At 71.4% G+C, this 57671-nt stretch carries 45 protein-coding genes (1 of these 45 only partly in view); 28 read left to right on the top strand and 17 right to left on the bottom strand.

Translation table 11 applies throughout. The features are described from left to right. From HMPREF9719_RS07070 to HMPREF9719_RS07035, 8 genes are all read left to right on the top strand, one after another. A protein-coding gene (locus HMPREF9719_RS07070; RefSeq protein ID WP_004601308.1) for a 5'-nucleotidase C-terminal domain-containing protein crosses the window boundary here: on the top strand, positions 1–1768 show its 3' portion. It extends 485 nt beyond the left edge of the window; only the last 1768 of its 2253 coding nucleotides appear in the window; the start codon falls outside the window, past its left edge; its stop codon occupies positions 1766–1768. Between the two features lie 380 nt (positions 1769–2148). Further along, positions 2149–3831, top strand: coding sequence for a nitrite/sulfite reductase (locus tag HMPREF9719_RS07065; protein ID WP_004601307.1), 1683 nt, complete (start codon positions 2149–2151; stop codon positions 3829–3831). Beyond that, entirely contained in the window at positions 3828–4085 is a 258-nt protein-coding gene (locus HMPREF9719_RS07060; RefSeq protein WP_004601306.1) for a hypothetical protein, read from the top strand. The genes HMPREF9719_RS07065 and HMPREF9719_RS07060 overlap by 4 nt, the downstream gene beginning before the upstream one ends. Positions 4086–4108: 23 nt before the next feature. After that, positions 4109–4891, top strand: coding sequence for a phosphoadenylyl-sulfate reductase (locus HMPREF9719_RS07055; RefSeq protein ID WP_004601305.1), 783 nt, complete (start codon positions 4109–4111; stop codon positions 4889–4891). Continuing rightward, complete coding sequence (cysD, locus tag HMPREF9719_RS07050; RefSeq protein WP_004601304.1) at positions 4888–5823, top strand: sulfate adenylyltransferase subunit CysD; 936 nt, start codon at positions 4888–4890, stop codon at positions 5821–5823. Before HMPREF9719_RS07055 ends, cysD begins: the two co-directional genes overlap by 4 nt. Positions 5824–5826: 3 nt before the next feature. Then, positions 5827–7131, top strand: coding sequence for a sulfate adenylyltransferase subunit 1 (locus HMPREF9719_RS07045; protein ID WP_004601303.1), 1305 nt, complete (start codon positions 5827–5829; stop codon positions 7129–7131). A 6-nt stretch (positions 7132–7137) separates the two neighbouring features. Next, positions 7138–7857: a sirohydrochlorin chelatase gene (locus tag HMPREF9719_RS07040; RefSeq protein ID WP_004601302.1), complete on the top strand. Its 720-nt coding sequence runs from the start codon at positions 7138–7140 to the stop codon at positions 7855–7857. A gap of 87 nt (positions 7858–7944) precedes the next feature. Further along, a complete protein-coding gene (locus HMPREF9719_RS07035) occupies positions 7945–8901 on the top strand; it encodes a sulfite exporter TauE/SafE family protein (RefSeq protein WP_004601301.1) in 957 nt (318 codons plus the stop codon). 158 nt (positions 8902–9059) lie between these two features. On the opposite strand, the gene HMPREF9719_RS07030 is transcribed toward HMPREF9719_RS07035, so the two are convergent. From HMPREF9719_RS07030 to HMPREF9719_RS07005, 6 genes are all read right to left on the bottom strand, one after another. Beyond that, positions 9060–10088: a zinc-binding dehydrogenase gene (locus HMPREF9719_RS07030; protein ID WP_004601300.1), complete on the bottom strand. Its 1029-nt coding sequence runs from the start codon at positions 10086–10088 to the stop codon at positions 9060–9062. A gap of 124 nt (positions 10089–10212) precedes the next feature. Beyond that, positions 10213–10734, bottom strand: a complete 522-nt coding sequence (locus HMPREF9719_RS07025; protein ID WP_004601299.1) for a type 1 glutamine amidotransferase domain-containing protein — start codon at positions 10732–10734, stop codon at positions 10213–10215. A 281-nt stretch (positions 10735–11015) separates the two neighbouring features. After that, the gene (locus tag HMPREF9719_RS07020; protein ID WP_004601298.1) at positions 11016–12440 is read right to left on the bottom strand and encodes an AI-2E family transporter; all 1425 of its coding nucleotides are present in this window, start codon (positions 12438–12440) and stop codon (positions 11016–11018) included. Between the two features lie 186 nt (positions 12441–12626). Further along, positions 12627–16067 carry a proline dehydrogenase family protein gene (locus tag HMPREF9719_RS07015; protein WP_004601297.1) on the bottom strand — a complete coding sequence of 1147 codons (3441 nt, stop codon included), beginning with the start codon at positions 16065–16067 and terminating at the stop codon, positions 12627–12629. Positions 16068–16409: 342 nt separating this feature from the next. Then, positions 16410–17441, bottom strand: a complete 1032-nt coding sequence (locus HMPREF9719_RS07010) for an ornithine cyclodeaminase (protein ID WP_004601296.1) — start codon at positions 17439–17441, stop codon at positions 16410–16412. Between the two features lie 91 nt (positions 17442–17532). Further along, positions 17533–19059 (bottom strand): amino acid permease, encoded by a 1527-nt coding sequence (locus HMPREF9719_RS07005; RefSeq protein ID WP_202802571.1) that lies wholly within the window; start codon positions 19057–19059, stop codon positions 17533–17535. A gap of 474 nt (positions 19060–19533) precedes the next feature. Here HMPREF9719_RS07005 and dnaK point away from each other — a divergent pair, with 474 nt between their 5' ends. The 4 genes from dnaK (at position 19534) to HMPREF9719_RS06985 (ending at position 23828) form a co-directional block, all read left to right on the top strand. Next, positions 19534–21387 carry a molecular chaperone DnaK gene (gene dnaK / locus HMPREF9719_RS07000; protein ID WP_004601294.1) on the top strand — a complete coding sequence of 618 codons (1854 nt, stop codon included), beginning with the start codon at positions 19534–19536 and terminating at the stop codon, positions 21385–21387. Positions 21388–21574: 187 nt separating this feature from the next. Continuing rightward, positions 21575–22210, top strand: coding sequence for a nucleotide exchange factor GrpE (gene grpE / locus HMPREF9719_RS06995; protein ID WP_004601293.1), 636 nt, complete (start codon positions 21575–21577; stop codon positions 22208–22210). Between the two features lie 64 nt (positions 22211–22274). Next, positions 22275–23420: a molecular chaperone DnaJ gene (gene dnaJ / locus HMPREF9719_RS06990; protein WP_004601292.1), complete on the top strand. Its 1146-nt coding sequence runs from the start codon at positions 22275–22277 to the stop codon at positions 23418–23420. A gap of 6 nt (positions 23421–23426) precedes the next feature. Continuing rightward, entirely contained in the window at positions 23427–23828 is a 402-nt protein-coding gene (locus HMPREF9719_RS06985) for a heat shock protein transcriptional repressor HspR (RefSeq protein ID WP_004601291.1), read from the top strand. Positions 23829–23973: 145 nt separating this feature from the next. On the opposite strand, the gene HMPREF9719_RS06980 is transcribed toward HMPREF9719_RS06985, so the two are convergent. Further along, positions 23974–25119 (bottom strand): alpha/beta hydrolase, encoded by a 1146-nt coding sequence (locus tag HMPREF9719_RS06980; protein WP_004601290.1) that lies wholly within the window; start codon positions 25117–25119, stop codon positions 23974–23976. Next, positions 25107–25352 (bottom strand): hypothetical protein, encoded by a 246-nt coding sequence (locus HMPREF9719_RS06975; RefSeq protein ID WP_038075830.1) that lies wholly within the window; start codon positions 25350–25352, stop codon positions 25107–25109. Before HMPREF9719_RS06975 ends, HMPREF9719_RS06980 begins: the two co-directional genes overlap by 13 nt. A gap of 92 nt (positions 25353–25444) precedes the next feature. Here HMPREF9719_RS06975 and HMPREF9719_RS06970 point away from each other — a divergent pair, with 92 nt between their 5' ends. Continuing rightward, a complete protein-coding gene (locus tag HMPREF9719_RS06970) occupies positions 25445–26233 on the top strand; it encodes a carbon-nitrogen hydrolase family protein (RefSeq protein ID WP_004601289.1) in 789 nt (262 codons plus the stop codon). A gap of 48 nt (positions 26234–26281) precedes the next feature. Here HMPREF9719_RS06970 and HMPREF9719_RS09655 read toward each other — a convergent pair whose 3' ends face one another. After that, positions 26282–27430, bottom strand: a complete 1149-nt coding sequence (locus tag HMPREF9719_RS09655) for a ferredoxin reductase domain-containing protein (RefSeq protein ID WP_004601288.1) — start codon at positions 27428–27430, stop codon at positions 26282–26284. A gap of 235 nt (positions 27431–27665) precedes the next feature. Between HMPREF9719_RS09655 and HMPREF9719_RS06960 the strand changes: the two genes are divergently transcribed. Further along, the gene (locus HMPREF9719_RS06960; RefSeq protein WP_004601287.1) at positions 27666–29021 is read left to right on the top strand and encodes a sodium/glutamate symporter; all 1356 of its coding nucleotides are present in this window, start codon (positions 27666–27668) and stop codon (positions 29019–29021) included. Positions 29022–29153: 132 nt separating this feature from the next. Continuing rightward, a complete protein-coding gene (gene clpB, locus HMPREF9719_RS06955) occupies positions 29154–31718 on the top strand; it encodes an ATP-dependent chaperone ClpB (RefSeq protein WP_004601286.1) in 2565 nt (854 codons plus the stop codon). 32 nt (positions 31719–31750) lie between these two features. Here the strand turns inward: clpB and HMPREF9719_RS06950 are convergent, their stop codons facing one another. Beyond that, entirely contained in the window at positions 31751–32701 is a 951-nt protein-coding gene (locus HMPREF9719_RS06950; protein ID WP_004601285.1) for a GmrSD restriction endonuclease domain-containing protein, read from the bottom strand. Positions 32702–32810: 109 nt separating this feature from the next. Between HMPREF9719_RS06950 and HMPREF9719_RS06945 the strand changes: the two genes are divergently transcribed. The 7 genes from HMPREF9719_RS06945 to HMPREF9719_RS06915 all read left to right on the top strand — a co-directional run bounded on the left by HMPREF9719_RS06945 (position 32811) and on the right by HMPREF9719_RS06915 (position 40417). Next, complete coding sequence (locus HMPREF9719_RS06945) at positions 32811–33692, top strand: sulfurtransferase (protein WP_004601284.1); 882 nt, start codon at positions 32811–32813, stop codon at positions 33690–33692. 77 nt (positions 33693–33769) lie between these two features. After that, positions 33770–35299, top strand: a complete 1530-nt coding sequence (locus HMPREF9719_RS09330; protein WP_051001431.1) for a type III secretion system chaperone family protein — start codon at positions 33770–33772, stop codon at positions 35297–35299. Positions 35300–35428: 129 nt separating this feature from the next. Then, positions 35429–35983, top strand: coding sequence for an orotate phosphoribosyltransferase (pyrE, locus tag HMPREF9719_RS06935; RefSeq protein ID WP_004601282.1), 555 nt, complete (start codon positions 35429–35431; stop codon positions 35981–35983). After that, positions 35976–36641 (top strand): TrmH family RNA methyltransferase, encoded by a 666-nt coding sequence (locus HMPREF9719_RS06930; RefSeq protein WP_004601281.1) that lies wholly within the window; start codon positions 35976–35978, stop codon positions 36639–36641. Before pyrE ends, HMPREF9719_RS06930 begins: the two co-directional genes overlap by 8 nt. A 105-nt stretch (positions 36642–36746) precedes the next feature. Further along, on the top strand, positions 36747–37952 hold the full coding sequence (locus HMPREF9719_RS06925; protein WP_004601280.1) for a glycoside hydrolase family 76 protein: 1206 nt from the start codon (positions 36747–36749) through the stop codon (positions 37950–37952). Positions 37953–38076: 124 nt separating this feature from the next. Next, complete coding sequence (gene fbaA / locus HMPREF9719_RS06920) at positions 38077–39114, top strand: class II fructose-bisphosphate aldolase (RefSeq protein ID WP_004601279.1); 1038 nt, start codon at positions 38077–38079, stop codon at positions 39112–39114. A 28-nt stretch (positions 39115–39142) separates the two neighbouring features. Next, on the top strand, positions 39143–40417 hold the full coding sequence (locus tag HMPREF9719_RS06915) for an FUSC family protein (protein ID WP_004601278.1): 1275 nt from the start codon (positions 39143–39145) through the stop codon (positions 40415–40417). 82 nt (positions 40418–40499) lie between these two features. Here the strand turns inward: HMPREF9719_RS06915 and HMPREF9719_RS06910 are convergent, their stop codons facing one another. Continuing rightward, positions 40500–41471: a hypothetical protein gene (locus HMPREF9719_RS06910; protein WP_004601277.1), complete on the bottom strand. Its 972-nt coding sequence runs from the start codon at positions 41469–41471 to the stop codon at positions 40500–40502. Positions 41472–41638: 167 nt separating this feature from the next. Between HMPREF9719_RS06910 and HMPREF9719_RS06905 the strand changes: the two genes are divergently transcribed. Together HMPREF9719_RS06905 and purT are read left to right on the top strand one after the other, a co-directional pair. Then, positions 41639–42931: an adenylosuccinate synthase gene (locus HMPREF9719_RS06905; protein WP_004601276.1), complete on the top strand. Its 1293-nt coding sequence runs from the start codon at positions 41639–41641 to the stop codon at positions 42929–42931. A 62-nt stretch (positions 42932–42993) separates the two neighbouring features. After that, positions 42994–44244, top strand: a complete 1251-nt coding sequence (gene purT / locus HMPREF9719_RS06900) for a formate-dependent phosphoribosylglycinamide formyltransferase (RefSeq protein ID WP_004601275.1) — start codon at positions 42994–42996, stop codon at positions 44242–44244. Between the two features lie 75 nt (positions 44245–44319). Here the strand turns inward: purT and HMPREF9719_RS06895 are convergent, their stop codons facing one another. Beyond that, entirely contained in the window at positions 44320–45696 is a 1377-nt protein-coding gene (locus tag HMPREF9719_RS06895) for an FAD-dependent oxidoreductase (RefSeq protein WP_004601274.1), read from the bottom strand. A 327-nt stretch (positions 45697–46023) separates the two neighbouring features. Between HMPREF9719_RS06895 and pta the strand changes: the two genes are divergently transcribed. The 3 genes from pta to HMPREF9719_RS06880 all read left to right on the top strand — a co-directional run bounded on the left by pta (position 46024) and on the right by HMPREF9719_RS06880 (position 49409). Beyond that, positions 46024–47409 (top strand): phosphate acetyltransferase, encoded by a 1386-nt coding sequence (gene pta, locus HMPREF9719_RS06890; RefSeq protein WP_004601273.1) that lies wholly within the window; start codon positions 46024–46026, stop codon positions 47407–47409. A 4-nt stretch (positions 47410–47413) separates the two neighbouring features. After that, positions 47414–48613 carry an acetate/propionate family kinase gene (locus HMPREF9719_RS06885; protein WP_004601272.1) on the top strand — a complete coding sequence of 400 codons (1200 nt, stop codon included), beginning with the start codon at positions 47414–47416 and terminating at the stop codon, positions 48611–48613. 571 nt (positions 48614–49184) lie between these two features. After that, positions 49185–49409 carry a DUF2283 domain-containing protein gene (locus tag HMPREF9719_RS06880; protein ID WP_004601271.1) on the top strand — a complete coding sequence of 75 codons (225 nt, stop codon included), beginning with the start codon at positions 49185–49187 and terminating at the stop codon, positions 49407–49409. 153 nt (positions 49410–49562) lie between these two features. On the opposite strand, the gene HMPREF9719_RS06875 is transcribed toward HMPREF9719_RS06880, so the two are convergent. Genes HMPREF9719_RS06875 through HMPREF9719_RS06865 form a run of 3 tightly spaced genes read right to left on the bottom strand, consistent with a single transcriptional unit; the run spans position 49563 to position 54500 of the window. Next, the gene (locus HMPREF9719_RS06875; RefSeq protein ID WP_004601270.1) at positions 49563–51977 is read right to left on the bottom strand and encodes a serine/threonine-protein kinase; all 2415 of its coding nucleotides are present in this window, start codon (positions 51975–51977) and stop codon (positions 49563–49565) included. After that, the gene (locus HMPREF9719_RS06870) at positions 51970–52992 is read right to left on the bottom strand and encodes a glutamate ABC transporter substrate-binding protein (protein WP_004601269.1); all 1023 of its coding nucleotides are present in this window, start codon (positions 52990–52992) and stop codon (positions 51970–51972) included. The genes HMPREF9719_RS06875 and HMPREF9719_RS06870 overlap by 8 nt, the downstream gene beginning before the upstream one ends. After that, positions 52989–54500, bottom strand: coding sequence for a membrane protein (locus tag HMPREF9719_RS06865; RefSeq protein WP_004601268.1), 1512 nt, complete (start codon positions 54498–54500; stop codon positions 52989–52991). The genes HMPREF9719_RS06870 and HMPREF9719_RS06865 overlap by 4 nt, the downstream gene beginning before the upstream one ends. A gap of 80 nt (positions 54501–54580) precedes the next feature. Between HMPREF9719_RS06865 and HMPREF9719_RS06860 the strand changes: the two genes are divergently transcribed. Further along, the gene (locus HMPREF9719_RS06860; protein WP_004601267.1) at positions 54581–55111 is read left to right on the top strand and encodes an NUDIX hydrolase; all 531 of its coding nucleotides are present in this window, start codon (positions 54581–54583) and stop codon (positions 55109–55111) included. Between the two features lie 33 nt (positions 55112–55144). On the opposite strand, the gene HMPREF9719_RS06855 is transcribed toward HMPREF9719_RS06860, so the two are convergent. Continuing rightward, positions 55145–56695, bottom strand: a complete 1551-nt coding sequence (locus tag HMPREF9719_RS06855; protein WP_004601266.1) for a phospholipase D-like domain-containing protein — start codon at positions 56693–56695, stop codon at positions 55145–55147. A gap of 43 nt (positions 56696–56738) precedes the next feature. Continuing rightward, positions 56739–57566 carry an exodeoxyribonuclease III gene (locus HMPREF9719_RS06850; RefSeq protein ID WP_004601265.1) on the bottom strand — a complete coding sequence of 276 codons (828 nt, stop codon included), beginning with the start codon at positions 57564–57566 and terminating at the stop codon, positions 56739–56741. Positions 57567–57671: the final 105 nt, after the last annotated feature.

Genomic DNA, 57671 nt, shown 5'->3' with positions numbered 1-57671 from the left:
GGCGAACGTCAACGGCCGCGACGAGGAGCTCCTTCCGGCGACGTGGTCGACGACGCTCGGTGGCCTGCGGGTCACGTTCATCGGCACGGTCACCGACGAGACCGCCCAGATCGTCGACCCCGCCGGCATCGCGGGCATCGAGTTCGCGGACGCGGCGAGCGTCACCCGCGAGATCGCCGACGAGATCAAGGCCGCCGACCAGGCGGACCTCGTGGTGAGCCTGATCCACGAGGGCGTTTCCGATCCCTCCGCCTTCGGCGAGAACGTCGATATCGTCTTCGCGGGTCACACCCACGTCGTCCCGCCGATCGACCCGAGCGTCTCCCCGCTGGTGCTGCAGGCGGGTAGCTACAGCGAGAACCTCGCGATCGTCGAGGGCGAGGTCGACGAGGCCGGCGAGGTGACCGTCACCCGCGCCGATGTGCTCGGTCCGGAGGAGATCGCCGCGTGCGGCGAGCCCGACCCGGAGATCGCGGAGCTCGTTGCCCAGGCCGAGGCTGCCGCCGAGGTCGAGGGGCAGCGGGTTGTCGCGACGATCGAGGAGTCGTTCTACCGCGGCACGCAGGAGGGCGCGCGGCCGGGCTCGAACCGCGGCACCGAGTCGACGCTGAACAACCTCATCGCCGACGTGGCGCGCGAGGGGATTACGAACAACACCGCGGTGACCGCGGATATCGGCCTCAACAATGCTGGCGGCGTGCGCGCCGACCTGCCGGCGGGGGAGATCACCTACGCCGACGCGTTCGCGGTGCAGCCGTTCAACAACGACGTCACCTACACCGAGCTCACCGGCGATCAGCTCTACCGCGCCTTCGAGCAGCAGTGGAAGGGCCCGGAGGCGGACCGCCCGGTGCTCAACCTCGGCGTGTCGAACAACGTCGACTGGACCTACGACCCGGCCAAGCCGCTGGGCGAGAAGGTCACGAATATCAATATCGACGGCAAGCCCGTCGACCGTGAGGCCACCTACACGGTCGCGGCGTCGACGTTCCTCCTTAACGGCGGCGACGGGTTCACCGCGCTGAGCGAGGGGCCGGACCTGCCCTCCACGGGGCTCATCGACGTGCAGCTGTTCATCGACTACCTCGAGGCGCACGCCGAGGACCTCACGCCGCGCTCCGGCCAGGCCGGGGTGGGCGTGACGATCACCGACGGGGAGCTGCGCGCCGGCTCCGAGGTGGAGCTCGCGCTGTCCTCGCTGATTTACAGCGTCGACCCGCGCGCCACCCAGGCGACCGTCGAGCTCGCGGGTGCCACCGCGAGCGCCGAGATCGACCAGTCGCTCGGCGAGCCGGGCCACGGCGAGGCCGGCACCGCGACGGTGCGGCTCACGCTGCCCGCCGACGCGGCGGGCGCCCACGTCCTGCGGGTCACGACCGACGCGGGCACCGACATCGGCCTGCCCGTCGAGATCGCCCCGGCCGAGGGCGCGGCCCCGCCGACCGACGGCCCGGGCACCGAGCCCGGCGCGACCGACGAGCCGACCGACGACGGCTCCGGGGACGGCCAGAACGACGGCGCCGCTGGCGACGAGCCGCGCGGCGACGCCACCCAGCCGGGCGAGGGCGACGCGGCGAGGAAGGACGGCGGTGCCACGGGCCAGCCGGCCCCCGCGCCGCGGGACGGCTCCGCGCAGGCGGGCGCCGGGAGCGGTTCGCTCGCCTCGACGGGCGTGTCCGGGGTGCTCGGCGTCCTCGCCTTCGGCCTCGCGCTGAGCGCGGCGGGCGCGGCCGGGCTGGTCGCCTCCCGGCGCCAGCAGGAGGCCTAAGGCCGAAACCCGAGAAAACGCGCTAGGGCGCGACGGCCGGCCCGGGCGGCGGGAACTCCCCGCGCCCGGGCCGGCTTTCCCGTGTCCGGGGCCGGCCTCGAGGATCCCGCGGCGCTGCCCCGGCCCAGGTAGACCGTGCGGTATGTGACGCGGGTATCAATCTTTCGTCGGCGCCCGGTCGGGGTGGCGGCGGGGCCCGATCGCGAAAACTATTCACGCGCCGCTGCGCCGGATAGCGGCAGGTGGCCGCGGCCGCGATGCGGGCGATCCTGGGTCTTCCCGGGGCGTGTCGAGCGGTGCAATTGTGGTAGACCGCATTGTCTGTTAGAAACAGGTGACACCATTCATGTCTACCGCACGATCCCTAAGGAGGGTGGCGTATGGCACCCACGTCCCCCGCGACGCGGACGCGGAAGCCGAGGGCGAAGAAACCCGAGGGGCAGTGGAAGATCGACGGCACGAAGCCGCTCAACCACGAGGAGGAGCTCAAGCAGGAGGAGGCCGCGTTCGCGGTCAAGCAGCGGGTCATCGACACCTACTCCAAGGAGGGCTTCGACTCGATCCCCGCGGAGGACCTCGCGCCGCGGTTCAAGTGGCTGGGCATCTACACGCAGCGCCGGCAGGACCTTGGCGGGGAGTACACGAAGCAGATCGATAACTCCGAGATGCAGGACCACTACTTCATGATGCGGGTCCGCATCGACGGCGGGCAGCTCAACCCGGAGCGGGTGCGCACCATCGGGGAGATCTCGCGGGACTTCGCGCGCTCCACGGCGGACCTCACCGACCGGCAGAACGTGCAGCTCCACTGGATCGAGATCGAGGACGTGCCCGAGATCTGGGAGCGCTTAGAGGCGGTGGGGCTCACGACGATCATGGCCTGCGGCGACGTGCCGCGCGTCATCATGGGCTCCCCGGTGGCGGGGATCGCCGCCGACGAGGTCATCGACGCGACCCCGGCGATCGACGAGATCCACGAGAAGTACTTAGGCGACGAGGACCTGGCGAATCTGCCGCGCAAGTACAAGACGGGCATCTCCGGCAACGCCCGCCAGGACGTCAACCACGAGATCCAGGACATCGGGTTCGTCGCCTCCGTGCACCCCGAGCACGGCCCGGGGTTCGAGTGCTTCGTCGGCGGGGGCCTGTCGACCAACCCGATGATCGGGCAGCCGCTGGGCGCGTGGATCCCGCTCGAGCGCGTCGCCGAGGTGTGGCACGCGGTCGCGCTGCTGTTCCGCGACTACGGCTTCCGGCGGCTGCGCAACCGGGCGCGCATCAAGTTCCTCGTCAAGGAGTGGGGGATCGAGAAGTTCCGCCGCATCCTCGAAGACGAGTATTTGGACGAGCCGCTCATCGACGGGCCGAAGGTCGAGACCCGCCCCGGCGGGCGCGACCACATCGGCGTCCACGAGCAGAAGGACGGGCGCTTCTACCTCGGGGTGAAGCCCACGGTCGGGCACCTCACCGGCGAGCAGCTCATCGAGATCGCCGATATCGCCGAGGCCCACGGCGTCGAGCGGATCCGCACGACGAACGCCAAGGAGCTGTTGTTCCTCGACGTCGAGCGCGAGGAGATCAACCCGCTCTCCCGCGACCTCGCGGACGCCGGCCTCTACCCGCAGCCCAGCGAGTTCCGCCGCGGGATCATGACGTGCACCGGCCTGGAGTTCTGCAAGCTCGCCTACACGACGACGAAGGCCTACGGCATCGAGCTCGTCGACGAGCTCGAGGAGCGCATCGGGGACCTCGACACGCCGATCACCATCGGCATCAACGGCTGCCCCAACGCCTGCGCCCGCACCCAGGTCTCCGACATCGGGCTCAAGGGCCAGGTCGTCACCGACGACGACGGCAACAAGGTCGAGGGCTTCCAGGTGCACCTCGGCGGCTCGATGAGCCTGGACCAGAACTTCGGGCGCAAGCTCAAGGGCCACAAGGTGCTCGCCACCGAGCTCAACGACTACGTCGCGCGCGTCGTCGGGAACTTCAAGGAGAAGTCCAACGACGGGGAGCTGTTCCGCGAGTGGGTGGCGCGCGCCCCGGAGGACGACCTGCGATGAGCATTCGTCGCAAGCCCAACCCGAACCGCAACTTCCCCACGCACTGCCCGTACTGCGCCGGCGAGGACCTCGTGCCCAACGAGATCACCGACTTCGGCTGGAAGTGCGGCGAGTGCCTGCGCGTCTTCGAGGTGAAGTTCCATGGCCAGGACGACCCGGAGGTTCGCCCCAACCCCGTGGACTCCACCCACGAGGCGCTCGAGCGCTCGCTGAAGCGCCACGCCGGCCGCCAGGTGCTTCGCCGGGCGGAGTGAATCGGAAAGGAGAAAGCCACACGGTGGCCACAGTCAACCTTTTAGGCGGGGGCGCGGGAAACTACCGCGACCCGGAGGTCTCTCCCGAGGGGCGGAGGGAGACCGAGCCGCTCAGCGACGAGGTCGCCCGCGAGAACGAGCGGCTCGTCGCGCGCTACGCCGACGAGCTCTACGAGGCGAGCGCCCCGGAGATCATGGAGTGGGCGAACGAGCACGTGCCCGGCAAGATCGCGGTGACGCTCTCCATGGAGAACACCGTGCTCGCCGAGCTCGCCGCCCGCCACGCGCCGCGCGCCGAGTTCCTCTTCCTCGACACCGAGTACCACTTCGACGAGACCTTAGAGGTCGCCGATAAGGTCGAGCGCCGCTACGAGCAGAAGCTCGTGCGCGCCCGCGCGATCCTCTCTCGCGCGGAGCAGGACAAGACCTACGGGCCGAACCTCTACCGCTCCAACCCCACGGCCTGCTGCCGGATGCGCAAGGTCGAGCCGCTCGCCCGCTACCTGTCGGGCTACGCCGCGTGGGTGACGGGGTTGCGCCGCGCCGACGGGCCGACGAGGAAGAACGCGCCGGCGCTCTCCCTCGACCAGACCGGGCGGCTGAAGATCTCCCCGATCGTCACGTGGACCTTAGAGGACACGCAGGACTACATCGACGACAACGACCTCATCGAGAACCCCCTGACCCACCAGGGCTACCCCTCGATCGGCTGCGCGACGTGCACGCTGCCGGTGAGCGAGGGCGACGACCCGCGGGCGGGCCGCTGGGCGTTCTCCGCGAAGACGGAATGCGGGCTGCACCAATGACGGCAACGATCACCACCACGACGACGGGAGGCGCCTCGCCGCTCTCCCCGCACTTAAGGGAGCTCGAGAGCGAGTCCATCTACATCCTCCGCGAGGTCGCCGGCCAGTTCGACCGGCCGGCGCTGCTGTTCTCCGGGGGCAAGGACTCGGTCGTCGTCCTCGAGCTCGCCAAGCGGGCGTTCCGCCCCGCGGCCGTGCCGTTCGAGCTGCTCCACGTCGATACCGGCCACAACTTCCCCGAGGTCCTCGACTTCCGCGACCGAGTCGTCGAGGAGGCCGGGGTGCGCCTCCACGTGGCGAAGGTGCAGGACTGGATCGACCGCGGCGAGCTCAAGGAGCGGCCCGACGGCACCCGCAACCCGCTGCAGACCGTGCCGCTCGTCGAGACGATCGAGGACCGCGGCTACGACGCGGTGATCGGCGGCGCGCGCCGCGACGAGGAGCGCTCCCGGGCGAAGGAGCGGGTTTTCTCCGTGCGCGACTCGTTCGGCGGCTGGGACCCGCGCCGCCAGCGGCCCGAGCTGTGGAGCCTCTACAACGGCGGCCACCAGCCCGGCGAAAACATCCGCGTCTTCCCGATCTCCAACTGGACCGAGTCGGACGTGTGGGAATACATCGGCAGCCGCGGCATCGAGCTGCCGCCGATCTACTTCGCGCACGAGCGCGACGTATTCCGCCGCGACGGGATGTGGCTCACCCCCGGCGAGTGGGGCGGGCCGCGCGGCGACGAGCAGCTCGAGCGGCGCACCGTGCGCTACCGCACCGTCGGCGACATGTCGTGCACCGGCGCGGTCGAGTCGACCGCCTCCACCGTCGAGGAGGTCATCGAGGAGATCGCCACCTCGACGCTCACCGAGCGCGGCGCGACGCGCGCCGACGACCGGCTGAGCGAGTCGGCGATGGAGGACCGAAAGAAGGAAGGGTACTTCTAAGAGATGAGCGCTCCCGTGACCAGCGTCGCCGGCGGGGTGGACCTCGCCGCGCGCGACACGCTTCGGCTGTGCACCGCCGGCTCCGTCGACGACGGGAAGTCGACGTTCGTTGGCCGGCTGCTCCACGACACCCACTCGGTGCTCGCCGACCAGCTCGACGCGGTGGAGCGCTCCTCGAAGGAGCGCGGCTTCCCCGGCGGGCTGGACTTCTCCCTGCTCGTCGACGGCCTGCGCGCCGAGCGCGAGCAGGGCATCACCATTGATGTGGCCTACCGCTACTTCGCGACGGAGAAGCGCACCTTCATCCTCGCGGACACGCCCGGGCATGTGCAGTACACCCGCAACACCGTCACCGGCATGTCGACCGCGCAGCTCGTCGTCCTGCTCGTCGACGCGCGCAACGGCGTCGTCGAGCAGACCAAGCGGCACCTTTCCGCCGCGGCGCTGCTCGGCGTCGACCAGGTCGTCCTCGCGGTGAACAAGATCGACCTCGTCGACTTCGACGAGCAGGTCTTCCGCGGCATCGAGTCCGAGTTCGTCTCCATCGCAGCCCGGCTGGGCATCGGCACGGCGAAGGCGGTGCCAATCTCCGCGCTCGGCGGCGACAACGTCGCGCAGCGATCCGAGCGCACCCCGTGGTATGGCGGCGAGACCGTCCTCGAGCTGCTCGAGACGCTGCCGGTCGAGCGCGCCGAGGCCGCCGCCCTCGACTTCCGCTTCCCCGTGCAGTACGTCATCCGCGAGCACGAGACCGACTACCGCGGCTACGCCGGGCGCGTCGCCGCCGGCGCTATCGCCGTGGGCGACGAGGTCGCGCTGCCCGAGGGGCGCTCGGCTCGGGTCACCCACGTCGACACCCCCGACGGCCCCGCCTCGAGCGCCGTGGCCGGCGAGTCGGTGACGCTGCGCCTCGATGAGGACGTCGACCTCGCGCGCGGGGACCTCATCTCCGCGGGCACGCGCCCCGAGCCGACCCGCAGGATTTCGGCGACGCTCGTCGGGCTCGGCGAGGCGGGCGTGCGGCCCCGCCAGCGGCTCACGCTGCGCTACGGGCCCGCGACGACCGCGGCGCGGATCACCTCCATCGACGACACCGTCGACCTCGACGGCGGCGTCGCCGAGGAGGACCCCGGCGAGCTGAAGCTCAACGACATCGCGCACGCCACCGTCGAGCTGCAGCGGCCCCTGCCCGTGGAGGACTACGCCGCGCGCGGCGCGGTCGGCGCGTTCCTGCTGGCCGACCAGGCCACCGGCGACACGCTCGCCGCGGGGCTCGTCGGCCTCCACCTCACCGGGGCGAGGGGCTAAGCCGCCGTGGCCGGGCTCATCACCGTCGCGCACGGCACGAGGCGCCGCCGCGGGGAGGAGGGCGTCGCGGCGCTTTCTAGCGCGGCGGGCGCGCTGCTCGGCGCCGAGGTGACCCCGGCCTACCTCGACTTCCAGGAGCCCGACCCGGTGTCCGCCGCGCGCGCCGCCGCGGCCGCCGGCCACGAGCGGGTGGTGTTCGCCCCGCTGCTGTTCACCTCGGCGTTCCACCTCACCTCGGACCTGCCCAAGGCCGCCGAGCGCGCCCGAAATGAGGCCGGCGTCGACGTCGAGGTCGCCGAGCCGATCGGCACGGGAGACGACGTCGCCCGGCTGCTCGCCGGCGTCGCCGCCGAGGACGCGGAGCCGGGGGCAACGCTCGTGCTCTACTCGGTGGGCTCGTCGAGCAGGGCCGCGACCGAGGCCGTGGCGGGACTCGCGGCCCGCGTCGGTGAGCTCGCCGGCGCCCCGTGCACCCCGGTGCAGGCCACCGGCCGGGCCGCCGGCGGCACCGCCGCGCTCGACGAGGTGTCGCGCAACTGCCGCGCGGCGCACCTGCTGCCCCTTTTTGTCACGGATGGTCGATTGCTCGACGAGGCTGCCGGGCACGTCGCACAGTGTCCGGAGGGCGAGTGCCGGTGGGGCGCCTCCCCGGCGCTGGGCACCCGCCTCGCCCGCCTCCTCGCCGGCCGCTTCCGGTCGGCCCTATCGATAACCAGCAACGCCTAGGGCGGCGCCAGGCCCGCCGCCCGGGAGCACTAACGCCCGCCCCGCCTGAGGCGGGGCGGAAAACAGAAAGAGCTTGGTAGTACTCACATGCCTTCCCTGATTCTCATCGCGCTAGCCGGGCTTTTGGCCCAGCTCGTCGACGGCGGCCTCGGCATGGGCTTTGGCGTCGTCTCCACCTCGTTCCTCATCAGCTTCGCGGGTCTCGCGCCCGCCGCGGCGAGCGCCTCGGTGCACGTCGCGGAGCTCGGCACGACGTTCGTCTCCGGTTTGAGCCACTGGCGCTTCGGCAACGTGAAGTGGGGGATTGTCCTCTGGCTCGCGGTGCCGGGCGCGGTCGGCGCGTTCGCGGGCGCGACGTTCCTGTCGAATATCTCCACCGAGGCCGCGACCCCGATCATGGGCCTCATCCTCACCGGGATCGGCCTGTTCCTCATGGCCCGCTTCGTGCGCGGCTGGTCGCCCGCGCCGACGAAGAACGCGCACCACAACCGGGGCTTCCTCGGCGTGCTGGGCGTCTTCGGCGGGTTCATCGACTCGACCGGTGGCGGCGGCTGGGGCCCGACGACGACGTCGACGCTCCTGGCCGTGGGCAAGGACGAGCCGCGCAAGGTCATCGGAACGGTGAGCGCCTCGGAGTTCCTCGTCACGCTGGCCGCGGTGCTCGGCTTCGTCTACGGGCTGCGCGAGGAGATCCTCGAGTACGGCACCGCGATCCTCGCGCTGCTCGCCGGCGGCGTCATCGCCGCGCCGCTCGCCGCGTACATCGTCACGAAGATCAACCCGGCCGCGCTCGGCGGCGTGGTCGGCACGCTGCTCATCGTCCTCAACCTGCCGGACGTCCTCGAGGCCGCGGGCGTGGGCGACACCGCGAACAACGTCGTGCGCGTCCTCGTCATCGTCGTGGGCCTGGGCTCCACGCTGGCGGGCTACCTCTACAACCGCAAGCACGAGAAGGACAAGGAGCAGCAGGGCTTCGGCGAGGAGGCCGCAGAGTCCTCGGCTGGCGCCGAGTCTGAGTCCGAGGCGGCCGACGCGCACCGCTAGCACCCCGGCCACGGTAGCGCGCCCGGTTTTATGGAGGCGGGGCGCGCCGGCCGTAAATTACAACGAGGCGGGGCGCCCGCGGGTGAAACTCCCGCGGGCGCCCCGCTTTTCTGCGTCCGTTACGGCCCCCGCCCTTCTGCGGGTTGGGTCGGGACGGCTTAGTCGTCCTCGGGGTGGAGGACGATGCGGATCGGGTCGCCGACCTTGTTCTCGAGGTTGTGGACCGCCTGCTTCGCCTCGGAGAGCGGCAGCGTGGCGGTGATCGAGTCGCTGAAGTCGGCGCGCTTGTAGCCGATGAGGTCGACGAGCTCCTGCATCGCGGAGCCGACCGAGCCGTAGTGGCCGACGACCTCCTGGCGGTTGAGCTGGAAGGTCATGTCGTCGGGGATCTCGATGGGCTTGCCGGCGATGCCGACGATGATGAGCCGGCCCTTGCGCCCGAGGACCCCGAGGGCCTGCTTGCGCACCGGCGGGACGCCGGCGAAGTCGAACGCGAGGTCGAGGCCCTTGCCGTCGGTGATCATGTCGATCTGCTCGTCGAAGTCCTCGGCGGAGGAGTCGAGCACGTAGTCGGCGCCGTACTCCTCGGCGCGCTTGCGGGGCGTCTCGGCGGGGTCGATGGCGATGATCGGGGCGACGCCGAGGACGCGCAGCAGCTTCACGGCGTGCACGCCGAGGCCGCCCACGCCCCACACGCCGACGGCCTGGCCGGGCTTGGCCTCGGCGGTGTGGAAGACCGCCGACCACGGGGTGGAGACCGCGTCGGGGATGATGCAGGCGACGTCGAAGTCGATGGTGTCGGGGATCTGGATGGCGCACTCGGCGGGGATGACCGTGTACTCGGCCCAGCCGCCGTCGTAGTCGAGGCCCTGGGTGATGGTGCGGCCCTTATCGTCCCGATAGCCGGCGCGCACGACGATCCGCTCGCCCTCGCGATCGGAGTCGACGCCCTCGCCGACGGAGTCGATGACGCCGGCGATCTCGTGGCCGAGGGTGACCTCGTCGCCGTCGAGGTAGGGCGGCTTAAGGTCGCCGCTGAGGATGTGCACGTCGGAGAGGCACACGCCGGCGGACTTGACCTTGACGAGGACCTCGCCGGCGCCGGGGGTAGGCACCTCGACGTCCTGGATGCTGAGCTCGGGCTTCTCTCCGGAGAAGTTCGCGCGGGCGGCGCGCATGGTGGCCATGGGTTTTACCTCTTTCGCTAGTTGGAAACGATCCCTAATAACGGTACGCACGTACGGTTTTTCGGCGATAAAGAAGGGCCCGCGGTCGGGGCGAGGCCCGGCCGCGGGCCCGGGCGCCGGGGCGCTAGCTCAGCGCCTCGACGAGCGCGTTGTTGAACGCCGGCAGGTCCTTCGGCGTGCGCGAGCTAATGAGCTGCCCATCGACATGAACCTCCTCGTCGACCCAGGTCGCGCCCGCGTTGCGCAGGTCGGTCTGGAGGGAGGGGAAGGAGGTGAGCGTCTTGCCCTTGACGACGTCGGCGTCGGTGAGGATCCACGCGCCGTGGCAGATCGCCGCGAGCGGCCGCTCCGAGCCGGCGAACTCCTTGACGAAAGCGACGGCGCCCTCATCGAGGCGCAGCGCGTCGGCGTTGCCCGTGCCGCCGGGCAGCAGCAGCGCGTCGAAGTCGCTGGCCTTCGCCTCGGCGGAGGTGAGGTCGACGTCGAACTCGGCGCCGTGCTTGCCGGTGATCGTGCCCGCCTCGGGCGCGATGATCGCCGCCTCGCCGCCGGCCTCCTTGACCGCGTCCACCGGGCTGGAGAGCTCGGAATCCTCGAAGTCGTTGGTCGCCAGGACGGCGAGCTTCTTGCCCTGCAGATCAGCCATGAAAACTCACAACCCCTTAAATGTCGTGCGTGCGCATCGGAATGCGGGTTTTGCTATGTCGAAACGCCCCCGCCTGGCCGTGGGCGTGGCTCCCGCCACCCCCGGCCCGCGGAGGCACGGCCCAGGATACCCGCGGGCCCCGCGGCGACAACGTGAATCGGGCCACCCGGAGCGCCACTCCCGGGCGGCCCCTCGACCGGGCATGCGACAGGCCCCGGGGCCGCGCCGCTGCGTGACCCCGGGGCCCTGAAATCGTCGAGGCCGTGGCTGTTGCCCGGGCGCTAGTCGGAGGGCCGGCCCACGGGCACGGCCGCACCCTCGTCCTCGTCGCGGCGCGTCGCGATCCGCTTGAGGCGGTCGCGCACCGAGGAGAAGCTCTCCAGCGTGCTCTTCGTCTTCGAGTTGTCCGTGTCGATCTTGATGTCGTCGATGGTGATCTCCCCCGCGCGCAGCGCGACCATCTCGGAGTGGTAGCGCAGCCACACCGCGAGCGTCGCCGCGACGGGCACCGCGAGGAACGCGCCGATGATCCCGAAGAGCGTGGAGCCCACCGTCACGGCGAGTAGCACGATCGCGGCGTGGAGGTTCATCGCCTTGGACTGCAGCACGGGCTGGAGGATATTGCTCTCCAGCTGCTGGACCGCGATGATGATGACCAGCACGATGACCGCCGGCCAGAAGCCGTTCGTCACGAGCGCGACGACGACCGCCAGGGCGCCGGCGGTGATCGCGCCGACGATCGGGATGAAGCCCGCGATGAAGGTGATGACCGCGAGCGCGAACGCGAGCGGCACCTGCATGATCACCAGGCCCAGCCCGATGAAGAACGCGTCGACGAACGAGACGATCGCCTGGGTGCGGATGAACCCGGCGAGCGTGTTCCACGTGCGGCTGAAGACCTCGGTGAGGTGCCAGCCGACGTTGCCGCCCAGGTACTTGCGCAGCCAGGGCAAAAACCTCGGGCCGTCCTTGAGGAAGAAGAACGTGAGCACGAGGGTGACGAACACGGTGACGAGGAAGGACGTCGCCGTGGAGAGCCCCGTGACCACCCCGGAGAAGATCTGCCCGCTGGACTCCTGCAGCACGGTGCCGATCTCGTTGACGGCGTTCTGCAGCTGCTCGAGCTCGAGGTTGAGCGGCGGGCCCTGCATCCAGTCGATGATGCTCTGGATACCCTCCTCGGCGCGGCGCACGAGCGTGGGTACCTGGTTGACGACCGACGGCGCGATCGCCGCGATAACGGCGGCGAAGAGCGCGAACGCGCCCAGTATCGTCACCAGCACCGCGAGCGCCGCGGGGAAGTGCGCCTTCTCGCGCAGCACCCGCACCGGCGGCCACAGCACGGTGCAGATCAACAGCGCGAGCACGACCGGCAGCAGGCCGACCCAAATGAGGCCGAGGCCCTTGAAGAGAAGGTAGCCCGCGCCGGCGAGGACGATGATGCGCAGCGCCCAGCCGGCGACCCAGCGCCCGTCCTGGCCGATGACGGCGGCGCGGTCGGTGACCTCCTGCCCGTCGTCGGGGGTGGGGCGGGGCTTCTCGCCGGTCTCGACGGTGGCGGGGAAGTCGTAGCGGAACTGCTCCTTGGCGAGTCGGCTCGGGTTCTTCGCCGCGGAGACGCTCGCCGACTCCTCCTCGTAGTTCGCGGGCGAGTCCCCGCGCCGGTTGTCGCCGCTCGAACGGCGGCTGCTCTGGTCGTCGGACATGCGGACACTTCCTTTGAGGTTGACATGGCCGTGCGCCCTGGCTCGCATAGGCCAAAGGCAATGGAAAAAGGATACGGCACCGACCCCGGGTGGGGGTGAAATATCGCGGCCGAGGCGCGCTAACGCCCCGCCCGACGCGAACGCGCCGGGCGGGGCGTGGCATCACCTCGCCTATGTAGCGGGAGGCTAGCGCTCGATGTGGCCGACCGGCATGATGATGCCGAAGCGGTGCATCGTCGCAGACAGCGCCTGCTCGAGGAGGAAGGGCAGAAGCTCGCGGCGCCCGTCGGCGAGCACCGGCTGGTCGAGCACCACCGACTGGGAGGCGGCCGCCGCCTCGTAGAGGTCGTCGGTCACCGTGCCGAGCGTGCGGACCCTCGTCGAGGGCGAGCGCTGGATCTCCACGGCGAAGCGCTCGTTGGACACCGGCCGGGCGAACACGCCCAGCTGGTTAAGCTCCGCGGCGACGGCCGGCGGCGCGGAGACGTCGAGCTCGCTGTCGGTGATCGCCGCGCCGAGCAGCATGCGCACGACGTCGCGGGTGCGGTAGTTCTCCCCGACGCGCACCCGCAGCGGCTCGAGGAGCTTCTTGTAGCGGAAGATATTCGCCTCGGAGCGCAGCGCCGTGGGGTCGTGATCGATGCCGAACTCGTTGCGCCACGCGTACGCGTCGCTCTCCGCGGCGCGCCACAGCCAGCGCTGGTCGTCCTTGTCGAGCACCTGGTAGTTCGAGAGGATCTCTCGAACGTTGGGGCTCAAGTCGATGTTCTGCGGCTCGGGGAGTTGGTCTTCCCAGTCGCCGAACTGGGCCACGTAGTTCGGGCCGCCGGCCTTCGCGCCCGGGCCGACGACGGACTGCTTCCAGCCGCCGAAGGACTGGCGCTGGACGATCGCGCCGGTGATGCCCTTGTTGACGTAGGCGTTGCCGACCTCGACGCGCTCGATCCAGTGGGCGACCTCTTCGTTGTCGAGGGAGTGGATCCCGCCGGTGAGCCCGAAGCCGGTGGAGTTCTGCCACTCGATCGCCTGGTCGAGGTCCTCGGCGTACATGATGCCGAGCACCGGGCCGAAGCACTCGTTCTTGTGGAACCACGAGCCGGGCTTGACGTTGTCGCGGATGCCCGGGCTCCAGAAGCGGCCCTCGGCGTCGAGCTGCCGGGGCTTGATGAGCCAGCGCTCGCCCTCGTCGAGCTGCGTGAGCCCGCGCTTGAGCTTCTCGCCCGGGGGCTCGATGAGCCCGTTCATCGTCGTGGCGATGTCCGTGCCCGGCCCGACCTGGAGGGTCTTGACCGCGTCGACGAGCTGGTCGATGAACCGCTTCGACTCGCCCTCCGCGCCGACGAGGATGAGCAGCGAGGCCGCCGAACACTTCTGGCCGGAGTGGCCGAACGCCGACTGGTAGAGGTCCGCGACCGCGAGGTCCGGGTCCGCCGAGGCGGTGACGACGAGCGCGTTCTTGCCCGAGGTTTCCGCGGAGATGTTGAGCTTCGGATCCCAGCCGCGGAACAGCTCCGCGGTCTCCGAGGAGCCGGTGAAGATCACCTGGTCGACGTCGTCGTGGTCGACGAGCGCGCGGCCCGCGTCGCCCTCGTCGGCGCGCACGAGCTGGATGAGGTCCGGGTCCTGGCCCGCGGCCTCAAGCCCGGAGCGCAGCGCCGCGACGGCGACCTCCGCGCAGCGCACGACCTGCGGGGCGGGCTTGATGATCACGGCGCTGCCCGCCGCGAGCGCGGCGAGCATCCCGCCGCAGGGGATCGCCACGGGGAAGTTCCACGGCGGCACCACCACGGTGAGGCGGCGGGGGTGGAACTTCGCGGTGTAGCCCGTGTCGAGGGCGGCGGCGCTGTGGCCGTAGTAGTTCGCGAAGTCGATCGCCTCGGAGACCTCCGGGTCGGACTCGGAGATCGTCTTGCCCGCCTCGTGCGCCATGACGCTGAGCAGGTCCTGGCGCGCGTCGGCGAGCGCGTCGGCCAGCCGGTGGAGCACCTCGGCGCGCTCCTCGCCGGAGGTCTTTCCCCACTCCTCGCCGAGCTTCACGCCGCGGGAGACGAACTCGTCGACCGCGTCGACGTCGGTGATCTCCTCGTGCTCGACCTCGCCGGGCTCCTTCGCGAGAGCCTTGAGCGCCCAGGTGCGGTTGTGCTTGAAGACTGGGTCGGAGTCGGGCTCGTTGACGAAGCGCTGGATGTCGGCGGCCTGGGTGCCGGACTCCTCGGGGCGGTTCTGGTCGCGCGCCGGGCCGGCGAACGTGCTCCAGCGGTCGTTGACCGCCTGGTAGAAGAGCTCCTCCTGCTCCTCCATGGGGGTGAGCTGGTTGCCGCCCTTCGTCGCGGGCGCGAAGAGGGAGTAGAGGAAGTTCTCCCGGTCGCTGTTCTCCTCGAGGCGGCGCGCGAGGTAGCTCACCGCGACGTCGAAGTCCTCGGGCTTGACGACCGGGGTGTAGAGGATGAGCTCGCCGTAGACCTCGTGCACGGCGCGCGCCTGGGCGGGCGCCATGCCCTGGAGCATCTCCGCGTTGACCTGGCGCTCGACGCCGCGCTTGGTGGCCAGCTCCCACGCCAGAGCCGAGGTGAAGAGGTTGTGGGAGCCCACGCCGATGTGCACGGCGTCGGCGTACTCGGGCTGGAGGATGAAGTCGAGCAGCCGGAAGTAGTTCGCGTCCGTCTCGGCCTTGACCATGTAGGGCGCCTGGTGCCAGCCCTTGATCTCGCCCTCGACGCGCTCCATGGAGATGTTCGCGCCCTTCACCAGGCGCACCTTGATGGGCGTGCCGCCCTCCTCGACGCGCTTGACGGCGAACTCCGCGAGGTCCTTCAGGGCGTAGATCGTGTCGGGCAGGTAGGCCTGCAGCACGATGCCGGCCTCGAAGTCCTTGAACTCGTCCTCGGAGATGATCTCCTTGAACAGGTCGATGGTCAGGTCGAGGTCGTGGTACTCCTCCATGTCGAGGTTGACGAAGACGCCGTTCTTCTTCGCTTCCTCGTAGACCGGGCGCAGCCGGTCCTTGAGCCGCTTGAGCGAGCCGTCGTAGTCCCAGTGGTTGAGCTGGGAGCACAGGCTCGAGGCCTTCACCGAGACGTACGTGACGTTCGGGTTGCGGATGAGCTCGATGGTGCGGCGGGTGCGGTCCTTGGCCTCCTTCTCGCCGAGCACCTCCTCGCCGAGGAGGTTGAGATTGAGCTGCACGCCCTCGGCGTTGGCCTCCTCGAGGCGTTTGTTGAGCGCGTGCGAGCCCGCGTCGAGGACGAGGTGGCCGACCATCTGGCGCATCCTCGCCCGCGCCATGGGCATGACGATCCACGGGAAGTACGGCGCGAAGAACGAACCCAGGTTGAGCAGCGCCTTGTTGAACTCGCCGAGGAAGTCGGGGGCCTCGGTGATCTTGCGCATCGCGTTCGCGGCGACCTTGTTGCTCTCCGGGCGGGCGACCCGGTCGACGAAGTCCATGGTGAAGCTCACCCCGTTGGGGTCGCGCACGAGCGCGGCGAGCTGCTCGGTGGCGTGCGAGCCGCTCGTGGACTCCTTGCCCTCCTCCAGCCAGTCGTGGGCGCGGGCGACGGCCGCGACGACGACGTCGTCGACGTCGGAGGTGTTGGCCGGGGCGAGCTCTGCGGGGTTGGTGACCATGCCTGACCTTCCTTGAGATGAAGACATAACGGGGATGCGATGGGGTTTTGAGCCACGCTACCCCACATCTTGGGTGAGGGGGACATCACGCAAAAGGTGGAAAATTATAGGACGCCCGTCCTGCGAGCTGGGGTGACGCCGCTCTCGAAGGGGCGTGGCGTCGCCCCGCCGCGGCGGGGCGCGGTACGCTGCATAAACGCCAATGCATAAGTGGGGTGTCCCCGCCGGCGGGCGGGCGAGGATACTCCGCCCGGCCCGCCCGGGGGCCGCCTCGGGGGTAGGGTGCTCCCCCTGGTGAGCGCATATAAAGCGCCCGCCTGGTCGGGGAGTCGTCGCCCGGCCCTAGCGGGGCAGCGGCGCGGGCTGCGGCACCAGCGAGAAGAGGTTCTTCGGGTCCTCCGGCTCGGCGAGCAGGTTGATGTGCTGATCGAAGCGGGTCTCCGAGACGTGGTCGCGCACGTAGCGCAGGCCCGCGAAGTCGTTGATCGCGAAGCCCACCGAGTCGAAGAGCGTGATCTCCTCGGCCGAGCGGCGGCCCTCGTCCTCGCCGGTGATCACCCGCCACACCTCGCGCACGGGGAAGTCCTCGGGCATCTGCTGGATCTCGCCCTCGATTCGGGTCTGCTCGGGGAACTCGACGAAGACCTCCGCGCGCTTCAAGATCGCCGCGTCGAGCTCCGTCTTGCCGGGGCAGTCCCCGCCGATCGCGTTGAGGTGCATGCCCGGGCGCACGTCCGCGTCGTGGAGGATCGTGTTCGTCGCCTTGTCCGCGGTGCACACCGTGACGATGTCCGCGCCCTCGACCGCCTCGGCCGCCGAGGAGCACTTCGTCACCCGGAAGCCCAGCGGCGCGATGTTCTGCTCGAACTTCTCCATCGCCTTCTCGTCGATGTCGAAGCAGCGGATCTCCTCGGCGCCCGTGGCCGCCCGCATGCCGAGCGCCTGGAACTCCGACTGCGAGCCCGAGCCGATCATCGCGTGGACCTTGGAGTCGGGCCGGGCGAGCTTGCGCGCCACCATCCCCGAGGCCGCCGCCGTGCGCAGCGCGGTGAGCACGGTCATCTCGGCGAGGAAGGTGGGGTAGCCGTTGTCGACGTTGGCGAGCACCCCGAAGGCCACGACGGTCTGGAAGCCGCGCGCCGGGTTCGAGGGGTGGCCGTTGACGTACTTGAAGCCGTACTCCGTCGCGTTCGAGGCGGGCATGAGCTCGATGACGCCGAGCGGGGAGTGGTTCGCCACCCGGGGGATCTTCGTGAAGCCCTCCCAGTTGGCGTAATCTTCCTCGAGGTAGTCCATCATCCCGGCGATGGTGCGCTCGACGCCCTCGCTCGCGAGCCAGTCGGTCATGCCGTCGACATCGATGAAGCGGGTCATGGGGAAAGAAACCTCCGTGAAACGTAGGGATTAGGGATAGGTATAGGAAACGGGTGCCCCGCGGGTGTGAGGCCCGCGCGGGCCGGGCGGCCTAGCCGCCGGGGGCCGCCTCCGGCGGGGTGCGCTCCGGCGGCGCGCCCTCCGGGTTGTCGCCCTCGGGCGGGGTGGCCTGCGAGGACGCGGCCTTGCGCGCCTGCCGGGCGTCGACCGCGGCCATGATCCGGCGCCGATTGACGACCCAGCCGACGACGAGCAGCGGGACGAAGAGCAGCGAGACGATGAGCGTCCACGAGCCCACCGGGTAGTCGAAGGCCATGAGCACGATGACCCCGGCGAGGAACGCGAGCGTGAGGTAGTTGAGCCCCGGGTACCCCGGCGCCCGGTACTCGGGCCGGTTGTACTCGCTCGTCGTCCGCGCGAGCTTGACGAAGCGCAGGTGCGCCAGTGTGATCGCCAGCCAGCTCGCCATCGTGCCCAGCGCCGCGAGGTTGAGCACGATCTCGAAGGTCTGCTCGGGCACGACGTAGTTGAGGCCCACGCCGAAGAGCGCGACGACGGCGGTGAAGAGGATCCCGCCGGTGGGCACGCCCTTCGCGGAGACCCGGGCGGTGAACTTCGGGGCGGAGCCCTCCACCGAGAGCGCGTGGAGGATCCGGCCCGTGGAGTAGAGCCCCGCGTTGAGCGAGGAGAACGCCGCGGTGATGACGATGAGCTGCATGATGGGCGCGGCCGCGTCGACGCCGATGCGCTCGAAGAACGTGACGAACGGCGACTCGCCCGCCGAGTACTCGGTGTAGGGCATGAGCAGGCACAGCAGCAGCACCGAGCCGAAGTAGAACACGATGATGCGCATCATCACGAGGTTGACGGCCTTGGGGATCTCCGTGCGGGCGTTCTTCGCCTCCCCGGAGGCGGTGCCGACGAGCTCGATGCCGGCGTAGGCGAAGACCACGCCCTGAATGACTATGAGCGCGGGCATAACACCGTTGGGGAAGAGGCCGCCGGACTCGGTGAGCAGGCTCAGCCCGCTCGGCTCGTCGATGGGGGTGCCAACGATGACGAAGATGACGCCGATGACGAGGAAGCCGCTGAGCGCGAGGATCTTGATGAGGGAGAACCAGAACTCCAGCTCCCCGAAGACCTTGACAGACAGCAGGTTCAGCCCGACGACGGTGACGACGACGATGAGCGCGATGAGGCCCTGCGGCAGGCCGGCGATGAACTCGCTGTACTGGCCGAACCACTTGATGTAGATCGCGATCGCCGTGCCGTCGGCCACCGCGGTCATCGCCCAGTTGAACCAGTACATCCACCCGGAGACGTACGCGGCCTTCTCGCCGTAGAACTCGCGGGCATACGACACGAACGAGCCCGTGGTCGGCCGATAGACGATGAGCTCGCCGAGGAACCTCAGGATGAAGTAGCCGATGATGCCGCACACGAGGTACATGAGCGCGACCGACGGGCCGGCGATCTCCAGGCGGGCGCCGGTGCCGAGGAACAGGCCCGTGCCGATCGCGGAGCCCACCGCGATCATCTGCAGCTGACGCCTGCCCAGCCCCTTGCGGAAACCGGCCTCCTCCGGTGTCGCGGGTCTCGCCCGCCTGCGAAATGTCATGCGAGGCACAATAAACCACATGAATTAAAAATGCTACACACAGAGAATAGTATGCACTTTAATCCATAAACCCAGCTTTTTTGCGGCCCGCTCCCCGCGCGGAGTCCGGGCCGCGCCGGGGCTTCCGGTGTGGGGAGGCCTCGGGGTGGCCGGGGCTGCCGTGGATTGCGTGGGGAGGCGCTTCCCGGGTGCCTCGACGGGGCGTGCGCCGCGCCGCCTCGGCGGCGGGTTTGCCCCCCGGGGATGGGATCGAAGCAGTTCTGATCTGCGCAAACGCAAAAACTTGAGCGAAGGTGGAACAACTCTGCGGGGAGGGGTGTTGCACCGAATGTCAGGTTGAGTGGCAGGCACTCAATGAGCGTGTTAGCGTTGGGTCCTGTTGAGCGGGCCGGGATAAACCCCAGGGGTTCGGCCCGCGGCCTGATCGGCAGGATCGACAGATCGCTTTTCGCAGCAAAGGAGCACAGGAAACACATGGGACGCGTAGTTGGTATCGACCTCGGCACGACGAACTCGGTGGTCTCCGTCCTCGAGGGCGGCGAGCCGACCGTCATCGCGAACTCCGAGGGCTCCCGCACCACCCCGTCGGTCGTGGCCTTCGCGAAGAACAACGAGGTTCTCGTCGGCCAGTCGGCGAAGAACCAGGCGGTCACCAACGTTGACCGCACGGTGCGCTCGGTGAAGCGCCACATCGGCGACAACGACTGGCACGTCGATATCGACGACAAGAGCTACACCCCGCAGGAGATCTCCGCGCGCACCCTGCAGAAGCTCAAGAGGGACGCGGAGTCCTACCTCGGCGAGGACGTCACCGACGCGGTCATCACCGTGCCGGCCTACTTCGAGGACGCGCAGCGCCAGGCCACCAAGGAGGCCGGCCAGATCGCGGGGCTCAACGTCCTGCGCATCGTCAACGAGCCGACCGCCGCGGCGCTGGCCTACGGGCTCGAGAAGAGCGACAAGGACCAGACCATCCTCGTCTTCGACCTGGGCGGCGGCACCTTCGACGTGTCCCTCCTCGAGATCGGCGACGGCGTCGTCGAGGTCCGCGCCACCGCGGGCGACAACCAGCTCGGCGGCGACGACTGGGACCAGCGCATCGTCGACTGGCTCGTCGAGAACTTCCAGAAGCAGAACGGCATCGACCTCTCGAAGGACAAGATGGCCCTCCAGCGCCTCCGCGAGGCCGCCGAGAAGGCCAAGATCGAGCTCTCCAGCTCGCAGCAGACCTCGATCAACCTGCCCTACATCACGGTCGACTCGGAGAAGAACCCGCTCTTCCTTGACGAGACGCTCTCGCGCGCCGAGTTCCAGCGCATCACCCAGGACCTCCTCGACCGGACGAAGAAGCCCTTCAACCAGGTCATCTCCGACGCCGACATGAAGGTCTCCGACATCGACCAGGTGGTCCTCGTCGGCGGCTCGACCCGCATGCCCGCCGTCAGCGACCTGGTCAAGGACCTCACCGGCGGCAAGGAGCCCAACAAGGGCGTCAACCCCGACGAGGTCGTCGCGATGGGCGCGGCCCTCCAGGCCGGCGTGCTGCGCGGCGAGGTCAAGGACGTGCTCCTCCTCGACGTCACGCCGCTCTCGCTGGGCATCGAGACCAAGGGTGGGGTGATGACCAAGCTCATCGAGCGCAACACCACCATCCCGACGAAGAAGTCCGAGACCTTCACCACCGCCGAGGACAACCAGCCCTCCGTGCAGATCCAGGTCTTCCAGGGCGAGCGCGAGATGGCCTCGGCGAACAAGCTGCTCGGCTCCTTCGAGCTCGGCGGCATCGCCCCGGCGCCCCGCGGCGTGCCCCAGATCGAGGTGACCTTCGACATCGACGCCAACGGCATCGTGCACGTCACCGCGAAGGACAAGGGCACCGGCAAGGAGAACACGATCACCATCCAGGAGGGCTCCGGCCTCTCCGAGGAGGAGATCGACCGCATGGTCAAGGACGCCGAGGCCCACGCCGAGGAGGACAAGCAGCGCCGCGAGGAGCAGGAGACCCGCAACTCCGCGGAGTCGATGGCCTACCAGACGCGCAACTTCCTCAAGGAGAACGAGGACAAGGTCCCCGAGGACGTGCGCACCAAGGTCGAGAAGGCCGCCGACGACGTCGACGAGGCCCTCAAGGGCGATGACCTCGACGCCATCAAGAAGGCCGTCGACGAGCTCTCCACCCAGTCCCAGGAGGCCGGCAAGGCGATCTACGAGGCCGCGCAGGCCGAGCAGCAGAGCGAGGCCTCCGGCGAGCAGCAGTCCGGCGGGGACGACGACGTCGTCGACGCTGAGGTCGTCGACGAGGACGACAAGAAGGACTCCGACAACTAAGGCGCCCCGGCGGGCCGCCCGCCGGCCGCCCGAGGCGTCCCGGGGCCGCTCGCCCCGGTCCCCACGCGCAGCACCCGCGGCCCGCCGCTCCGGCTGGATCCACTCCGCCCGGTCGGCGGGCCGCGGCCGTGAGCCGGGCCCCTCGCCGGGGTCGACGGCACCGAGATAGACGAAGAGAGGCACGCACATGGCCAGCTCAGAGGACAACTTCGAGAACCACGACAACGACGAGGCCGACGAGGAGCGCCGGGCCCGACACGCCGCCGAGGACGCCGACGCCGCGGCCGGCGAGGACGCCGCCGCGAGCGAGGGCGACGTCGTCGACGAGGCCGAGCGCATCGCCGGCGAGGCCGCCGAGGCCGGTGGCGCCGGGGACGCCGACGCGGGCGAGGACGGCTCGCTCGCCACCCAGCTCGAGGAGCGCACCGAGGACTTGAAGCGGCTCTCCGCCGAGTACTCGAACTACCGGCGGCGCTCCGAGCGGGAGCGCAAGGCCGCCGTCGAGGCCGCGCAGGCCGCGCAGCTCGGCGAGCTCCTGCCCATCCTCGACGACCTCATCCTCGCCGAGCAGCACGGCGACCTGGACGAGGGGCCCCTGAAGGCCTTCTCCGAGAAGTTCCGCGCGACGCTCACCTCGCTGGGGCTGGAGTCCTACGGCGAGGCCGGCGAGGAGTTCGACCCCGCGATTCACGAGGCCGTCCAGGACGCCTCCACCGGGGAGGACAAGGTCCTCGACACGGTGCTGCGCAAGGGCTACCGGCTGCGCGGCCGGGTGGTGCGCTCCGCGATGGTCGTCATTGGCGACCCCGCCGCGGAGGAGTAGCGGCCAGGCCCCGGCTTAACGGGGCCCGCCGCGCCGTGAGCGAGAAGAAAGGATTAACGAAGAGGTGGATCAGAAAGAGTGGGCCGAGAAGGACTACTACGCCGACCTTGGCGTGTCCTCCTCCGCGAGCGCCGACGAGATCCGCAAGGCCTACCGCAAGCTCGCCCGGGAGAACCACCCGGACCTCAAGCCGGACGACAAGGAGGCCGAGGAGCGCTTCAAGCGCGCCGCGGAGGCCTACGACGTTGTCGGCGACGAGAAGAAGCGCAAGCAGTACGACGAGTTCCGCCGCATGCTGAAAAACGGCGGCCTGGGGGGCTCGGGCTTTCCCGGCGGGTTTCGCCGCACGTCGGGCCAGGGCCAGGGCTTCAGCGCGTCGGACATCTTCGGCCAGCAGGCGGGCCAGGGCGGCTTTTCTGACCTCTTCGGCGATATTTTCGGCGGCGCTGGGGGCCCTCGCCGGCAGGCTCGTCCGCGACGCGGCGCGGACATCGAAACGCGGATCACGATCTCGTTCCGGGAGGCGGCGCAGGGCACGCAGATCCCGGTCCAGTTGACCGGGGAGGCGCCCTGCCAGCGCTGCCACGGCTCGGGTTCGGCGAGCGGGCAGGCCGCGACGTGCCAGTCGTGCGACGGCACCGGCTACCAGTCGGAGAACCGCGGCGCATTTGGATTCTCTCGGCCGTGCCCCGACTGCGGCGGCACCGGCGAGCGCGTCACCGATCCGTGCTCGAACTGCCGCGGCACCGGCACCGAGACCCGCAGCCGCACGATTACCGTGCGCATCCCCGCCGGCGTGGCCGACGGGCAGCGGCTTCGGCTCGCGGGTCGCGGCGAGGCCGGGCCGAACGGCAAGCCGTCCGGGGACCTCTTCGTCACCGTCGAGGTCACCGCCGACCCGCTCTTCCGCCGCAGTGGCGATAACCTGGAGGTCACGGTCCCGGTATCGTTCGCGGACCTCGCGCTGGGCGGCACGATCAGCGCGCCCACCCTCGAGGACACGGTGCGCCTCAAGGTGCCCGCCGGAACCCGCGACGGGAAGACCTTTAGGGTGCGCGGCCAGGGCATCAAGAACGGCGACCTGCTCGTCACCGTCAAGGTCGCCGTCCCGGAGAAGCTCTCCGACGAGGCCGCCGAGGCCCTCAAGGCCTATGCGCGCGCCGAGCGGGAGTCCGGATTCGATCCGCGAGCCGGGTGGGAAGGAGCGTAAGTTGCCATGACTCGGTCGAACGACTCCGACGAGGTGTTCGTCATCTCCGTCGCGGCGGAGCTCTCCGGGATGCACGCCCAGACGCTGCGCACCTACGACCGGCTCGGGCTGGTGACCCCGGCGCGCACCCGCGGTGGGGGCCGCCGCTACTCGCGCAGCGACGTCGACATGCTGCGCAAGATCCAGCGGCTCAGCCAGGAGGACGGAGTCAACCTCGCCGGGATCAAGCAGATCATTGAGCGCGACCGGGAGAACGCGGACCTCCGCGCGGAGCTCGACGAGCTGCGCAAGGAGAACCGCCGGCTCAAGGCACGCGGCGCCCCGCGCCGCCCCGGCGCCGAGCTCGTCCACGTGCCCCGCTCCACCGCGGTGGTCATGTGGTCGCCGCGCGCCCGCGACGAGCGCTAACAGCTCCCGCGGGAATGTACTTAGTCTTTCCAGCTCAGCGCCCGGATCTTGGGTAACAACGAACGGTGGATCCGGCGTATTCAGGGCACTGTGCGGCTCGCGGCCGTGGCCTCGGAGGGACGGTGGGGCGCCTGGTGCCGCGGGGTCATTCCGGGCCTCGGCCCCGCGCGATCCGGCCGATCGCGGTCAGTGTTGCGGAGTCGTCCCAGTAGGCCGAGTGGCCGCCCGGGCCCGCCGGCCAGTCGCGCGCCCCGAAGCCAGGGCTCGTGGGGTCGGGGCCGTGCACCCCGCCGTTCGGGCTCGTCACAAAACGGATCGGGTCGTCCCGCGAGGTCAGCGCGTGCACCCGGCCGCCGGGGCGCAGCGCGAGCCCGGTCGCGTGGCTAGCTCCGGCGCCCGGCGCGGCGAGCAGCACCGCCTCGTGCGCGTCGAGCGGCTGCCGCGCGGCGGCCCCGACGGCGAGCGCGCCGTAGCTGTGGCCCACGACGATGCGGCGTTGTGCGGGGTTGCGGCGCGCGAGCGAGCGTTGAAAAGCCCGCAGCCTCGGCGCGGCGACCGCGGCGGGCACCCCGCCCGCGGCGGCGGGCACCGTTGCCGGGGCGGGGTAGTCGAGCCACACGACCGCGGCGCCGCCGGTCGCCGCGGCGAGCGCGCGACCGCGCTCGAGGTAGCCCGGCCAGCTCGCCGGGTTCGTCGAGCCGGTCCCCGCGACGAGCGTCGTGACGCTGGCCGCGTGATCCAGGTCCCCGACGGCGGCGACGAGCCCGCCGCCTGCGGCCGGGAGAAACGAGTAGTCTGGGTTCTCGGCCGCGAGCCGGGCGAGCCGCGGGTTGTGGGAGAGCGCCTCCTCGTGGAGGACACCGAGCTCGAGGGCGTCGAGGGGCGGTGGTGGGTCGGGTAGCCGCCCGTCGCCGAGCGCGGCCGCCACGGCGCGGGCGCAGCGATAGTCGATGAGCGAGACGAGGTTGCGTACCGCGGACAGCAGCCGGCCGTAGCCGGGCGCCGCCTGCGCGAGGTCCGCGAGCCGGGCCATGAGCCCTTCCGCGCGGGCGAGCATTCCGGCGGCGTGTTCGAGCTGGGCGGCGACGGCGCGCATCTCCGAGGCTCCGGCGCGCCACCGGTCCTCTGCTTCGGCGAGCCTGGTGAGTCCTCCGTCGAGCCACGCCCCGCGCCCGGCGCGCAGCGGCGCGCGGGCCGTCGCCATGCCCTCGGCGTCGCGCTCTGCCCGGGCGGCGGCGGCGATGAGCGCGCCGGCGGCGGTGCGGGCCTCGGCGGCGGTCAGCGCAGGCACGCGGCGGTGTGCTCGTCGGCGGCGGCAGCGGCGGTAGCTGCCCGGGCGAGGCTCTCGAGCGTGGCGCGGCGGCTATCGCCCGCGGCGCCGAGTCGCGCCAGCCAGGAGTGGTGCGCGTGCGCGAGCGCGCGCCCGGTGTGCCCGGATGCGGCTGGCGGTGGCGCAGGCAGCGCGGGGGTGGGTTGCGCCGCGAGCGCCCGGGTGAGGCCGGCGGGAAGGAGGATCTCGCTCATGGTGTCTTTCGACGAGCCGGGCGTGGGACGCGGCGATCGCGGCCGGGCGAAATCTGTGCGAAGCCGGACCTGGCCGGCCTAGCCTGTGGACTATGCGCATCGCACTGGCCCAGACCCCCGGTTTCCAAGAGCCCGAGGAGAACCTCGCCGTCGTGGCGGACAAGGCCCGGGAGGCCGCGGGGCGCGGCGCGAGCCTCGTCGTCTTTCCCGAGGCGAGCTCCCAGGCCTTCGGTACCGGGCGGCTCGACACGAGGGCGAGCGGGCTCGACGGGGAGTTTCCCCGGGGTGTGCTGGGGCTCTCGAGGGAGCTGGGTATCACGATCGTCGTGGGCATCTTCCGGCCCGCCGACACCGTCGAGCGCGGCGAGAAGACCATCAACCGGGTCTCCAACACCGCGCTGGTCGCCGCGTCGGGGGAGGCGATCGTCTACGACAAGATCCACACCTTCGACGCGCTGGGCAACCGCGAGTCCGACACGGTGCGCCCGGGCACCGAGCTCGTGATCTTTAGCCACGAGGGCGTGAGGGTGGGCGTGGCGGTGTGCTTCGACGTCCGCTACCCCGAGCAGTTCCGGGAGCTCGCGCGGCGCGGTGCGGAGCTCGTCGTACTGCCGACGTCGTGGGCCGCGGGTGAGGGGAAGCTCGAGCAGTGGCGGGTGCTCACCCGCGCCCGCGCGCTGGACTCCGGGGCGTTCATTCTTGCCGCCGACCACGCGCTGCCAGACGGCCCGACGAAGGGCCCAACGGGGATCGGCCACTCGGTGGCCGTCGCGCCGAACGGCACGGTCCTCGCCGAGGCCGGCGAGGGGCCCGAGCTGCTTGTCGTTGACATCGACCCAGGCGACGCGGCCGAGCAGCGCCGCGAGCTGCCGATCCTCTAGTTTGTCCCGGCGGCGCCCCGCCGCGCGGCCCGCGCTGGGGCAGTACAGCTAGGCGGGGTCACCCCAGGCTTCGACCTCGAGGTCGCGCACCCCGGCGGCGCGCAGGTCCCGAGCCGCCGGCTCGGCGAGCGCGGCGGGCCCGACGAGGCGCACCGTCCGGTCGGCGGCCGCGGGGGAGTCGACGAGCGAGGCGACGGCCGCCGCGCCGCGGCGCACGTGCCCGCCGGTCTGCCGGGCGGCGAGCCACCAGGGGTCGGCCTCTTCCCTCGAGACGGCCGTGACGGTCAGCCAGCTCGCCGCGGCGGCGAGCGCCTCGAGGCGGGCGAGCTCGACGTGCTCGCCGGGGTAGCGGGTCTCGACGACGAGGTGCGTCTCGGGCGGCTCCTCGCGCCCCAGCAGCTCGAAGACGAGCGAGCGCGCGGCGGCATACCCCTCGTCGAGGGCGACGATCGTCGCGGGCGCGGGCCCGGCGGGCGCGCTGAGCCCGCCCTCGGGCTCGCCGAAGAGAATCTGGTCGCCGACGCGGGCGTCGGCGAGCCGCCGGTAGACCGGGTGCTTCGCGCGGTGGAGGAAGAACGTCAGCTGCCCGGACTCGTCGGGGGCGCCCGCGGGGCTAAGCGGCGCCCACTCCCCGCCCGCCAGCGGCGTCGTGGCGGGCAGGTGCTGGCCGGCCAGCCGGGGCACCGGCGCCCCGGTGTCGACGGTGAGCGCGGTGATCGTGCGGGTGGGGTGCTCGACGGCGACGACCTCCCCGGCGGTGGCGGCGGGCACCCCGGCGAGGTCCGCGCCGTAGGCGCCCCGGGCGAGGCTCGCGCACGCCGCCTCGGCGAGGGCCTCCGCGTCGCGGGCGGCCGCGGTGTAGGGCTCCCCGGCGGCCTCAAAGGCGGCGCGCAGCCCGGCCTTGAGGGCCTGCGCGAGCACCGGGTAGACGCGCAGCGGCACCCCTAAGCGGCGGTTCGCGCGCCCCGCCCGCTCGAGGTCGGCGGCGTCCTCGCCGCGCAGCATCCCCTGGGGGGAGCGCGCGACGAGGCCGACCGCGCGCTCGGCGAGCGCCTCGGCGCGGTGGCGCTGGCGCAGCGGCGCGACGCGCCTGAGCCTGGGCAGGCGGCGAAGCAGGTAGTCGACGGTCGCGTCGCGGAAGGCGGTCCTCTGGGCGCCGAGGATCTCGGCGACCTCTCGTGGCGTTCCGGCTGGCATGGGATCATCCTAGGCCGCCTGGGCGGCTCCCCGGCTTAAGAGCCGGTTTCGGTCTCGGGGTACTTCGGCGCATAGAATCGTTCAGGTTTCGACCCCGCGCCTGGCCAGCCTGCGGCCCGGCGGCGCCCAGATGCAGCGCCCCGGCCGCCGGCTGGCCGCTGTTCTTCCCCTGGCAGGGGCGCCGCGCGGCGGTCGGTGTCGGCTCGTCAACGACCGCGGAAAGGACGTGGGGCTCGTGGAGTACACGCCGTTTTCCCTGCTGCTCGACGTGGGGATGATCTCGCTTCTCATGGCCGTCGGGGTGCTCTTGCGCCGCTGGGTGCCGCTGTTCCAGAAGCTCCTCATCCCCAGCCCCATCGTCGCCGGGCTCTTGGGCCTGGCGCTCGGCCCGGAGGGGCTGGGCCTGTTGGGCTTCTCCGAGAAGACGGGCGACTACACGACGATCCTCATCGCCGTGGTCTTCGCGGCGATGCCCTTCACCATGGTCTTCGACCGGCAGGTGCGCGCAGGCGCGAGGACGATGTGGTCGTTCTCGACGGGCATGTTCATGGCCCAGTGGGGCATCTTCATCCTGCTCGGCGCGTGGCTCTTCGCCCCGGTCTTCGGCACCGAGGACTGGTTCGGGATGATGCTGCCCACCGGCTTCGTCGGCGGGTTCGGCACCGCGGCCGCGGTGGGCGGCGCGCTCGACGAGACGGGCGCGGTCGGCGCGAGCTCCCTGGGCTTCGCGTCGGCGACGGTCGGCACCTTCGCCGCGATCATCGGCGGGCTCATCTTCGCGAACTGGGGCTTCCGCACCGGGCGCGTGGCGACGATGCCCGCGACCCTGCCGAAGGAGATGACCACCGGGATCATCGACCGGCTCGACGAGCGGCCCTCGATCGGGCGGGCGACGACCAACCCCTCCTCGGTCGAGGCGCTCGGCCTGCACGCCGGCCTCCTCGCCGTCGTCGTCACCGGCGCCTACCTCCTCAACGAGGGCATCAAGAGCCTCTTCCCGGCGGTGTCCATCCCGCTGTTCGCGCTGTCCTTCGTCGTCGGCATCGTCGTCATGCTCCTGCTTAGGGTCACCGGCGCGGAGCGCGTCATCGACCGCGACACCGTCGGCGCGATCTCCGGCGGGTCGACCGACTTCCTCATCGCCTTCGGGATCGCCTCGATCGCGCCCGCCGCGATCGCCGACTACTGGCTGCCGCTGCTCGTGCTCTTCGCGCTCGGCATCGCGTTCTGCACGGTGTTCTTCTTCCTCGCCTCCCCGGTGTACTTCGGGGCCGGCTGGCTCGAGCGCGGCATCTTCGGCTGGGGCTGGGCGACCGCCGCCGTGGCCACCGGCATCGCGCTGCTCAAGATCGTCGACCCGAAGCTCAAGTCGGGCACCCTGTCGGAGTACGGGGTCGCCTATATCGGCTTCGCCCCCTTCGAGATCGGAATGACGATCCTCGCGCCCATCGGGGTCATCGCCGGCGCGACGCTGCCGCTCGGGCTCGCCGCGACCGTCGTCGCGGCGCTCATCCTCGCTGCGCCGTTCGTGTTCCGCTGGCTGCCGGGCCGGCGCCGCGAGTCGGCCCCGGCCGCAGCCCGAAAGCATTGAGCCGATAGCGCTCAATAATCCGGGCGCGGCCGGGCGCCCGGACCCGTGGCGGTGTTGACCTGAGTGGAATACACTCAACCTTGCGGCGTTGTAGTGGAGTAGCAGTCGCCAACGAAAGGTAGCCACGAGCAGATGAACTCCTTTAACCCGACCACGAAGACCGCCGAGGCGATCCAGGCCGCGATCCAGTCCGCGGCGCGCCACGGCAACCCCAAGACCCAGGCCGCGCACCTGCTGGCCGCGGTGCTCTCCTTAGAGGACGGCGCCGCCGTGCCGGTGCTCAAGGCCGCCGGCGCGGACCCCGGCGCGGTGCGCGCCGCCGCGGAGCGCCTCGTCGAGGGCTACCCCGCGGCCTCGGGGCAGAACCTCTCCGCCCCGGGCTTCGACCGCGACGCCCTCAACGCGCTCACCGCCGCCCAGGAGCTCGCCGGCGAGCTCGGCGACGAGTACGTCTCCGCGGAGGTGCTGCTCGCGGGCATCGCGCGCGGCGACTCGGACGCCTCCCGGGCGCTCGCCGAGGCGGGCGCGACCTACCAGGCCATCAAGGACGCCTTCCCCGGGGTGCGGGGCGGCTCGAGGGTGACGACCCAGGACCCGGAGGGCACCTTCCAGGCCCTGGAGAAGTACGCCACAGACCTCACCGCCCGGGTGCGCGACAACGCCGTCGACCCGGTCATCGGCCGCGACAAGGAGATCCGCCGCGTCGTGCAGGTCCTAAGCCGCCGCACGAAGAACAACCCGGTGCTCATCGGCGAGCCGGGCGTGGGCAAGACCGCGATCGTCGAGGGGCTCGCCCGCCGCATCGTCGAGGGCGACGTGCCCGAGTCGCTCAAGGGCAAGACCCTCATGAGCCTGGATATGGGCGCGCTCATCGCCGGCGCGAAGTACCGCGGCGAGTTCGAGGAGCGCCTCAAGGCGGTGCTCGACGAGATCAAGGCCTCCGACGGGCAGATCATCACCTTCATCGACGAGCTCCACACCATCGTCGGGGCGGGCGCCTCCGGCGAGTCGGCGATGGACGCCGGCAACATGATCAAGCCCATGCTCGCCCGCGGCGAGCTGCGACTCGTCGGCGCCACGACGCTCAACGAGTACCGGCAGAACATCGAGAAGGACGCCGCCCTCGAGCGCCGCTTCCAGCAGGTCTACGTCGGCGAGCCCACCGTCGAGGACGCCGTGGGCATCCTGCGCGGACTCAAGGAGCGCTACGAGGTGCACCACGGCGTGCGGATCCAGGACTCCGCGCTGGTCGCCGCGGCGGAGCTCTCCGACCGCTACATCACCAGCCGCTTCCTGCCCGACAAGGCGATCGACCTGGTCGACGAGGCGGCCTCCCAGCTGCGCATGGAGATCGACTCCTCCCCGCAGGAGGTCGACGAGGCCGAGCGCATCGTGCGCCGCCTCGAGATCGAGGAGGTCGCCTTGGAGAAGGAGACCGACGACGCCTCCAAGGAACGGTTGGGCAAGCTCCGCGAGGAGCTCGCCGACGAGCGGGAGAAGCTCGCCGAGCTCAAGGCCCGCTGGTCCAACGAGAAGGGCGCCATCGACCGGGTGCGCCGCGCGAAGGAGGACCTCGAGCAGCTGCGCCACGACTCCGAGCGCGCCGAGCGCGACGGCGACTACGGCAAGGTCGCGGAGCTGCGCTACGGGCGCATCCCCGAGGCCGAGAAGGAGGTCGACGCCGCCGAGAAGGAGGTCAGCGGCGCCAACGAGGGGATGCTCACCGAGGAGGTCACCCCGGACACCATCGCGGGCGTGGTCTCCGCGTGGACGGGCATCCCCGCGGGCAAGATGCTCGAGGCCGAGACCGAGAAGCTCCTGCGTATGGAGGAGGAGCTCGGCCGCCGCATCGTCGGACAGCGGGAGGCCGTCACGGCGGTCTCGGACGCGGTGCGGCGCGCCCGCGCCGGGGTCGCCGACCCGAACCGGCCGACCGGCTCGTTCCTGTTCTTGGGCCCCACGGGTGTGGGCAAGACGGAGCTCGCCAAGGCGCTCGCGGAGTTCCTCTTCGACGACGAGCGCGCCATGGTGCGCATCGACATGTCCGAGTACGGCGAGAAGCACTCCGTCGCCCGGCTCGTCGGGGCGCCCCCGGGCTACGTCGGCTACGACGCGGGCGGCCAGCTCACCGAGGCGGTGCGCCGCAGGCCGTACACGGTCGTGCTCTTCGACGAGGTGGAGAAGGCCCACCCGGAGGTCTTCGACGTGCTCCTCCAGGTGCTCGACGAGGGGCGGCTCACCGACGGGCAGGGCCGCACCGTCGACTTCCGCAACACGATCCTCGTGCTCACCTCGAACCTGGGCGCGGGCGGCGGCCGCGAGGAGGTCATGCAGGCCGTCAAGGCGGCCTTCAAGCCGGAGTTCATCAACCGCCTCGACGACGTGGTGGTCTTCGACGCGCTCAGCCACGAGCAGCTCACCCACATCGTCGACATCCAGGTCGAGCAGCTCGCGAAGCGCCTCGAGCAGCGCAGGCTTAGCCTGCACCTCTCGGACGCGGCGCGCGACTGGTTGGGCGAGCGCGGCTACGACCCGGCCTACGGGGCGCGCCCGCTGCGCCGCCTCATCCAGCAGGCGATCGGCGACACGCTCGCCAAGGAGCTGCTCGCCGGGCGGGTCACCGACGGCGACCGGGTCAACGTCGATGTCGCCGACGGCGGCAACGAGCTCGACATCACCACCGGCGAGCTCTACTAAACCGCCTGGCACCCGCCGCGGGGCGGCGCCGGTTAGCTGGGCGGGTTCTCGCAGGCGACGCCGTCGCCGTCGCCGTCGAGGCTGGGCGCGTAGCCCGGCTCGCCGCGCCTGATCGGCGCCGCGCCCGCCTCCCAGGCGGACCGGCAGTCGCTAAAGCCCGCGCCGTCCCCGGCCGGCTCCCCGCCGGCCGGGGCGTCGTCGTTCCTTTGCTCCTTGGGTCCGTTGGCCTCCTCGGGCTCGGGCACGGACTGCGGCTCGTCCTTGAGCTCGGGGGCCTTGTCGCAGCCGGAGAGCTCCCGCCCCATGGCCTCTTTTTCCGCGCCGGTGACCCACAGCTCGTAGGCGTCCTTCACGGAGACCTGCATGACGACGTACTCGCAGCGGAATTCCTTGTTCGGCGGGAGCCAGGTTGCGGTGTCGCCGTCGCCCTTCTGCTGGTTGGCGGGCCCGTCGACGGCCAAGAGGTTGCCCGGGTCGTTGGCGAACTGCTCGCGCTTCTCCGCGGACCAGGTGGCCGCGCCCTTCTGCCACGCGTCGCTCAAGGCGACGACGTGGTCGATCTGCACGGCGCGGCTGGTGTCCTCGCCGCGCTGGAACTCGATGGTCTGCGCGGTATACGGGTCCTCGAGGGCCCCGGACTCGACGCGGCAGCCGTCGGGCGCGACCGGGTCCTCGAGGTCCCGGGCGAGCACGTCGTTGCGCTGGTCGCAGCCGTTGTGGTCGAGGTCGCGCCAGCGCTGGCCGAACTCGTCGCGGTCGTAGCCGGTCTTCGGGGCGCGGCCCTTGACCTCGAGGCCGTCCCACATCTCCCAGATCTCCTCGAGGCCGGCCGGCGCGTCGTCCGGCGCCGCCTCGGTGGGCGGCTCGGTGGCGGCGGGCGAGGAGGGGGCGGGTTCTTCTGGTTCGGGCTCGGGCGCCGCGCAGCCCGCGGCGAGCGCCGCGGCGGCGAGCGCCGCGAGCGCGGCGCGGGTGGGGGTGGACATGACCACACACTCTAGAAACCGGCCCGGACGCCCACCCCGCGCGGCCCGGGCGCAGGTCCCGGGATAGCGAGTCCTGCGAGATCGCGACGCCGGCAATAGGATCGTGCCCATGGCCACCCTGTGCATCCCCCGCGAGCTCGCCGAACGCTTCACAGAGGGCAACCGGATCGCGCTCATCGCGTCGTTCCTCGGGCCGAGGGGAGGCTACCGGGAGTTCTGCTCCCAGCACATCCCCACCTCCATGTACTGCGACCCCACCGAGGCGCTGCACAGCTCCCCCGGGGCAGAGGGCCGCAACCCGCTGCCGCACCCGCGGCGGCTAAGCGTCTGGGTCTCTCGGTGGGGCATCGAGGCCGACACCCCGATCGTCGTCTACGACGAGGGCCGCGGCCTGCTCGCGGCGCGCGCCTGGTGGCTGCTGCGCTACGCGGGCTTTAACAACGTCGAGGTGTTAAGCGGCGGGCTCGCCGCCTGGGAGGCCGAGGGGCTTCCCACCATCGCCGGGCCGGGGACGCTCGCGCGCGCGAGCTCCGGGCGGCTGACGCGCGACGACGCGATGATCGCCGGCCTCGAGGAGGCGCGCGCCGCCGCCGAGTCCGGCGGGCTGCTCATCGACGCGCGCGGCCCCGCCCGCTTCGCGGGCTACCAGGAGCGCCGCGACTTAAAGGCCGGCCACATCCCCGGCGCGGTCAACGTGCCCGCCCGCAGCACGCTGCGCAAGGGCGGCGGGTACCGCACCGCCGCGGAGATCCGCGACCTTTTTTTCGAGCGCGGCATCGACGACGTGAAAGGCGCGATCGTCTACTCGGGCTCGGGGTACCACTCCTCGCAGCTGCTGTGCGCGATGGCGCACGCGGGGCTCGACGGCGCCCGCCACTTCGTCGGCGGCTGGTCGCAGTGGTCCCTGACCCGCGGCCTGCCCCTCGAGCGGGGCGGCGCGGGCCCGGACGCCGGGCATAAGCTCACCTCCGCGCTCGAGGACGTCGGCTAGGCGGCCCGCCGCGCGGGCAGGTCGCCCGCGCCCCGCCGCCGGCGGGCGGGCGGACGCGCGACGATAGACTCGTGGGCGTGTTACCCCTCGTTCTGATCGTGCTCGCCCTCGCGTGCGTCGTCGCGGCCGGCGCGCTCATCTACGTCGACCGGCAGCGCCGCAAGCCGAAGCCCCTCAACGAGCCGGACGCCGCCCCGGAGCGCACCGACCCGATCCCCGCCGTCGACGGCGAGGCGGGCGAAGACCGTGCCGAGGAGCCGGCCCGGCCCGCGGCCGGCGAGCCGGAGCAGCCCGAGGAGTGGGCGGACGACTGGTTCGACGAGCCGCCGGCGGCGCCCGCGCCGGTCGCCGGCGCGTACCCGGGTGACGGGGAGCCCGCCGAGGACGACTACTACGTCGAGGAGCCCGACCAGCCCGAGCCTGCCGAGCAGGCCGACGTCGACGAGTCCGAGGAGCAGATAGGCCCCGAGCGCGACGAGCCGGAGGCGATCGAGCCCGCGGCGGATCCCGAGTGGGACGACTGGGACGACGAGCCCGTCGGGCGCGAGCCCGAGGAGCCCGGCCGGGAGCGCCGCGAGCGCACCGCCCAGGGCGCCAGGATCCGCTGGGGCGAGTGGGTCGGCCGCGTGCTGCCCGCCAGCGCCCGGCGCGCCCGCCGCCAGTGGGCCGCGGCCGCGGGCCTGGAGTTCGCGAAGGAGGACGACTTCTTAAGCGAGGAGCTGCAGCGCGGCGCCGCGGGCGCCGCCGGGCCCGCGAAGGACGTCGTCAGCGGGCTCATCGGACGCGACGGGGAGCCCGGCGAGGACTACGAGTTCTACCTCTTCAGCCTCGGCTCCCGGGCGCTCGTCGCGCTGCGCACCGGCGGGGAGAGCCCCACGCTCATCGAGCTGCACCGCTCGGGCGCGGGGGACGCGCCGCGCGACGGGGGAGAGGACCTCGTGCCGGTGCTCAGCCGCTCGGGCTTCGACCTGTACTCCTCGAACCCGCCGGTGGCGACCCGCTGGGTCGACGAGCGCGTCGAGCGCGCCCTCGAGCTTTTGCCCGCGGGCGTCGACGAGGTGTGGTTCGAGTCCGCGTGGGTCGTCGCGGTGCTGCCCGAGCCGGCCCGCGGGCACGGCGACGAGCACTGGGGCCAGACCATCGAGGCGCTCTCGCTCATCGCGGACGCGTGCCGCACGCTGCCGCCCCGCGGCGCGGCCGAGTGGGACGCGGGCGCCCTCGAGCCGACGCGCCCCCAGCCGCCCGCCCACCCCGAGCCGGACAGCGCCGGCGGCGACGACGAGCCTGAGGAGGACGACTCGCCGGTCACACGGCCCGACGAGCCCGCCGAGCTGCCCAGCCGCGACCGCGCGGAGACCTACGGAGCGGTGGGGCTGCGCCAGGTCGGCGCGGACGAGGTCGACGCGATTGCCGAGGACGCCGACGAGCCCACCGACGACGAGCGCGGCACCCGCGTCGTGCGCCGCCAGCCGAAGCCCGCGTCGATCTTCGACGACCTCGCCGCCGATCTGGGCATCGACCCCTCGAGGCTGCCCGGCGGCGCCGCCGACGACGAGCCGCGCGGAAGCGCCGGCGAGCCCGGCAGCGAACCGGGGCGCGAGGACTAGCGCCCGGGGTCCCGTGGCGCCGCTCCGGCGGGCGCGCCCGGCCGCGCTAGGCTGGCGGGGAACGAACGACACGACAACACCGCCGCGGCGATGCCGCCGCGGCCCGGCACGCAAGGTGGGTGATGCGGGGTGGCTCTCCCCGAGGTGAACGCGGACAAGCTCGACCGGCTGGCGGGCTTCGTCAAGGAGCTGGCCGTCGTGCGCGGGGAGGTGACCCTCTCCTCCGGCAGGACCGCGGACTACTACGTCGACCTGCGGCGCATCACCCTCCACCACGAGGCCGCCCCGCTCGTCGGGGAGCTGTTGCGCGAGCTCACCGCCGACTGGGACTACGACGCCGCCGGCGGCCTCACCCTCGGCGCCGACCCGGTGGGCACCTCCATCCTCCACGCGCCGGGCCGCCCGATCGACGCGTTCGTCGTGCGCAAGGCGGCCAAGAAGCACGGCATGCAGCGCCGCGTCGAGGGCCCCGACGTCGCCGGGCGCCGCGTGCTCGCCGTCGAGGACACCACCACGACCGGCAACTCGCCGCTCACCGCGGTCGAGGCGCTGCGCGAGGCGGGCGCCACCGTCGTCGGCGTGGCGACCGTCGTCGACCGCAACACCGGCGCCGCCGAGGCGATCGCCGACGCCGGGCTGGAGTACCGCTCGCTGCTCGGGCTCGGGGACTTAGGGCTTGACTGACCCCGCCCCGGGGCCCACCGAGTGGGGCGAGGGCCGCCACGGCGTGGGCCCCTGGGCCGAGGAGCACCCCGGCGAGCCGGCGCCGAGCGACCCGCGCTTCGACCCGGAGCTCCTCAACAACGGCGACCGCCGCAACGTCGTCGACGCCTACCGCTACCTCACCCGCGAGGCGATCCGCGCCGACATCGATTCCCGCCGCCACGACCTGCACGTCGCGATCGAGAACTTTTCCAACGACGGCAACATCGGCACGATCGTGCGCACCGCCAACGCGTTCGCCGTTGACACCGTCCACATCGTCGGGCGGCGCCGCTGGAACCGGCGCGGCGCGATGGTCACCGACCGCTACCAGCACCTGCGCCACCACGACACGATCGCCGAGCTCGCCGCCTACGCGCGCGCCGAGGACCTGACGATCGTCGCGCTCGACAACACGCCCGGCTCGATTCCCCTAGAGACCGCGGATCTGCCCCGGCGCTGCCTGCTTATCGTCGGCCAGGAGGGCCCCGGCATCACCGACGAGGCCGCAAAAGCCGCGTCGATGACCTGCTCGATCGCGCAGTTCGGCTCGACGCGCTCCATCAACGTCGGCGTCGCCGGCGGCATCGCCATGCACGCCTGGATCAGGCAGCACGCCGATTTGGGCCGCGCCTGGTAGCCGCTCGACTACAATCGCCCCACGGGCCGGCCCCCGACGCCCGCGCGGCGCCGGGCGGGCCGGGCGCCGCCGTCGTCGATGGGGAGAAGAAAGAACCAGGCAATCGTGGATGAGAAGTGGTCGCACCGGGCCGACCTCGCGGAGGCCGCGGTCACTGACCGGCACGCGCGCAAGCTGTGGGGCCTGCCGCGCACCAACCTCGCTGTGGTGGCGTGGCCCGCGAACCTCAAGGAGCTGCTCTTCCTCCGCTGGCACTGCTGGTGGCAGGCCCACTACCTCGACTGCGTCGTCGACGCCTACGAGCGCCGCGGCACCGCCGCCAGGCGGCGCCGCATCCGCGAGACGATCCGCGGCGTGCGGACGCGCCACATCCGGCCGCTGACCACGCTGCGCGACTACGACGACAAGGCGTGGCTCGCGCTCGCGCTGGGCCGCGCCGCCGAGCACGTCAAGCCCCACCGACGCGGGCTCGAAGCGCTGCGCGAGGACGTCGCCGGCGGCATCGACGAGCTCGCCGGGGCGCTGCCGTGGCGCGCCGGGCAGACGTACTACAACGTGCCGGCCAATGGGCCCGCGGCGATCATGCTCGCGCGCACCGGGCGGCTCGACGAGGCGCGGCTGATCACCGACTGGATCATCGACCGGCTGCGCAACGACGACGGGCTCATCATGGACGGGCTGCGCCGCAACATGCACGGCAGCGAGCTCGCCAAGGGGGTGCACCCCTCCAACCAGGGCACCACGCTGGGCGCGTGCGTGGAGATCACCCTCGCGCTGCGGGAGAAGGCCGGCTTCGCCAGGGACCGGCGGATCCGCGGGTACGCCGACGCGGAGCGCGCCGACGAGTCGATGCCCTACATCACCACGGCGCGCTCCCTGGTGCACGCGATCTCCGCCGAGATGGCCGACGCCACCGGCGTCATCGACTGGGAGACCGGCGAAGGCGACGGCGGGCTGTTCAAGGGGATACTTGCGCGCTACCTCGCGGACGCGGCGGTGCGGCTGCCCGCCGACAACCCGGCGAACCGCTCCGCGAAGCAGCTCGCAGCGAAGCTCGTGCGCCGCTCCGCGGAGTCGGTGTGGAGCCACCGCCTCGAGGTCGACGGGCTGCCGGTGTTCCCTTCCGACTGGACGGAGGACGCCCGCCTACCCCACAACTTCGGGCTGGGCCCCCGCTCGATCGCCGAGTCCGCGGGCATGATCCGCATCACCGAGCGCGACCTGTCGATCCAGCTTTCCGGCTGGCTGCTGCTCGAGGCGGCCGCCCGCGTCGAAGCGTGGGCGGCAAGCCAGGAGCCCTCGCCCGCCTGAGCCTCCCCACCCTGGGGCCGCGAGTTGGCATAATCGTTTCCGGAAGACCCGCCGGGGCGCGCGGCGCGCCCGCACCCCGGCCGGGCCGCTCACACCCACCCGGAAGCAAAGGAGTATTGCGGCCATGCCGATCGCGACCCCGCAGGTGTACAACGACATGCTCGACCACGCGAAGCAGGAGGGCTTCGCGTACCCGGCGATCAACTGCACCTCCTCGGAGACCATCAACGCGGCCCTCAAGGGCTTCGCCGAGGCGGGCTCGGACGGGATCATCCAGTTCTCCACGGGCGGCTCCCAGTTCGGCTCGGGACTGGCGGTCAAGGACAAGGTCGCCGGCGCGGTCGCGCTCGCCGCGTTCGCGCACGAGGCCGCGAAGAACTACGGCGTCAACGTCGCGCTGCACACGGACCACTGCCAGAAGGAGGTCTTGGACGAGTTCGTCCGGCCGCTTCTCGCGATCAGCCAGAAGCGCGTCGACGCCGGCGAGGACCCGCTGTTCCAGTCGCACATGTGGGACGGCTCGGCGATCCCCATCGACGAGAACCTCGAGATCGCCAAGGACCTCCTGCCGCGCGCGAAGGCCGCGAACACCATCCTCGAGGCGGAGATCGGCGTCGTCGGCGGCGAGGAGGACGGCGTCCAGGCGAAGGCCGGCGACAACCTCTACACCACGCCCGAGGACTTCGAGAAGACCATCGACGCGCTCGGCACCGGCGAGCACGGCCGCTACCTGCTCGCCGCGACGTTCGGCAACGTCCACGGCGTCTACAAGCCCGGCAACGTCAAGCTCCGCCCGGAGGTCCTCGGCGAGGGCCAGGAGGTCGCCCGCAAGAAGCTGGGCCTAAGCGGCGACGAGAAGCCCTTCGACTTCGTGTTCCACGGCGGCTCCGGCTCCGAGAAGGAGAAGATCGAGCAGGCCCTCTCCTTCGGCGTGGTGAAGATGAACGTCGACACGGATACCCAGTACGCGTTCACCCGCCCGATCGCGGGCCACATGTTCGCCAACTTCGACGGCGTCCTCAAGATCGACGGGGAGGTCGGCAACAAGAAGGTCTACGACCCGCGCTCCTATCTCAAGAAGGCCGAGGAGTCGATGTCGCAGCGCGTCGTCGAGGCCTGCGAGGACCTCCACTCGGCGGGCACCTCGCTCGGCCGCAGCTAGCGCCCGCGCGGGCGCTATGGTGGCTGCCATGGAAAGAATCTCCACCCTTGACCGCCTCAAGGCCGTGGACCGTTCGCTCATCGCCCGCCTCAAGCGCCTGCGCAAGAGGCTGCCCTTCATCCTCCAGGCGGTCGTGGCGACCTCGGTGTCCTTCGGGGTCGCCCACGAGGTCTTCGGGCACCCCATGCCCTTCTTCGCGCCGATCTCCGCGATGATCGTGCTCGGCGTGTCCGGCGGGGACCGCATGCCGCGCGCCGTGGAGCTCGCGACCGGGTGCATCCTAGGCGTCGCGGTCGCCGAGTTCGCCGTGCCGCTGCTCGGCTCCGGGCTCGTGCAGATGGGTCTCACCGTCCTGGTCACGTTGCTGCTCGCCTCGCTCATCTCGAAGTCCGCGCTGGTGAGCAACCAGATGGCCATCGGCGGGATCCTCATCGCCGCCGCGAGCCAGGCCGACGCGATGGTCTCCCAGTCGGTCTCCGGGCCCTCCCGCGTCATCGACGCGATCGTCGGCTGCACCGTCGGGCTCATCACCATCGGGGCGCTGCCCAACAACCCGCTCACCGCGGGCCGCCAGGAGGTCTCCAAGGTGCTCGGCATCGCCTCCTCGGTGCTCCACGACGTGTCCGTCGCTCTCAAAGAGCGCGACGTCGAGACCCTCGAGCGGGCGCTCGCCGCGGTGCGCGGCACCCAGAACGACATCAACCGCATGCTCGACGCCGGCAAGTCCGGCCGCGAGTCGAGCCGCATCTCCCCGTTCATGTGGGGCTCGCGCTCCCGGGTGCGCACGCTTGAGCGGCTGCTCGTCCCGGTGGACAACGTCATCCGCAACACCCGCGTGCTCGCCCGCCGCGCGGTGATCCTCACCTCCGATAAGGACTCGGTCTCCGAGGAACAGATCGACATCATCGAGGAGCTCTCCGACATCACGCTCGAGCTCTCCGAGCTCTATAGCCGCAAGCCCCACAAGGCCGAGGCCGCGGAGATCCCCATCCTCGTCAACAAGCTGCGCCAGCTCGGCTCGAGGGCGGGCAACCACATCGCCGACGGCGGGGTGCTCTCCGCGGCGGTGATCCTCGCGCAGTCCCGCTCGATCATCGTCGATCTCCTCCAGGCCTGCGGCATGTCTAGGGAGAGCTCGCTCGCGGTGCTCGTGCCCACCTCGAAGCACCCGGCCTTCCACCCCGAGGTGTGGCAGGGCCCCCACGAGCCCACCACCGACGAGCAGCCCCCAGCCCCCGAGGAGACCGACGCCCGGCAGCAGCCCGGCGACGCCGGCGACACCTACCGCGGGGCCGAGCGCTAGAAGACGCGCCCACAGACCCGTCACACACCACCGAGCCCCGCGCCGGCGACCGGCCGGAGCGGGGCTTCCTTGGTGCGCGGCGCTAGGGCCGCACGAGCTGCGCGTCGCGCAGGTGCCGGTAGAACGTCGCCCGGTTCACCGGCCGGCGGGCGGGCACCCCGTCGACGACGACGCGCATGTCGCGCCCGCCGCACTGCACCGCCCGGCCGGTCGCGACGCTGCCAGGTGCGGTGAGGCCGGCCGGCTGCGGGGCGCCCGCCACGAGCGGGCGGGTGACGGCGTTGGACCACAGCCGATACAGCGTCGCCGCGTCGAGCCTTCCCAACCGCCGGCGCCACCAGCCGGGGCGCCGCCCGCTCTCGGGTGGGGCGCTCGGCGTGGCGAGCGCCGCCGCGGCGAGCCCCGGGGCGTCGAGCATGGGCACGAGCCTGACCCCGTAGCGCCCGAAGAGCGGGCGCGGGGCGTCATCGTCGTCCCCGCCGCGGTAGAGGATCGTCTCGTCGTCGACGACGACCTCGCCGAGGAACTCGCCGCCGCCGTCGCGCTCGACGCTCGCGGAGCCCGCCACGGCGAGCCCCTGGTCGGTGCGCGCGAGCGGCGTGGGCCGCGCGGGCGCGTTCAGCGCGAAGGCGAGCGGGTCGCCGGCGCGGCCGAGCCCGAGGTTCGTCGCGGCGGGGGAGGAGTCATCGAGGGGCACGTAGGCGACCTCGGCGAAGAGGTAATCGCCGCGCATCGCGCGGGTGAGCACCGCGCCGAGGCCCTTATCCTCGCCGACGACGACCACCCTCAGCGGCTCGGCGGGGCGCTGCGGGGAGGGCCGGGGCGCCCCGAGGTGGGAGACGTTGGGGCTTTTCGCGATCTCGGCGAGCGACGGCGTGGGGTCCTCGGGCAGGACCCTCTTCGCCTCCTCGTCGAGGGGCTTGAGCTCCCGGCGGGTGGGCGCCTCGGCGGCGTCGTGGACGATCGGGGCCGGGCCGGCGCCGGCGCCGGCGAGGGCGGCCTCGCCCGCGCGCTCGCGGGCCTGAGGCCCGCAGCGGATGACGAGCACGCTCATGGCGCCGCATGCTACCCGCCCGCCCGGGCCGCGAGACCAGGCGCTCCCCCGGCGGGCGGGCGGCGGGGATAGTAGACTCCCTTCCTGGCCCGCCGCCCGGCGGCTGGCGGACTCTCTTCATACGCACAACTTCAGTCGATCGGGAGCGCGAGGTAGGTAAGACACCCATGTCGGCAATCGTGATCGTCGGCGCCCAGTGGGGCGACGAGGGCAAGGGTAAGGCCACCGACATCCTCGGGGCGCACGCGGACTTCGTGGTCAAGCCGAACGGCGGCAACAACGCCGGGCACACCGTCGTCGTCGGCGGCGAGAAGTACGAGCTCAAGCTCCTGCCCGCGGGGATCCTCTCCGAGAACGCCACCCCGGTGCTCGGCAACGGCGTGGTCATCAACCTCCAGGCGCTCGTCGAGGAGATCGACGGCCTCGAGGCGCGCGGCGCGAACGCCTCCCGGCTGAGGATCTCGGGCAACGCGCACATCGTCGCGCCCTACCACCAGGTGCTCGACCGGGTGCAGGAGCGCTTCCTCGGCAAGCGCGCGATCGGCACGACGGGTAGGGGCATCGGCCCGGCCTACGCCGACAAGGTCTCTAGGGTGGGCATTCGCGTCCAGGACCTCTTCGACGAGTCGATCCTGCGCCAGAAGGTCGAGTCCGCCCTCGAGGTGAAGAACCAGATCCTCGTCAAGCTCTACAACCGCAAGGCCATCGACCCGGAGGAGACCGTCGAGTACCTCCTGTCGTTCGCCGATCGGCTGCGCCCGATGGTCATCGAGTCGGAGCGGGTGCTCGGCGAGGCGCTCGACCGCGGCGAGACGGTGCTGCTCGAGGGCGGGCAGGCCACGATGCTCGACGTCGACCACGGCACCTACCCGTTCGTCACGTCCTCGAACCCGAGCGCCGGCGGCGCGTGCGTGGGCTCCGGGATCGGGCCGACCCGGGTGAGCCACGTGCTCGGCATCGTCAAGGCCTACACCACCCGCGTGGGCGCGGGCCCCTTCCCCACGGAGCTCTTCGACGAGTGGGGCGAGCACCTGCAGAAGGTGGGCGGCGAGTTCGGCGTCAACACCGGCCGGCCGCGGCGCTGCGGCTGGTACGACTCGGTCATCGCGCGCTACGCGGCGCGCGTCAACGGCTTCACGGACCTGTTCCTCACCAAGCTCGACGTGCTCACAGGCATCGGGGAGATCCCCATCTGCGTGGCCTACGACGTCGACGGGGAGCGTCACGAGGAGATGCCTCTCACCCAGTCGGAGTTCCACCACGCGACGCCCATCTACGAGACGATGCCCGCCTGGGACGAGGACATCTCCGGCTGCCGCACCTTCGAGGAGCTGCCCGGCCGGGCGCAGGACTACCTGCGCCGCCTCGAGGAGCTCTCGGGCTGCCGGATCTCGTATGTCGGCGTCGGCCCGGGCCGCGACGACACCATCGCCCTCCACGACATCGCCGCCGAGAACTAGCCCCTCCCCGGGTACCACTCGCGGGGCGGGCGGGCCGCGGGCCCGCGGCTAGGATGGTCGCCATGTTCATTCCGGAGACCATCGGAACCCCGCTGAGCCCGGGGGCCACGCGCGTCATGCTGCTCGGCGCCGGGGAGCTCAGCAAGGAGCTGGCGATCTCGCTGCACCGGCTCGGCGTCGAGGTCCACTCCGTCGATCGCGACGAGACCGCCCCCGCCCAGCAGGTCGCCCAGGTCGCCCACGTCTTGGACGTCAACAACCCGGAGCGCATCAACGGCCTCATCGCCGCGGTGCGGCCGGACTTCATCGTCCCGGAGATCGAGTCCGTCGCCACCGACGTGCTCGAGGCCGTCGAGGCGGAGGACGTCGCCGTGGTCGTGCCGAGCGCGAAGGCCACGAAGCTGTGCGTCAACCGCGAGACGATCCGCAGGCTCGCCGACGAGCGGCTCGGCCTGCCGACCACGGCCTACAACTTCGTCTCCGAGCGCGAGGAGTTCGACGCCGCGATCGAGGAGATCGGCTTCCCCTGCATCGCGAAGCCCACCTACGCGGGCCCGGGCGCGCGCGGCCACGTCGTCATCTCCTCGCAAGACGAGGCCGACGGCGCGTGGCGCAGCCTCACCGCCGGGGTCGCCGCGCCGCGCATCGTCGTCGAGCGGATCGTCGACTTCGACTACGAGGTCACCATGCTCGTCGTGCGCTCCCTCGACCCGGCAACGAGGCAGCTCGCGACGTGGTTCTGCGAGCCGGTGGGCCACCACTACTACTCCGGCGAGCGCATCGACTGCTGGCAGCCGATGGCGATGAGCGAGCGGGCCTTAGAAAACGCCCACTCGGTGGCGGCCCGGGTCGCCACCGAGCTCGGCGGGCGCGGCGTGTTGAGCGTGCGGCTGTTCGTCTCCGGGGACGACGTGTACTTCTCGGAGGTGTATCCCCGCCCCCACGACACGGGCCTGGTGACGCTGTGCTCGCAGCGCTTCAGCCAGTTCGACCTGCACGCCCGCGCGATCCTGGGCCTGCCGATCGACACGACGCTCGTTTCCCCCGGGGCGGCGTCGATGGTGACCAGCCCCGTGGACGCCGAGTCGGTGACCTTCGACGGGCTCGCCGAGGCGCTCGCCGTGCCGGAGTCCACCCTCGAGCTCTTCGGGAAGTCGCCCGCCAGGGTCGGGCGCCGCATGGGCATGACTCTGGCGACCGCGGAGGACTGCGACGAGGCGCTCGACCGGGCGCAGCGCTGCGCCGAGCGCATCGTCATCGAGGCCGACGGGCCCGCCCCCGCCCCGGCCGAGCCGGAGCCGGCCGCCGAATAAAACGCCCGCCCGCCGCCGGCGAACCGGGGCGGGCGGATGCTCTATCTATCTACGGGGCCTAAGCGGCCTCCGCCGCTAGGACTCCTTGCTGGGGTCCTGCGGGCCGGAGTAGGCGATCATGTCCTCCCACTCGACGAGCTTCTTGCGCTCGCGGCCCTCCTCCTCGCCGCGGGCGCGCTCCGCGGCGTCGAGCCGGTGCCAGCCCTCCCACGTGGCCACCGCGATCTTGCGGTCCTCGAGGAACTTGGTGATCGCCTCGGGCTCGGGGTGGGCGGGCTCGGCGAGCCGGCCGGCATCGTAGTCCTCGAGGAGCATCCCGATGGTCTCCTTCGCGTCGGACTTCGTGTTGCCGATGAGCCCAACCGGGCCGCGCTTGATCCAGCCGGTCGCGTACAGGCCCGCGACCTGCTCGCCCTCGGGGCCGTCGAGCACGTGGCCGCCGTCGTTGGGGATGACGTTCTTCTTCTCGTCGAAGGGCACGCCGTTGACCGGGTCGGAGCGGTAGCCCACCGCCCGGTAGACGGCCTGGACGTCCCACGTCGTCTGCTTCCCGGTCGGGCGGATCCCGCCCTCGCCGTCGAGCTCCTGGCGCTCGGTGACCAGGCCCGAGACGTGGCCGTCCTTCTCGAGGATCTCGACCGGGGCCTCGAAGAGGTGGATGTAGATCTTGTGCGGCGCGTCCTTCGGCTCGCGCATGGCGTAGCCCTCGAGCGTCTGGCACACGAGGTCCTGCGACTTCGAGGCGCGCCTGGCCTCCTCGGAGGCCTCGTCGTAGTCGATGTCCTCGGGGTCGACGATGACCTCGATGTTCTCCGAGTGGTCGAGCTCCTTGAGCTCCATCGGGGTGAACTTCGCCTGCGCCGGGCCGCGCCGGCCGAAGATGTGCACCTCGCTCGCGGCGCTCTCGTGGAGCCCCTCGTAGACGTTGTCGGGGATCTCCGTGGTGTGGAGCTCGTCCGCGGTCTTCGCGAGCACCCGGGAGATGTCGAGGCCGACGTTGCCGACGCCGATGACGGCGATCTTGTTCGCCGTGAGGTTCCAGTCGCGGGTGAAGTTCGGGTTGCCGTCGTAGAAGCCCACGAACTGGCCCGCGCCGTAGGACTCGGGCAGGTCGGCGCCCGGGATGTTTAAGTTGCGGTCTCCGGTCGCGCCGGTGGCGAAGACGATCGCGTCGTAGAAGTCGCGCAGCTCCTCGACGGTGACGTCGCGGCCGATCTCGATGTTGGCGAGCAGCCTAATGTCGTCCTGCTCGAGGACGCGGTGCAGCGACTTGACGATGCCCTTAATGCGCGGGTGGTCGGGCGCGACGCCGTAGCGGATGAGGCCGAAGGGGGCCGGCATCTTCTCGAACAGGTCGATGGACACCTCCTGGTCGGCCTTGACCAGGAGATCGGACGCGTAGATGCCGGCCGGGCCCGAGCCGATCACCGCGACGCGCAGCGGACGTGACATAAGACTTCAACCTCGGTGTGGGAAAACTCGTTCGTGCAGGGTTAAGCGGGCGGCCGGCGCGAGCCCCGCGCGGGGGATCGGCCGGCGCCCATCACCGCCGGATTCTACTGGGCCCCGCGGGGGCGGGAAAGGGCGTCGCCGCCGCCCCGAGGCGCGGCGGCGGGGTGGGGAAGGAGAATGAGCGAAAGTTTCGTGGCGGCGCCCCGGATCGCCCTACTATAGTGATCCACACGACACTTTCCGCCGGCTGCGCGCGCCTCGACGCGGCCGCGACGGTGAAACTAAAGAATCACTCTTACCTTCTTCTTCCTACCGCTAAGGAGCAGCATGGCACCGACACCGAGCCACACCTCCGTGGTGATCAGCCCGTCCGGCGCGGGCGACATCGACGTCGCGGCGCTCGCCGAGAAGGCGGGCCTCGACAGCTGGGAGTTGGCCTCCCACGAGCTCGACCTCGGCGAGCTTCTGCGCCACGCCAACGAGCACGAGGGCCACGCCCTCGTGCTCGGCACCGGCGACCTCGCCTTCGACGCGTCGGCCGCGGCGGTGCTGCGCGCCCCGCTCGTCGTCGTGGCCGACGAGGACAGCCCGCGCGCGAAGCTCGCGACCACCCGCGCCGAGGACGTCGGCGCGACGCTCGCCGGGGTACTCCCCGCCGGTGAGGCGGCCGGCGAGGCCGGCGCGAAGCTCGTCGCCGAGGCCGCCGCCACCCAGCCCCCGGAGGTCATCTCGCCCGAGGTGTTCGAGCGCTTCCTCCTCGACAAGGCGAAGGACACCCCGGCGCGCATCGTGCTGCCCGAGGGCGACGACGACCGCATCCTGGAGGCCGCCCACCGGCTCCTCGACCAGGACATCGTCGACCTCATCATCCTCGGCGAGAAGGACGACATCGATGCCCGCGCGAAGGAGCTCGGCCTCGACTTGAGCCGCGCGGAGATCGTCGACCCGAAGACCGACGAGCGCGCCGACGGCTTCGTCGAGACGCTCCTCGAGCTGCGCCGCGCGAAGGGCCTCGAGCGTGCCGAGGCGGAGAAGCTCGTGCGCGACGAGACGTACTTCGGGGTGCTGCTCGTCCACGCCGGGGAGGCCGACGGCATGGTCTCCGGCGCGGCGCACACCACCGGCGACACGATTAGGCCGGCGCTGCAGATCATCCGCACCGCGCCGGGCGCGTCGATCGTGTCCTCGCTGTTCTTCATGGTGCTCGGCGGGCGGCTGTGGGGCTTCGGGGACTGCGCGGTCAACCCGAAGCCCACCGCCCAGCAGCTCGGCGAGATGGCGGTGGTCTCCGCGGGCACGGCGAAGCGCTTCGGGCTCGACCCGAAGGTCGCGCTGCTGTCCTACTCGACGGGCGCGTCCGGCGCGGGCGAGGACGTCGACAAGGTCTCCGCCGCGCTCGGGGTGGCCCACGAGCTCGACAAGTCCGTTCCGGTCGACGGGCCGCTGCAGTTCGACGCGGCGATGGACCCGGGCGTGGCGAAGAAGAAGCGGCCCGACTCCGAGGTGGCGGGGCAGGCGAACGTGTTCATCTTCCCGGATCTCAACGCCGGGAACATCGCCTACAAGGCGGTGCAGCGCTCCGCGGGGGCGCTGGCCGTCGGCCCCGTCCTGCAGGGCCTGAACAAGCCCGTCAACGACCTGTCCCGCGGCGCCACGGTGCCCGATATCGTCAACACGGTGGCGATCACCGCCATCCAGGCTGGAGGTAACTAAGCCCATGACCCACGTTCTCGTCATCAACTCGGGGTCGTCCTCGATCAAGTTCCAGGTGCTCGACCCGGACGCCGGGGCGGAGGCCGCCCCGCTCGTCGTCGGCATCGTCGAGCGCATCGGCGAGGAGACCGGCGCGGTGCGCGCCACGATCAACGGCCAGGATGCCGAGGTCGAGGGCCGCATCGAGGACCACGCGGACGGGCTGCGCCGCGCCTTCGACCTGCTGGCGGACAACGACGCCTCGCTGGAGAAGCTCGGCGTCGTCGCGGTCGGCCACCGGCTCGTCCACGGCGGGCAGGACTTCTCCGAGCCGGTGATCATCACCGACGAGGTCCTCGACGCCGCGCGGGACAACATCCCGCTCGCGCCGCTGCACAACCCCGCGAACATCAAGGGCGTCGAGGTGCTGCGCGAGGCGCTGCCCGACGTGCCGCAGGTGGGCGTGTTCGACACGGCCTTCTTCCACGAGCTGCCCGCCGCGGCGCGCACCTACGCGATCGATAGGGACGTCGCGGAAGAGCACTCGATCCGCCGCTACGGCTTCCACGGCACGAGCCACGAGTTCGTCGCCGGGCGCGTCGCCGATCACCTCGGCAAGAGGGTCGAGGACCTTAACCAGATCATCTTCCACCTCGGCAACGGCGCGTCCGCCTCGGCGATCAAGGGCGGCCGCCCGGTCGACACGACGATGGGGCTCACCCCGCTCGAGGGCCTGGTCATGGGCACGCGCAGCGGCAGCCTGGATCCGGGCATCGTCTTCCACCTCGCCCGCAACGCGGATTTGAGCATCGACGATATCGACCAGCTGCTCAATAAGAAGTCGGGGCTCAAGGGGCTCGCGGGGGCGAACGACTTCCGCCAGCTCGGGGAGCTCATCGACAAGGGCGACGAGAACGCGAAGCTCGCGTTCGACGTCTACATCCACCAGCTGCGCCGCACGCTCGGCTCCTACCTCGTGGTGCTCGGCGGGGCGGACACGATCACGTTCACCGCCGGCGTCGGGGAGAACGTGGCCGCCGTGCGCGAGGCGGCGCTCGACGGCCTCGAGGGCTTCGGCATCGTCCTCGACAAGGAGAAGAACAAGAACGCCAAGGGCCCGGCGGTCATCTCCGCCGAGGACTCGAAGGTCACGGTGCTCGTCGTTCCCACCAACGAGGAGCTCGCGATCGCCCGGCACGCCGCGCGGTTCAGCGCGCAGCAGTAAACGCTAGAAGCGCAAAAGGCCCCGGCCCGCCCCTCGGCGGGGCCGGGGCCGCTCGCGTCTTCGAAGATTCCCGCGGCGCGACGGTCTGGCGGCGGGAGCGCCCGGTGGGCCGTTTCGGGGTTCGCGCGGCGGCCGCCGAGGCCGGCGGTTGTGGTGGCGCGGCCCTGGATCCGCGTACAGGAACGCGTGTGAGTCGTTCGGCGAAGAAAACCTCGATTTCAGGTCATTAATCCACCCCGGTCGTTGTTCCCGCTTCGCGATTGCGGTTCCGCTGTTCGCGGATACGATCGGATGAACCTACTCGGCGGCGGCCGGTTTTCGGCCCACATGCGGAGCGGAACCTGGATTGAGCGTTCGCTCCGCTATGGCCGCGGGCGCCGCCGGGCCCAGGGGCGCCCGGCTAAGCGGTCAAGGTAAAGACCTCCCCGCAGAACCCTGTGGGGCCGGCGTTGGGGTGGTAGCTCGCTTTGGAAGAAACGATTGTTCTCAGGCCCGCGCCGGGGCGTCCTTCGCCGAACGGCGCGACAGGCCCTAAAGAGCGGGAAACCGCAACGCTAACGAAGGGGTAGGAATGCGTATCTCGTACGACGAAGAGGTCGACGCCGCGTACGTGACATTGGGTTCTCCCATTCGCGACGGGGAGGCGGAGCACCAGGTTGGGTTTATCGAGACACCTAACGGGGTTACGCAAGTCATCATCGACGCCGATAAGGACGGATACCTGCTCGGTTTCGAGATCCTCTTCGCCTCGGAGGGGCTGCGCAAAGAGGTCCTCGACGCCGCCGATCCGTTATAGCGGAACGGGAAACCCCCGGAAACCGACCCGTGCGCCTCGCCCGTACACCACAACGGCCTGGCCGCGGCCGCGACCGGGGCGCCTGGCCTCCGCGGCGGCGCCCTCCGGCGCGGGGCCCAGAGCGCTACTCGTCGGCGCAGCGCTCCCGGTTCGCTAGAACCAGGTGACCGGTCGCACCTGGTTGGCCATGTCGACGAGCGCGTAGCGGTGGCGCGCGAACTGCGCGCCGCGCGCCTGGCGGCGCAGCGCGTCGGCGATGCCGGCGCGCAGCCCGGTCTGGGTGAACGGGTAGTCGAACAGCTTGTTCTTCGACGCGGAGGACTCCACGCCCGCGTCGCGCAGGAAGTTCAATCCCGCGGCGAGGACCGCGGTCTTGATCTGCAGGAAGCGCGGCTCGTTGGTGGGGATCTCCTCGAGGCGGCGCGCCGCGCGGCGGATGCGCGACTCGGTGAGCTCACCGGAGACGAGCTGCAGGATCGTCGTGAGCTTCGCCATGCGGTGGTGCCGGGAGGCCTGCGGCACCCGGTCGAGAGCGGCGACGGCGCGTTCGATGTGGTTCTCGGCCAGCAGCTGGCGGGCGAGCCCGAACGCGGAGGAGACGGTCTGCTGGTTGGTGACCCACACGAGCGCGTAGAGCCGGATCGCGTGGAAGCGCAGCGCCGCGGGGTCCGACATGACGTGCCCCCACTCTTCCTGCAGGTCGGTGAAGGCCTCTTCTGGGATGGCGACCGGCCCGTTGAAGCCGGCGATCGCGCGGATCGTCTGCTCGTCGAGGAACGCGTCGTGGTCGTGGCCCTGGTCCTGGAGGACGAGCTCGTCGACCGCGGCGAGCGCGAGCTTCGGCGCCGACTCGCCGGGCAGGGTGCGCAGCACCCGAAAGAAGTGCTCCTGGGCGGCCGGATACTCGTCGACGAGCAGGTTGGTGATCCCCAGGTACCACTCGACGCGCCAGTCGTGGGGCAGCTCCTCGGCGAGCTCCGCGAGGCGCTCCCGCGCCCGGTCGGTGAGCCCCAGGTCCAGCAGGGTGCGCACGATGCCCAGCGGGATCTCCGTGGAGCGAGTGTACTCCTCCGAGGCGCTGGCCTGGCGCAGCCGCTCGAGGGCCTCCTCGGGCTCGGTGTAGGAGAACCCGGAGAGCAGCCCCGCGCCCGGGTCAGAGCGGTCGACCAGCGGGGTCGGCAGCGCGGAGACGACCTCCGGGGCGGTGATCCGCGCGGAGCGGTCCGTCCCGTCGATGAGCTGGTCGGTGCGGAAGACCATGTGCTTCGTGCCGAAGGTGCGCCGCTGCGGGGAGAACACCGAGTGCTGCACGGGGAATTGCCGCCCGTCGCGAAGCGCGAGGATCTCGCGCAGCACCCCGTAGAGCTGGTTGCGCAGCTCGTTGGTGCTGTGGAACCGCTGCCTGGGGTCCGGGTGCGTGGCGCGCGCGATGACCCGGTAGAACGCCAGGTAGCGGTTGAACAGCGGCACCTCGCTCGGGGAGGGCAGACCCGGGGCATACGCCCCGTCCTCCACCTCGAGGCGCACGGTCATCGCCGCGAGCGTGCGGCCGATGGTGTAGATGTCGCTCTCCACCGAGGGGCCCTCGGTGACGATGTCGGGCGCCTGGAAGCCCTTCGTGCCGTAGATATAGCCGAAGCTCCCGATACCTGAGACCGCGCCCAGGTCGATGAGCTTGACCTGGTCCTCGGTGACGATGATGTTGTCGGGCTTCAAGTCGTTGTAGACCACCCCGCGGGCGTGGAGGTAGTCGAGCGCGGGCAGCACCTCGAGCACGTAGGCGATGGCCACGTCGACGGGCAGAAGCCCGTCGGGCTGGTCGCGCATCCGGTCGCGCAGCGAGGGCCCGCCGACGTACTCCATGACGATGAAGCCACCCTCGATGCGCGGGTCGTCGACGAAGTTGAAGATCTTCACGATGCCCGGGTGGGTGATGTCGGCGAGGAACTCGCGCTCCGCGGCGGCGGCCTGCGCGTCGTGGGACGCGAGGTTGTCCTGCATGCCCTTCAGCACGACGAGGCGTTCGGCGACGTTGCGGTCGTTGGCGAGGTAGATCCAGCCCATCCCGCCGTGCGCGATGGTGCCGATGATCTCGTACTGCCCGGCGACGATGTCGCCCGCCTTGAGCTGCGGGGGCGCGACCCCGTCGCGCCTCGCCGCGGCCTCCGGGTCGATGAGCGCGTCCGCGGGCGCGACGAGCGGGATGAACGGCAGGTCGACCATGCCCTCGGCGACGGTGCGCGAGGAGGTGCGCGTCGCGCCCCGCCGGAACGCGGAGATCGCCTCCCGGTGCGAGTCGCTCGTGAGCTGCGGCATCTGGCGGGCCTTGCGCGGCTCGTCGTCCTCGTCCTCCTCGTCGGCGAACGGGTCGAAGCGCACCGCCTGCGTCGCCGATCCCGGCTCCTCCCCGCCGGGGGAGACCGCCGCGGTCGCCTCGGTGGGGACGTACGCCGCGGCCTGGGTGGGCTGGTCGACGAGCCCCGCCTCGTCGTCGCGCGGCACCTCGTCGCGCCGGGGCGCGGGCCCCTCGGGGCGGGTGTCGCGCCGCTTCGCCTGGCGGTCACTCATCGGAGTCCTCCTCCCGGTAGCGCGGCTCGGGCGGGCCCGGCGGGGTGGGCAGCGAGGAGCCGAACCACGCCTCGTGCATGCCCCGCCACGTGCCATCCTCGCCGATCCGCTCGATCGTCGCGTTGACCTGACGCACCAGCCCGTCGCGCCCAGGGGGCAGCGCCACCGCGTAGAAGCCCCGGTCGAGCGGCGGGCCGACGATCTCGGTGAGGGAGTCCTGCGCCGCGATCCCGGAGAGCAGCGTGTCGTCCGAGAGGATCGCGTCGGCCTGGTCCTGCTGCAGCGCCACGAGGCAGTCCGACCAGTTGCGGGTCTTCAGGATCGGGGAGCGCGGCGCGTGCTTGCGGGCCGTCTGCAGGCCCGTGGTGTTGTCCACGACGCACACCGTCCGGTCGGCGAGGTCGTCAACCGAGCTAATGCCCGAGCCGTTGAGCGCGAGCAGCCTGGTGGCGGCCTCGAGGTACGGCGCGGAGAACGCCACCTGCTCGGCGCGCGCCGGGGTCATCGTCATCGTGCGGATCACCGCGTCGACGTCGCTGTTGGCCAGCGTGTCCAGGCCCCCGGCCGACTCCACGAAGCGGAACTCGACCGCCTCGGGGTCGCCGAAGATGTCGCGCGCGATCTCCCGGGCGAGGTCCACCTCGAAGCCGTCGAGCTCGCCGCTGGCGGCGTCGCGGTAGCTGATGAGGTTGAGCGACTGGTCGACGCCCACGACGAGCCGGCCGCGCTCGAGGATCTCGGGCACGCGGTCCTCCGGGCCGCCCGGGCCGGGCCGCAGGGAGGCGCTGATGTGCGCCGGCGGGGTGTCCTGCGGCGGGTACGCGCCGGCCGGCTCGACCTCCGCGCCGAGCGGCAGCGGCGGGCCGAAGCCCGCGGCGCGCGGCTCCTCCGCGCCGGGCGGGGCCTCGGCGGGCGGCGGCTCGGACTGGTCGTCGACGATCCCGCAGGCGGAAAGCGCGAGCGCGGCGGCGCACACGGCCGCCGCGGCGCGGGCCGTCGTTCTCTGGCGGGTCACAGGTACTCCTGGAGTCGGGGTCGGATGCCGGCGACGACGGCGATGACCGCCGCGAGCGAGAGCGCGAGCACGGAGAAGGACACCAGCCTTGTCGCGGCGAGCCCGTCGGCGATCGCGACGCGCATCGCGCTGCGCGACTCGGCGATGAGGTCGGCGAGAGCGTCGTCGAGCCGCCGGTAGGCGGCCGCAGCGGTGGGGGTGGAGTCCTGGTCGTAGGCGGGCTCGCTGGCCAGGGTGACGGCCTCGTCGAACTCGCCGCCGCGCAGCGCGTCGCGCAGCGCCGCGTGGCCGTCCTCCCAGTCGGCGAGCGCCTCCCGGGCGGCGGCGACCCGGCCTCTCGCGGCGTCGGAGTCCTCCGCCTCGCTAAGCGCGCCCTCGGCGTCGTCGAGGGCCGACTCGATCGCCGCGGTGGAGGACTCGAAGCCGGAGGTGAGGCCGTCGGCCTGCTGGCGGCGCACGATGGAGAGCACCTCCTCGGTGCGGGACTCCTGGGCGAGGATGCGCGAGTCGGTGAGCGAGTCCCACGGCTGGGTGGCGCGCTCGAAGCCCTGGTTGCCGGCGTACCACGTCGCGATGTTCGAGCCCGAGACCCACACGATCGCGACGATCATGAGCGCGGTCGCGGCGAGGAACCCGCGGTTGAGCCGGCGGCGGGTGATGCGCCACAGCCACCACTGGGCGATGAGCAGGAAGAGCACCGCGGCGCCCAGGCCCGAGAGCGGCACCCACTGCGGGCGGGCGAGCTGCGCCTGCTGCTCGCGCACCTCGTTGCTCGTCTGCCGGAACAGCTCGCCGGCGTCGACGAGGATGTCCTCGCGCATGAGCGCGGACGCCTCCGCGATGTAGGAGATCGCCACCGGGTTGCCCTGCCGGTGGTTGACCCGCGCGGTCTCGATGAGCCCGGCGTAGACGGGCACCTGCCGCTGGATCGAGGCGATGAGCTCCGCGGAGCGCTCGTCGCCCGAGGGCAGGCCCGCGGCCACCGCGGACGCGGCCTGCGAGGCGCGGTCGAGCGCCCGGTAGTAGGCGTGCTGCGCGGAGTGGGACTCCACCCCGTCGAGGAGCATCGACGTGGTCGCGAGGGTGTCCGCGTAGGACAGCGACGTGTAGAGGTGGTGGGTCGAGTAGCTCGTCGGCTCCGTCGTGGAGAGCAGCACGTCGAGGTCCGCCTGCCTGGACTGCGCGGACTGCGACATCGAGTAGCCGGCGGCGAAGATCGCGAGCGCGAGGATGAGGGTTAGGGTGACCATCTTGCCCGGCGTCGTGGAGATGAACTGCCACATGCGCCGCGCGGCGGCCGCGGGCGCGGCGAACGTGTCGTAGAGCCGGGCGCGGCGCCGCCGTTTCGTTTCAGGCGGGTCGGTGACCTCGTCGAGCCAGTGGTCCTCGGTGTCCTGCGGGAGGGCCGCCTCGCTGTAGGAGACGTCCTGGCGGCGCTGCCGCCGCTCCGGGCGGCCGCGCAGGCGGCCGCGCCACGAGCCGCCCTGTCCCTCGCGCGCACCGGTCATTCCTTAACCATAACGGCAGCGGGGTGCCCGAGGACACATTCGGCCGCCCCCGTCTGGCGGGGCTGGCTAGTGTGGGGCCAATGAGGGGAGACGGGAACGGATGGGCCGCGGGCCCGAACGGCGTGAGCGTGTGGGGCAGGTTCGGGGCCGCGGGCCTCTTCCTCGTCGCGCGCGCCGAGCCCGGCGGGTGGTGCGTGCTCCTGCAGCACCGCGCGCCGTGGACGAACCACGGCGGCACGTGGGCGCTGCCCGGCGGGGCGCGCGACTCCCACGAGAGCGCCGTCGAGGCGGCGCTGCGCGAAACCGAGGAGGAGACCGCCCTCGCCGCGGGCGCGGTCGGCGTCTTAGGGGAGATCGTCACCGCCGGGCCCTACCCGGGCGACCCCGAGCGCCCGGAGCTGCCCGGCGGGTGGACCTACACGACGGTCATCGGCCGCACCGCGAGCGGGCTGCGGGACGCCACCGACCCCAACGACGAGTCCCTCGAGCTGCGCTGGGTGCCCTTCGAGGACGTCGACGAGCTGCCGCTTCTGCCCGCGTTCCGCAGCTCCTTCCCGCGCCTGCGCGAGCTCGCGCTCGAGCGGCTGCGCGACGCCGGCGCGGAGAACTAGGCCCGCCGCCGCGCCCACCCGCGCGGGCGGGGCTCACATGAGCGCGGAGACGAGCCGCATGACGTTGTCGAGGTAGCGGCGCGCGATCGTGCGCTCGCTCCACGTCGCCATGGTGAGCTCCGGGGAGACCGCCACGTAGGAGCGCGTCAGGTCGGTGAGCTCGTCGATGAGGCCGCCCTCCGCGACGAGGAGGGACACCTCGTAGTTGAGGGAGAAGCTGCGCATGTCCATGTTCGCCGAGCCGATGAGCCCGATCGGGCGGCACGGCTCCGCCGGGTCGGGGCGCGCGGCGGCCGAGTCGCGCTGCGACAGGGCGGTCTCCCCGACCGGGCCGGGGTCGACGAGCATGAGCTTCGTGTGGAGCACGTACGGCTCGGGGAACTGGTAGATGCGCACGCCGGCCTCGAGGAGCGCCTGGTAGTAGCTCGACTGGGCGTGGTGCACCATGAAGCTGTCGGCGCGCTCGCTGACGAGCAGCTCGACGCGCACCCCGCGGTAGCACGCCGAGGTCACCGACTCGAGCATCGACTCATCGGGGATGAAGTACGGGCTGCAGATCACCACCCGGTGGCGGGCTTGCTGGATGAGCGCGTTCGCGACCCGAAGGTGCGGCTCGGTCGTGTACCCGGGCCCCGAGGGCACGACCTGCACGGTGGTGAGCGCGTCGCGCTCGCCCGCGGGCACCGCCTGCGGGTGGCGGTGCGCGGTGGGAAAGAGCGTCTCGCCCGACTCGAGGTACCAGTCGACGGCGAAGACCATCTCCATCGAGTCGACGATCGGCCCGGCGATCTCCACCATGGCGTCGACCCACTGCCGCTCGTGGCGGCGGTGGCGGCGCAGCAGATAGCCGCGGTCGATCATGTTGAGCGAGCCGATGAACCCGACGTGGCCGTCGATGAGCACGAGCTTGCGGTGGTTGCGCAGGTCCGGGCGGCGGAAGCGGCCCTTGAACGGCTTGAGCGGCAGCATCATGTGCCACTCGACGCCGATGTCCGTGAGCCTGCTGCCGAGCTTCTTGAAGCCCGGGTACTTGCGGCTGCCGATGTGGTCGAAGAGGAGCCGCACCGTCACCCCGCGCGCCACCGCCCGCTGCAGGGCGCGGAAGAACGGATCGGTCGTCTCGTCCCAGGCGGTGACGTAGATCTGCACGTGCACGTAGCGTTCGGCCTCGTCGATCGCGGCGGCCATGCGGGCGATCGTCGCCCGATAATCGGTGTAGAGCCCCCGGTTGAAGCCCGCGACCGCGGGCAGGTTCGTCAGCCGCCTGATCATCCGGATCGTCGCGGTCGCCGGCGCGGTGAGCTCCGCTTTGGGCGGCACGTCGGGGACCTCGCTCTGGACGTCCTCGATCATCGCGTGCGCCTCCTGGTGGATGCGGTCGCGGCGCCGGTTGATGTACGGGCTGCCCACAAGGAGGAAGAGCGGCAGCCCGATGAACGGCAGCAGGAAGATCGCGAGCAGCCACGCCGCCGACGAGGAGGGCCGCCGCCCCTCGGGCACGTAGCCTAAGGCGACGATCTTGATCGCGTAGTCGACCACCAAGCCAAGCACCGACCACGACATCCAGTCGAAGGACACCGTCACTTACCCGCCGATCACCGAGAGCCCCGCCCCGCCGCGCAGGCGGCTAGCGCACGTCATCGAAATTCGGGGGCAAATCGTAGTCGACAACCACCGGCGCGTGGTCCGAGGCCCCCTTCGCGGCGCGCTCCTCGACGTCGACGAAGCCGGCGGTCGCCTCCTTCGCGAGCGTCGGGCTCGCGAGCTGAAAGTCGATGCGCACCCCCTCGTTCCGCGGGAAGCGCAGGTCTTGATAGTCCCAGTAGGTGAAGCGCTCCTTCTTCGTGAACTGGCGGGACACCTCGTTAAGCCCCGCCTCCTCGCCGAGCGCCTCGAAGGCGGCGCGCTCCGGCTCGGTGGCGTGGGTCTTGCCCGCGAAGAACTCGATGTTCCACGCGTCCTCGTCGCGCGGCGCGACGTTGAAGTCGCCCATGATCGCCAGGCGCTGCCCGGGCTCGCGGCGCAGCTCGCCCGCGACGTAGTCGCCAAGCCGCCACAGCCACGAGAGCTTGTAGGCGTAGTGCCGGTCGGTGACCTCGCGGCCGTTGGGCACGTACAGGCTCCACAGCCGCACCCCGCCGCACGTCGCGCCCACGGCGCGCGCCTCGACCCTCTGCTCGGCCGCGGGGTCCTTCGCAAACCCCGGCTGGCCCGGGAAGCCCTCCGCGACGTCCGACAGCCCCACCCGCGAGCAGATCGCCACCCCGTTCCACTGGTTGTAGCCGACGTGGGCGCACTCGTAGCCCTCCTCGGCGAAGGCGTCGTAGGGGAACGACTCGTCGCGGGTCTTCGTCTCCTGCATGGCCAGCACGTCGATGTCGTGGCGCTTGAGCGTGTCGACGATCCGCGAGGCCCTGCTGCGCACCGAGTTGACGTTCCACGTGGCGATCCGCATGGGCACCACGATAGCGGGGCCGCCGGCCGCGCCGGGCGGGCCGCCTACCGGGCGGTCGCGACCCGGCGGCGGTGGTGCTCGCCGAAGCCCGCGGCGCGAAGCGCC

Origin of the sequence: Corynebacterium otitidis ATCC 51513 (assembly GCF_000296405.1) — a bacterium.
Taxonomy (GTDB): Bacteria; Actinomycetota; Actinomycetes; order Mycobacteriales; family Mycobacteriaceae; genus Corynebacterium; species Corynebacterium otitidis.
Note: the sequence above shows the minus strand (reverse complement) of the source record. Positions and strands in the feature narration are given on the sequence as shown.

Bases quoted from the DNA above. Each gene is read 5' to 3' on its own strand.
- grpE (WP_004601293.1), top strand. From the start codon at position 21,575: ATGGCCAGCTCAGAGGACAACTTCGAGAACCACGACAACGACGAGGCC.
- HMPREF9719_RS07065 (WP_004601307.1), top strand. From the start codon at position 2,149: ATGGCACCCACGTCCCCCGCGACGCGGACGCGGAAGCCGAGGGCGAAG.
- HMPREF9719_RS07025 (WP_004601299.1), bottom strand. From the start codon at position 10,734: ATGGCTGATCTGCAGGGCAAGAAGCTCGCCGTCCTGGCGACCAACGAC.
- HMPREF9719_RS06850 (WP_004601265.1), bottom strand. From the start codon at position 57,566: ATGCGGATCGCCACGTGGAACGTCAACTCGGTGCGCAGCAGGGCCTCG.
- purT (WP_004601275.1), top strand. From the start codon at position 42,994: ATGTTCATTCCGGAGACCATCGGAACCCCGCTGAGCCCGGGGGCCACG.
- HMPREF9719_RS07045 (WP_004601303.1), top strand. From the start codon at position 5,827: ATGAGCGCTCCCGTGACCAGCGTCGCCGGCGGGGTGGACCTCGCCGCG.
- fbaA (WP_004601279.1), top strand. From the start codon at position 38,077: ATGCCGATCGCGACCCCGCAGGTGTACAACGACATGCTCGACCACGCG.
- HMPREF9719_RS07010 (WP_004601296.1), bottom strand. From the start codon at position 17,441: ATGACCCGCTTCATCGATGTCGACGGCATGACCGACTGGCTCGCGAGC.
- HMPREF9719_RS07005 (WP_202802571.1), bottom strand. From the start codon at position 19,059: ATGACATTTCGCAGGCGGGCGAGACCCGCGACACCGGAGGAGGCCGGT.
- HMPREF9719_RS07030 (WP_004601300.1), bottom strand. From the start codon at position 10,088: ATGGCCACCATGCGCGCCGCCCGCGCGAACTTCTCCGGAGAGAAGCCC.
- HMPREF9719_RS06860 (WP_004601267.1), top strand. From the start codon at position 54,581: ATGAGGGGAGACGGGAACGGATGGGCCGCGGGCCCGAACGGCGTGAGC.
- HMPREF9719_RS07060 (WP_004601306.1), top strand. From the start codon at position 3,828: ATGAGCATTCGTCGCAAGCCCAACCCGAACCGCAACTTCCCCACGCAC.
- HMPREF9719_RS06905 (WP_004601276.1), top strand. From the start codon at position 41,639: ATGTCGGCAATCGTGATCGTCGGCGCCCAGTGGGGCGACGAGGGCAAG.
- HMPREF9719_RS06880 (WP_004601271.1), top strand. From the start codon at position 49,185: ATGCGTATCTCGTACGACGAAGAGGTCGACGCCGCGTACGTGACATTG.
- clpB (WP_004601286.1), top strand. From the start codon at position 29,154: ATGAACTCCTTTAACCCGACCACGAAGACCGCCGAGGCGATCCAGGCC.
- HMPREF9719_RS07020 (WP_004601298.1), bottom strand. From the start codon at position 12,440: ATGTCCGACGACCAGAGCAGCCGCCGTTCGAGCGGCGACAACCGGCGC.
- HMPREF9719_RS06865 (WP_004601268.1), bottom strand. From the start codon at position 54,500: ATGACCGGTGCGCGCGAGGGACAGGGCGGCTCGTGGCGCGGCCGCCTG.
- HMPREF9719_RS06950 (WP_004601285.1), bottom strand. From the start codon at position 32,701: ATGTCCACCCCCACCCGCGCCGCGCTCGCGGCGCTCGCCGCCGCGGCG.
- HMPREF9719_RS06895 (WP_004601274.1), bottom strand. From the start codon at position 45,696: ATGTCACGTCCGCTGCGCGTCGCGGTGATCGGCTCGGGCCCGGCCGGC.
- dnaK (WP_004601294.1), top strand. From the start codon at position 19,534: ATGGGACGCGTAGTTGGTATCGACCTCGGCACGACGAACTCGGTGGTC.
- HMPREF9719_RS07035 (WP_004601301.1), top strand. From the start codon at position 7,945: ATGCCTTCCCTGATTCTCATCGCGCTAGCCGGGCTTTTGGCCCAGCTC.
- pta (WP_004601273.1), top strand. From the start codon at position 46,024: ATGGCACCGACACCGAGCCACACCTCCGTGGTGATCAGCCCGTCCGGC.
- HMPREF9719_RS07015 (WP_004601297.1), bottom strand. From the start codon at position 16,067: ATGGTCACCAACCCCGCAGAGCTCGCCCCGGCCAACACCTCCGACGTC.
- HMPREF9719_RS06885 (WP_004601272.1), top strand. From the start codon at position 47,414: ATGACCCACGTTCTCGTCATCAACTCGGGGTCGTCCTCGATCAAGTTC.
- HMPREF9719_RS06945 (WP_004601284.1), top strand. From the start codon at position 32,811: ATGGCCACCCTGTGCATCCCCCGCGAGCTCGCCGAACGCTTCACAGAG.
- HMPREF9719_RS06875 (WP_004601270.1), bottom strand. From the start codon at position 51,977: ATGAGTGACCGCCAGGCGAAGCGGCGCGACACCCGCCCCGAGGGGCCC.
- HMPREF9719_RS06910 (WP_004601277.1), bottom strand. From the start codon at position 41,471: ATGAGCGTGCTCGTCATCCGCTGCGGGCCTCAGGCCCGCGAGCGCGCG.
- HMPREF9719_RS06915 (WP_004601278.1), top strand. From the start codon at position 39,143: ATGGAAAGAATCTCCACCCTTGACCGCCTCAAGGCCGTGGACCGTTCG.
- HMPREF9719_RS06985 (WP_004601291.1), top strand. From the start codon at position 23,427: ATGACTCGGTCGAACGACTCCGACGAGGTGTTCGTCATCTCCGTCGCG.
- HMPREF9719_RS06975 (WP_038075830.1), bottom strand. From the start codon at position 25,352: ATGAGCGAGATCCTCCTTCCCGCCGGCCTCACCCGGGCGCTCGCGGCG.
- HMPREF9719_RS09655 (WP_004601288.1), bottom strand. From the start codon at position 27,430: ATGCCAGCCGGAACGCCACGAGAGGTCGCCGAGATCCTCGGCGCCCAG.
- HMPREF9719_RS06970 (WP_004601289.1), top strand. From the start codon at position 25,445: ATGCGCATCGCACTGGCCCAGACCCCCGGTTTCCAAGAGCCCGAGGAG.
- cysD (WP_004601304.1), top strand. From the start codon at position 4,888: ATGACGGCAACGATCACCACCACGACGACGGGAGGCGCCTCGCCGCTC.